General features: G+C 36.4%; 43 protein-coding genes and 2 pseudogenes (2 of these 45 only partly in view). 6 read left to right on the top strand and 39 right to left on the bottom strand.

Annotation, left to right across the window (positions count from 1 at the left end):
• From pckA to GHD00_RS21390, 4 genes are all read right to left on the bottom strand, one after another.
• Positions 1-1,320 carry the 5' portion of a phosphoenolpyruvate carboxykinase (ATP) gene (pckA, locus tag GHD00_RS01235; RefSeq protein ID WP_163536268.1) on the bottom strand. Its footprint begins 267 nt before the window's first position, so the window shows 1,320 of its 1,587 coding nt (coding positions 1-1,320); its start codon is at positions 1,318-1,320; its stop codon lies off the left edge, out of view.
• A 119-nt stretch (positions 1,321-1,439) separates the two neighbouring features.
• Positions 1,440-2,477 (bottom strand): type I glyceraldehyde-3-phosphate dehydrogenase, encoded by a 1,038-nt coding sequence (gene gap / locus GHD00_RS01245; RefSeq protein WP_163536269.1) that lies wholly within the window; start codon positions 2,475-2,477, stop codon positions 1,440-1,442.
• Between the two features lie 124 nt (positions 2,478-2,601).
• Positions 2,602-3,939 (bottom strand): 2-hydroxycarboxylate transporter family protein, encoded by a 1,338-nt coding sequence (locus GHD00_RS01250; protein ID WP_163536270.1) that lies wholly within the window; start codon positions 3,937-3,939, stop codon positions 2,602-2,604.
• 760 nt (positions 3,940-4,699) lie between these two features.
• The gene (locus tag GHD00_RS21390) at positions 4,700-4,780 is read right to left on the bottom strand and encodes a hypothetical protein (protein WP_481810370.1); all 81 of its coding nucleotides are present in this window, start codon (positions 4,778-4,780) and stop codon (positions 4,700-4,702) included.
• 18 nt (positions 4,781-4,798) lie between these two features.
• Here GHD00_RS21390 and GHD00_RS01260 point away from each other — a divergent pair, with 18 nt between their 5' ends.
• Positions 4,799-4,972 (top strand): YvdQ family spore coat protein, encoded by a 174-nt coding sequence (locus tag GHD00_RS01260; RefSeq protein WP_163536272.1) that lies wholly within the window; start codon positions 4,799-4,801, stop codon positions 4,970-4,972.
• Between the two features lie 96 nt (positions 4,973-5,068).
• On the opposite strand, the gene GHD00_RS01265 is transcribed toward GHD00_RS01260, so the two are convergent.
• The 3 genes and pseudogenes from GHD00_RS01265 to GHD00_RS01270 form a co-directional block, all read right to left on the bottom strand.
• Positions 5,069-5,323, bottom strand: a complete 255-nt coding sequence (locus GHD00_RS01265; protein ID WP_163536273.1) for an HPr family phosphocarrier protein — start codon at positions 5,321-5,323, stop codon at positions 5,069-5,071.
• A 300-nt stretch (positions 5,324-5,623) separates the two neighbouring features.
• Positions 5,624-5,755: pseudogene (locus GHD00_RS21335) on the bottom strand (hypothetical protein); the annotation flags it as partial.
• Positions 5,756-5,779: 24 nt separating this feature from the next.
• Complete coding sequence (locus GHD00_RS01270; protein WP_163536274.1) at positions 5,780-6,895, bottom strand: cysteine desulfurase family protein; 1,116 nt, start codon at positions 6,893-6,895, stop codon at positions 5,780-5,782.
• Positions 6,896-7,255: 360 nt separating this feature from the next.
• On the opposite strand from GHD00_RS01270, the gene GHD00_RS01275 reads away from it, so the two are divergent.
• Positions 7,256-7,849, top strand: a complete 594-nt coding sequence (locus GHD00_RS01275) for a hypothetical protein (RefSeq protein ID WP_163536275.1) — start codon at positions 7,256-7,258, stop codon at positions 7,847-7,849.
• A 123-nt stretch (positions 7,850-7,972) separates the two neighbouring features.
• Here GHD00_RS01275 and phnE read toward each other — a convergent pair whose 3' ends face one another.
• From phnE to GHD00_RS01295, 4 genes are all read right to left on the bottom strand, one after another.
• Complete coding sequence (gene phnE / locus GHD00_RS01280; RefSeq protein WP_240468556.1) at positions 7,973-8,770, bottom strand: phosphonate ABC transporter, permease protein PhnE; 798 nt, start codon at positions 8,768-8,770, stop codon at positions 7,973-7,975.
• Between the two features lie 14 nt (positions 8,771-8,784).
• Positions 8,785-9,546 (bottom strand): phosphonate ABC transporter ATP-binding protein, encoded by a 762-nt coding sequence (gene phnC / locus GHD00_RS01285; protein WP_163536276.1) that lies wholly within the window; start codon positions 9,544-9,546, stop codon positions 8,785-8,787.
• Between the two features lie 27 nt (positions 9,547-9,573).
• The gene (phnD, locus tag GHD00_RS01290; protein WP_163536277.1) at positions 9,574-10,455 is read right to left on the bottom strand and encodes a phosphate/phosphite/phosphonate ABC transporter substrate-binding protein; all 882 of its coding nucleotides are present in this window, start codon (positions 10,453-10,455) and stop codon (positions 9,574-9,576) included.
• Between the two features lie 125 nt (positions 10,456-10,580).
• On the bottom strand, positions 10,581-11,840 hold the full coding sequence (locus GHD00_RS01295; protein WP_163536278.1) for an alpha-D-ribose 1-methylphosphonate 5-triphosphate diphosphatase: 1,260 nt from the start codon (positions 11,838-11,840) through the stop codon (positions 10,581-10,583).
• 192 nt (positions 11,841-12,032) lie between these two features.
• On the opposite strand from GHD00_RS01295, the gene GHD00_RS01300 reads away from it, so the two are divergent.
• Positions 12,033-12,917, top strand: a complete 885-nt coding sequence (locus GHD00_RS01300) for a LysR family transcriptional regulator (protein WP_163536279.1) — start codon at positions 12,033-12,035, stop codon at positions 12,915-12,917.
• A 559-nt stretch (positions 12,918-13,476) separates the two neighbouring features.
• On the opposite strand, the gene GHD00_RS01305 is transcribed toward GHD00_RS01300, so the two are convergent.
• From GHD00_RS01305 to GHD00_RS01320, 4 genes are read right to left on the bottom strand one after another with little or no spacing between them, the layout of a single operon-like run.
• Positions 13,477-14,916: a family 43 glycosylhydrolase gene (locus GHD00_RS01305; protein ID WP_163536280.1), complete on the bottom strand. Its 1,440-nt coding sequence runs from the start codon at positions 14,914-14,916 to the stop codon at positions 13,477-13,479.
• Between the two features lie 55 nt (positions 14,917-14,971).
• The gene (locus tag GHD00_RS01310; protein ID WP_163536281.1) at positions 14,972-16,084 is read right to left on the bottom strand and encodes a cupin domain-containing protein; all 1,113 of its coding nucleotides are present in this window, start codon (positions 16,082-16,084) and stop codon (positions 14,972-14,974) included.
• A gap of 13 nt (positions 16,085-16,097) precedes the next feature.
• Positions 16,098-16,604 (bottom strand): DinB family protein, encoded by a 507-nt coding sequence (locus GHD00_RS01315; protein WP_163536282.1) that lies wholly within the window; start codon positions 16,602-16,604, stop codon positions 16,098-16,100.
• Complete coding sequence (locus GHD00_RS01320) at positions 16,605-17,555, bottom strand: fumarylacetoacetate hydrolase family protein (protein WP_163536283.1); 951 nt, start codon at positions 17,553-17,555, stop codon at positions 16,605-16,607. It abuts the gene before it with no gap.
• Positions 17,556-17,775: 220 nt separating this feature from the next.
• Between GHD00_RS01320 and GHD00_RS01325 the strand changes: the two genes are divergently transcribed.
• Positions 17,776-18,516, top strand: a complete 741-nt coding sequence (locus GHD00_RS01325; RefSeq protein ID WP_163536284.1) for an IclR family transcriptional regulator — start codon at positions 17,776-17,778, stop codon at positions 18,514-18,516.
• Positions 18,517-18,651: 135 nt separating this feature from the next.
• On the opposite strand, the gene GHD00_RS01330 is transcribed toward GHD00_RS01325, so the two are convergent.
• From GHD00_RS01330 to GHD00_RS01370, 9 genes are all read right to left on the bottom strand, one after another.
• Positions 18,652-20,175 (bottom strand): DUF1593 domain-containing protein, encoded by a 1,524-nt coding sequence (locus GHD00_RS01330; protein WP_163536285.1) that lies wholly within the window; start codon positions 20,173-20,175, stop codon positions 18,652-18,654.
• 114 nt (positions 20,176-20,289) lie between these two features.
• Positions 20,290-21,681: an MFS transporter gene (locus GHD00_RS01335; protein ID WP_163536286.1), complete on the bottom strand. Its 1,392-nt coding sequence runs from the start codon at positions 21,679-21,681 to the stop codon at positions 20,290-20,292.
• Positions 21,682-22,060: 379 nt separating this feature from the next.
• Entirely contained in the window at positions 22,061-23,569 is a 1,509-nt protein-coding gene (locus GHD00_RS01340; RefSeq protein ID WP_163536287.1) for a DUF1593 domain-containing protein, read from the bottom strand.
• A gap of 152 nt (positions 23,570-23,721) precedes the next feature.
• Positions 23,722-24,645 carry a nucleoside hydrolase gene (locus GHD00_RS01345; RefSeq protein ID WP_163536288.1) on the bottom strand — a complete coding sequence of 308 codons (924 nt, stop codon included), beginning with the start codon at positions 24,643-24,645 and terminating at the stop codon, positions 23,722-23,724.
• Positions 24,635-25,573, bottom strand: coding sequence for a nucleoside hydrolase (locus GHD00_RS01350; RefSeq protein ID WP_163536289.1), 939 nt, complete (start codon positions 25,571-25,573; stop codon positions 24,635-24,637). Before GHD00_RS01350 ends, GHD00_RS01345 begins: the two co-directional genes overlap by 11 nt.
• 118 nt (positions 25,574-25,691) lie before the next feature.
• Positions 25,692-27,197, bottom strand: a complete 1,506-nt coding sequence (glpK, locus tag GHD00_RS01355) for a glycerol kinase GlpK (protein WP_163536290.1) — start codon at positions 27,195-27,197, stop codon at positions 25,692-25,694.
• A 14-nt stretch (positions 27,198-27,211) separates the two neighbouring features.
• Positions 27,212-28,177 carry a transketolase family protein gene (locus tag GHD00_RS01360; protein ID WP_163536291.1) on the bottom strand — a complete coding sequence of 322 codons (966 nt, stop codon included), beginning with the start codon at positions 28,175-28,177 and terminating at the stop codon, positions 27,212-27,214.
• Positions 28,174-29,004, bottom strand: coding sequence for a transketolase (locus GHD00_RS01365; RefSeq protein WP_163536292.1), 831 nt, complete (start codon positions 29,002-29,004; stop codon positions 28,174-28,176). The genes GHD00_RS01360 and GHD00_RS01365 overlap by 4 nt, the downstream gene beginning before the upstream one ends.
• A gap of 24 nt (positions 29,005-29,028) precedes the next feature.
• Positions 29,029-30,465, bottom strand: coding sequence for an L-fucose/L-arabinose isomerase family protein (locus GHD00_RS01370; RefSeq protein ID WP_163536293.1), 1,437 nt, complete (start codon positions 30,463-30,465; stop codon positions 29,029-29,031).
• 451 nt (positions 30,466-30,916) lie between these two features.
• Here GHD00_RS01370 and GHD00_RS01375 point away from each other — a divergent pair, with 451 nt between their 5' ends.
• Positions 30,917-31,951 carry a LacI family DNA-binding transcriptional regulator gene (locus GHD00_RS01375; RefSeq protein ID WP_163536294.1) on the top strand — a complete coding sequence of 345 codons (1,035 nt, stop codon included), beginning with the start codon at positions 30,917-30,919 and terminating at the stop codon, positions 31,949-31,951.
• Positions 31,952-32,035: 84 nt separating this feature from the next.
• Here the strand turns inward: GHD00_RS01375 and GHD00_RS01380 are convergent, their stop codons facing one another.
• The 10 genes and pseudogenes from GHD00_RS01380 to GHD00_RS21345 form a co-directional block, all read right to left on the bottom strand.
• A complete protein-coding gene (locus GHD00_RS01380; protein ID WP_163536295.1) occupies positions 32,036-32,863 on the bottom strand; it encodes a carbohydrate ABC transporter permease in 828 nt (275 codons plus the stop codon).
• 9 nt (positions 32,864-32,872) lie between these two features.
• Entirely contained in the window at positions 32,873-33,808 is a 936-nt protein-coding gene (locus GHD00_RS01385; protein ID WP_163536296.1) for a carbohydrate ABC transporter permease, read from the bottom strand.
• Between the two features lie 95 nt (positions 33,809-33,903).
• Positions 33,904-35,274, bottom strand: coding sequence for an ABC transporter substrate-binding protein (locus GHD00_RS01390; RefSeq protein WP_163536297.1), 1,371 nt, complete (start codon positions 35,272-35,274; stop codon positions 33,904-33,906).
• A gap of 742 nt (positions 35,275-36,016) precedes the next feature.
• Positions 36,017-37,345 carry a restriction endonuclease subunit S gene (locus GHD00_RS01395; RefSeq protein ID WP_163536298.1) on the bottom strand — a complete coding sequence of 443 codons (1,329 nt, stop codon included), beginning with the start codon at positions 37,343-37,345 and terminating at the stop codon, positions 36,017-36,019.
• Between the two features lie 40 nt (positions 37,346-37,385).
• Complete coding sequence (locus tag GHD00_RS01400) at positions 37,386-38,810, bottom strand: class I SAM-dependent DNA methyltransferase (RefSeq protein ID WP_163536299.1); 1,425 nt, start codon at positions 38,808-38,810, stop codon at positions 37,386-37,388.
• Between the two features lie 3 nt (positions 38,811-38,813).
• Positions 38,814-42,050 (bottom strand): type I restriction-modification system endonuclease, encoded by a 3,237-nt coding sequence (gene hsdR, locus GHD00_RS01405; protein ID WP_163536300.1) that lies wholly within the window; start codon positions 42,048-42,050, stop codon positions 38,814-38,816.
• 437 nt (positions 42,051-42,487) lie between these two features.
• A complete protein-coding gene (locus GHD00_RS01410) occupies positions 42,488-43,372 on the bottom strand; it encodes a dihydrodipicolinate synthase family protein (protein WP_163536301.1) in 885 nt (294 codons plus the stop codon).
• Between the two features lie 975 nt (positions 43,373-44,347).
• A complete protein-coding gene (locus GHD00_RS01415; protein WP_163536302.1) occupies positions 44,348-44,602 on the bottom strand; it encodes an HPr family phosphocarrier protein in 255 nt (84 codons plus the stop codon).
• A gap of 434 nt (positions 44,603-45,036) precedes the next feature.
• The gene (locus tag GHD00_RS21340) at positions 45,037-46,470 is read right to left on the bottom strand and encodes a cohesin domain-containing protein (protein ID WP_346427592.1); all 1,434 of its coding nucleotides are present in this window, start codon (positions 46,468-46,470) and stop codon (positions 45,037-45,039) included.
• A pseudogene (locus GHD00_RS21345) lies at positions 46,447-48,306 on the bottom strand (rhamnogalacturonan lyase); the annotation flags it as partial. The pseudogene GHD00_RS21345 and the gene GHD00_RS21340, both read right to left, overlap by 24 nt.
• 582 nt (positions 48,307-48,888) lie before the next feature.
• Here GHD00_RS21345 and GHD00_RS01425 point away from each other — a divergent pair.
• Positions 48,889-49,149, top strand: a complete 261-nt coding sequence (locus GHD00_RS01425; protein ID WP_163536304.1) for a hypothetical protein — start codon at positions 48,889-48,891, stop codon at positions 49,147-49,149.
• 327 nt (positions 49,150-49,476) lie between these two features.
• Here GHD00_RS01425 and GHD00_RS01430 read toward each other — a convergent pair whose 3' ends face one another.
• The 5 genes from GHD00_RS01430 to GHD00_RS01450 form a co-directional block, all read right to left on the bottom strand.
• On the bottom strand, positions 49,477-52,821 hold the full coding sequence (locus GHD00_RS01430) for a DUF5107 domain-containing protein (protein WP_240468557.1): 3,345 nt from the start codon (positions 52,819-52,821) through the stop codon (positions 49,477-49,479).
• Between the two features lie 383 nt (positions 52,822-53,204).
• Positions 53,205-53,486, bottom strand: coding sequence for a YesL family protein (locus GHD00_RS01435; RefSeq protein WP_163536305.1), 282 nt, complete (start codon positions 53,484-53,486; stop codon positions 53,205-53,207).
• Between the two features lie 186 nt (positions 53,487-53,672).
• The gene (locus tag GHD00_RS01440) at positions 53,673-56,504 is read right to left on the bottom strand and encodes a glycoside hydrolase family 2 protein (protein ID WP_163536306.1); all 2,832 of its coding nucleotides are present in this window, start codon (positions 56,502-56,504) and stop codon (positions 53,673-53,675) included.
• 36 nt (positions 56,505-56,540) lie between these two features.
• Complete coding sequence (locus GHD00_RS01445; protein ID WP_163536307.1) at positions 56,541-57,377, bottom strand: carbohydrate ABC transporter permease; 837 nt, start codon at positions 57,375-57,377, stop codon at positions 56,541-56,543.
• 17 nt (positions 57,378-57,394) lie between these two features.
• On the bottom strand, positions 57,395-57,671 hold the 3' portion of the coding sequence (locus GHD00_RS01450; RefSeq protein WP_163536308.1) for a carbohydrate ABC transporter permease. 674 nt of this gene lie beyond the right edge of the window; 277 of the gene's 951 nt are visible here — the last part of the coding sequence; the start codon falls outside the window, past its right edge — the gene reads right to left on this strand; it ends in the stop codon at positions 57,395-57,397.

Genomic DNA, 57,671 nt, shown 5'->3' on the forward strand with positions numbered 1-57,671 from the left:
TAATTTTATTCTTTCACCGACTCCATATGCACCGCCGGACCATCCTGTATTGACAAGATAAACACGTACATCATGGTCATCAATTTTTTTACCAAGTAACTCCGCATATACATTAGGGTCAAGCGGTAGGAACGGCTCACCAAAACAAGTGGAAAAGGTAGCTTCCGGTTCGGTAATGCCCCTCTCCGTACCAGCAAGTTTCGATGTATACCCGCTCAAGAAATGATACATAGCCTGTTCTTTTGTTAGCTTTGATATCGGAGGAAGTACACCGAACGCATCTGCTGTAAGCAATATAATGACTTTTGGATGACCAGCTATACTAGGTGTAACTGCTCCCGAGATTTTTTCAATCGAATAAGCAACTCGAGTGTTTTCTGTATGCGTATTATCATTAAATTTTAATGATCGTGTGTCTTCATCAATCGCTACATTCTCTAATACGGAACCGTATTGAATGGCGTTCCATATTTGTGGTTCTTTTTCTTGGGATAATCCGATACATTTCGCATAACAGCCGCCTTCAAAGTTAAAGACACCATTATCTGACCAACCATGCTCATCATCACCAATCAGCTTCCGTTCGGGGTCTGCTGACAGTGTCGTTTTTCCTGTTCCAGATAAACCAAAAAACAAAGCCACATCATCAGGACTGTCACCCATATTAGCCGAACAATGCATTGGCAATATGCCTTCAAATGGCAGTAAATAATTAAGAACGCTGAATACAGATTTTTTCATTTCACCTGCATAAGCTGTCCCGCCAATTAACACCATTCTTCTTTCAAATGAAACAGCAATGAATGTCTCTGAGTTAAGGTCATCTGCAATTGGATCTGCTTTTAAGCCAGGCAAGCAAACCACCTCAAAATCGGGTTTATGATTCTCAGAATCTATCACATTTTGATCTATAAATAATTGTTTTACAAACAAATTATGCCAAGCAAATTCATTGATAACCCGGATGGAGAGTTGGTGGTTTGGATCAGCACCGGCTACTCCATCAAACGTAAATATCTCTCGTTCAGACATGTATTCTAACGCTCTTTGGTAAAGCGAATCAAACGTTTGCTGAGACATCGGCTGGTTGATTTTCCCCCACTTCACCTTTTCCTTTGTCGATGAATCTTTCACAATATATTTATCTTTTGGTGACCTGCCGGTAAATTCCCCTGTATAGGCATGCAGTGCTCCTTGTTCTGTAAGCATTGCTTCCTTACGTGTTACAGCCATTTCGATTAACTGGGATACGGGTAAGTTTTGGTGTACCTTTCTAGAGTAAAGCGTATCTACTTTATTAAGCACTTTCACTATTCTCATTCCTTTCATTCTCAAGTTTCATACAAGTCGGACTACAAAAAGCATAAAAGGTGGTTACTTTTATCGAAGGGACTATATCAATGACGCTTTCACAGTGTATACAAATAACAATACCCATATCAGGAAGACTTTTGTAATTTCTCATTTTCAATCATCCTCGCCTTCATATAATGAGATAACTCCGCTACTCGACACGTATAGGCCCATTCGTTATCGTACCAGGCTAATACTTTTATTTGATCTCCCATTACCTCAAGCGATAGACCATCAACTGTCGCTGATTGTGAACTACCAATATAATCGACAGAAACAAGTGGCTCATTTGTACTACCGACTATTTTGTTCATTTCTCCCTCGCTAGCTGATTCAAATGCTGCTCTCACTTCATCTGCGGTATACTCATCATCTACCTGTACAGTCAAATCAGCTAAAGATACATCTTGTGTTGGTACGCGAACAGCTGTACCTTCCATTTTCGACGCTAAATGTGGCAGCACATCTTTAAGTGCTTTTCCGACCCCTGTCGTTGTTGGAACAATGGATTGTGTAGAGGCTCGTGCTCTACGCAAATCTTTATGAGGATTGTCTAAAGGCTTTTGGTCAGATGTTATCGAGTGAATACTAGTTACCCAGCCTTTCTGTATATGAAATCTGTCATCTAAAACCTTTAATACAGGAGCAACGCAATTCGTTGTACAGGATGCAGCAGATATATATGTGTGCTTTTCTGGATTATATAATTGCTCGTTCACTCCCATCACTACGGTTAAATCGAGATCTTTTCCTGGTGCCGTAACAATTACAGAGGTTGCTCCTGCATGAATGTGCCCAGAAGCGCTTTGCTTATCTCTGAACTTCCCTGTTGCATCGATAGCCAAGTCTACACCAAGTTTTCCCCATGGAATATTAGCAGGCTCACGATGATAAACAACATGGATGACGTTTCCATTAATGCGAAGTTCATTAGCTGAAGCAGAAATATCGGCATCCCATTTTCCATGTACAGAATCATACTTGAGTAAATGTGCGATTGTTTCTGCTGAATAAACACTGTTAATTGCCTTTAGAGATGTACGCATCCCCTCTTCAGTCATCATCTTTCTTATTAACAATCTTCCAATTCTCCCCGTACCACTTACTCCAATTCCTATTTCCACTTCATCGCCTCCCGAAATATAATGCAACACATACAATTAATGTTGTATTATATGTTACGCTATTTATTGTAAAAAGTGTACATTATAAAACTAATTAAACTAAAATAAGTCATTCATTCCTTTTTTAAACAAACAATGGAATGAGCAGGCCAGCGATTAATAAAATTAGTGCTCCACCTAATCGTGAAGAAATCTGTGCAAATGGCATAAGCTCCATTCGTTTTGCTGCAGAAAGCACTGCAACATCACCTGTACCTCCCATGTTTGCCATGCAGAGGCCAGCAGTAATTGCTGCTTCAATTGGATAGAAACCAACAAGTTTACCTAATAACGCCGCACCCATGATAGCTCCTAGTACCACACCAAATACAATGAGAGCATACTGTAAGGTCAACGCTTCTAATACTGTTCCTAAATCGGTATAAGCAACACCAATCCCAAATAGCAAAGCTAATGTCCAATTTTTTGCTACAAACTGATACCATTGACTGGCACCATCGACAACCTGTGTTGGAATGATGTTTGCAATCTTAGTAATAGCTACAAGAATAATCATAATCGCGTATGGATGTAATGGAATCACAGCGCCTAATAACGTACCAACCGCAAAAAATGTTAGAGCTGCAAGTAAGCCGGCACCCATTTTCTGAATATCGTATTTTAGTTCTGGCTTTTCATATGTGAACCCTTTAACTAATTGACCGTTACCAGTCAGTGATGGATAGACCTTACCGATTTTATCTAAAAGACTAGCTAATACAATGGCGAATACATTTCCAAGTGCTAGTGCTGGCACGAGCATCGAAATGTAATAACTTGGATCATTTCCTAGTAATTCAGAATAAACCTGACTCATAGGAACAGCGCCGGCACCCATTCCTCCACCCATAATGGGCATTGCAATAACTAATACAGCCTCTTGAAGTGTGAAACCAACAATGGAGCCAATTATTCCAGTGAGTGCGATTGCACCAAGGACAGCTCCTCCAATTGGAAGAAAATAGCGTAAGCCAACCTTGACTAATATTTTGGAGTTCATTCCTAAAATACTGCCGGTAATTAATGCTGCAATATAAAAGTTTAGAAAACCACCTGTTTTCATAAAGTCTGTAATAGAAGTTGTGATAGTTTCCGGTAGTAGTCCGCTATATACCATGTAAGCGGAACCAAAAATAGCAAGTATAGCCCCTCCACCAAGATAGGTTTTTACGATCGGTAAACGATCCCCTAACCATCCAAACAACTCTCCTAATACAACCATGACCAGTAAGCTACCAATCATTCCCCCTGGCAGATTTCCGGTGTACATACTTGTTAAAGTAACCGCAGCAAAAATAGCAAACCAAATAACTGGTATATTAAAAATTGAAATTTTAGATTTAGAAAAAAGATATTGTACATTTGCAGGATTATCATTTTCAAAAATTGCTTCTTGTGAATAGCCTTTTGATAATTCTTTCATGAAATTTCCTCCTCTTATAAATTTTGTTTATCTATTATCTCACCCTCCTCTGAAATCGTTTACAACTTTATTCGAACTCATCTTATTACTTATTTCCACCCCTTTAAAGTTTATAAAATTAATGAATTTTTTTTGTAATTAATGAAATCAAGTGATTAATTGGCAGTAAAAAAATGACTCTAAAGCAAATCGCTTTTGAGTCATTTTAAATAGGCATTTACTATGTCACTATTTCCTTTGTATGAGCAATGATAAACCTTGCTGTATATTCCATAATTCATGCGCATTAATTTTGACCAATAAAACCCATCGCAAATACTCTGAACTCATATATAATGCTAGGCTTAAGTAACGATAAATGGATAGTTACAGGTAGCACAAGAATTGTGAGGACATCTGTTCCTTCATTTACATGACGATTTCGCTTTTTCCTTTATTCATTCCTCAACGACTTTTTCCACAAAGTCGGTATTCTGTTAAGTGCCAAATTAATTCGGACTAGTCTTGAGTTTGGCACTTATCAGCGCTATAAGTACAATTTTGTTCTTGTAGTTATTAATTTTGGTACTTAATTGTGCTTTAAATACTATTTTGACAAAGTACTTTTTTTATTTTGGTACTTATTCTTGTGATAAGTATCATTTTTGTTATAACCTGTATTGATTTAGGATTTAATTGTGCCTATCACAACTCGAAATATATCTAAATTAACAAAATACGGAAAATGGCAGACATCATCAGAGGAAAAAGTCGGCCCCGCCTATACTTTTAACTCTTGATAACATGCAGAAAAAAGAGTGACCTGATCGATAACCCTCCCAGCTTGGTGCAATTTCACCATTGCTCGAAAAAGCACTTGATGAACGGACCCACTCCAAGCCCGAGAAGAGATTTACCAGTACATTATGCAAGATTGAATCATGAAATTGGATTATATTCAGAAGATAGAGCAAATATTATGATTAAGCATGTTGGGATGGAGGAACCGCCACGAGCATTTGATAGAGGTGATCTTGCAAAAAAGAATAATTAAAACAGATAAAGAGAGACTTCCATCAGTGGAGGTTTCTTCCCCCCACTATACTTCTTTTATTATTCTAAGTCTTGAAGGCGGGGCCTTACTGTTAAATCATTTCTTTGTATCTTCTAAAAACTCACTAATGGCAATCAATGCATCTTTATCATCATCACCTTTGGTCGTAATCTTAACTTCCGAGCCTTTGTGAAGGTTAAGTGAAAGTAATCCCAAAATACTTTTCACATCAATATTATAATGTTTGGATTGCAGTTTGATGTCGCTTTCAAAATTTTTCGCTAAATTTGTAAGATCTCCAATAACTTTTGAACTCAACAATCTATTTACCGTTAGTTCTTTAACGTACATATCATCATCTCCTTATTTTCTATTTTATTTCAGATGATCACGCTTTCCAAATGTTATTGTTTTGGTGCTTTGCGCTCTGGACGACGTTGTTTACGTTCGCTTACATTTTCGCTTGCTTCAATTTCAATTTTTTATCATATTCCCCCATCTTCTGGCCCAGCTTTCTAACCTAGCGGCAAAAGATATCCTTTTATGTTTACTTAAAATAAAAAAGCGTGGTACCTTTACCAACTCATTGCTGGCGGGTACCGCGCTTATTATTTTCATTTACTGCTCTTTTTATTAATACTGGTTCGTTCGCTAGTCTGTATAAAGTGAGACTGTTCCGATTCCGATCTCGTAATTTGTCCAATCATGGTCTAGTAGTTCACGTGATAAATCGCCGTCCCACCAGATAGCAGAGTTCGCAGGTGGAATATTCGTACCAATCTGCTCACCATTCTGACCAGCCCCATGTTAGACTACTTTTCTGAGCCATTCGAGTACTTGGTCTATTTTTTCTTTGGTTGTATCTCTGCCCAAACTAAATCGAATCGCACCCATACCAATATATTCTGGTACTTCCATCTCTTTTAAAACGGAAGACAATTCAACATTGCCTGCATGACAAGCAGAGCCAGTTGAAGCTGCAAGGCTAGGAATAGCGTCTAAGATATCCTGGCCTATTTTATTGGTGAAACTAACATTGAGGGTATTCGGTAGACGATGTTCTGTATGCCCATTTAATACAACCTTTTGCGGAAATGTATCGTTCAATTGCTCCCAGAAATAGTTTGTCAAATCTTTCATTTGGTGATAATCCGATCTATTTTTGGCAATTTCACATGCCTTACCTAACCCGACAGCTAACAACGTATTTTCAGTACCTGCACGCAGGCCGAATTCATGCCCAGCACCATGCACTTGTGGTTCCAACTCGATTCCGTTCCTAATGTATAATGCTCCTATTCCTTTTGGTGCATAAATTTTATGACCTGCAAGGCTTAACATATCAACGTTTTCCTCATTTACATCGAGTGGAATCTTACCTGCAGATTGCGAAGCATCTGTATGAAAGGTAATACCATGCCTGTTTGCTATACTGGCAATCTCTTTAATTGGCTGGATCGTCCCTACTTCGTTATTTGAATGCATGATGGAGATTAAAATGGTATCATCCGTCAAAGCTTCCTCCACGTCGGCTGGATCCACCCTGCCATATTGATCAACTCCAACGTATGTGACCTTTGCACCTAATTGTTCAAGGAATTTACAAGGATTTAAAATAGCCGGATGTTCTACAGTAGATGTAACAATATGGTTACCCTTGACACGATTCTTAAAGTAATATCCTTTTAATGCTAGGTTATTAGATTCACTTCCGCCACTTGTAAAAATAATTTCGTTTGGAGAACAAGAAATCAACGCTGCGACTTGTTCTCTTGCTCTCTGCAGCAACGCTTTTACTGGTTTTCCAGCCCAATGTAACGCTGAAGGATTACCATAATAATCCTTTAACAATGGTTGCATTGCCTCCACCACTTCAGGAGCAATGGGCGTACTGGCATTGTAATCAAGATAAATTTGGTTCAACTCTTTCACTCCCAATGTGTTTCTTTATTGAATAAACATTACTAACAAAATTATATATCAAATACAACATTTTTCAAAAAAGTAAGCGTGGATATTTTTAGCTATGCTGTCGCTCCCCGAAATTTTAGTTTTTTGGCGAATATCAGATAATACTAGAGGATTAATCTGTAATTTACTGAAATAAGGTTGACTTTTTGTGGATTAAGCTATATATTTTTCTCTAAAGAAACTTTTTTTCTCTTATAAAAATATAGCCATAATAATTTTTTTACATAAAAAGTTTCCTTGAAGAAAAATTAGTTCGTCTACGAAAATTAAGAGAGAATATGAAGACTATGTAAAAAAGGAGTATAGTCAACGATGATAAAACATTTGAAAAGATCTTTACCCTGGAGCAGCAAAATAAGTTTACTAACTTTAGGATTAGCTATTGTGTTTTCGATTTTTTCTACCGTTTTTATTGATGGAGCGACTCTATTTTTTAGTTTAGTCATTGTTTTTAGCTTTATCCTGATTGGGATAATTGCTGACACGGTTGGAATGGCTGCGGCTACAGCAAACGAATCATATTTTCATGCTATGGCCTCAAAAAAAATATCAGGAGCAAAGGAAGCCGCATATATTTCCAAAAACGCTCCTGTCTTCTCGAGTTTCTTTAATGATGTAGTAGGAGACATTTCGGGGATTATAAGTGGTTCTGCTTCAACTGCAGTCGTTTTTCAAATGGTAAAACTATTACAATCAGAAGAAGGGTCATTTCTATTCTTCTTTATAACGGTGCTATTAACTAGTATAGTGGCTGCGTTAACGGTAGGTGGAAAAGCTGTGTGTAAATCAATAGCGATCTATCAGTCATCTAATATTATCTTGTATACTGGGAAATGCTTATACTTTATCATGCGAATTTATTATTTGTTTTCTACTAAAAAAATTAAAAGGAAAAAATTCTATTAAACTTCAATAGAAAAGCATGAATAAATTTTCACATAGGAGAGCAGCTTTAGATAGATTAATATTCTACAAACTTATTATCGAAAAAAGAGCAGAAAACATGTTAAAATCCTCTGCTCTTTTATTTCATATTATTTTACTTCGGAAGTAGGCGGAAACTCTCTCTACCCCTAAAACAATGGCAAATATAATAAGAATAATGGTTAATGCTTCCTTGAATCGAAATAGTTGCATAGATGTTTGCAACTCAACACCTATTCCACCTGCACCTACTAAACCTAAGATGATTGCAGACCGAACTGATTGTTCTAATGAAAATAAGCATGTAGCAATAAAAGACGGAAGTGTTGCCGGGAGAATAGCGCCAGTAACAATAGCAAGTTTAGATGCTCCGCTAACCTTTAATGAATCCATTGGCCCCGAATCAATTTCTTCAATCCTTTCTGCAAAAAAGCGACCACAAAAACCGATAACATCAACAGTTATTGCAAATATACCAGGTGCTGGACCAAGACCGATTGTTACCACAAAGATTAAACCCCAAACTAGATCTGGAATTGCTCTTAGAAAAGAGATAATCCCTCTAGCTATGAAATACACACTTTTATGTGGTGTCGTATTTCGTGCAGCTAAGACCCCTAACGGAACACTAAGTAATGCACCAAATATTGTTCCTATCAATGCAATTTCAAAGGTTTCAAATGAAGCTATAAGAATATTGGTGATTCTACTAAAATCCGGTGGAAAAGCTTGAGTAATAAAATCACCAAGCCGCCAAATTCCATCCGTAAGACGGGTAATGGTCAATTCACTTCTTTGTAAGCCATGAACAAGTAATGTAGCTACAAGTACTAAAATTATTGTTGTTGAAAAAGAAGTTTTTTTCCAACGGCCTGGCATCTTATTAACAAGTTCTCTATTCATGATATCAACACCAATCAGACAATGATTTCCTCTAGAGGATTACTATAAATCAAATCAAGATTTTCTTTAGAAACATTACTAGTAAGCTTATCCATTTCTATCTGCCCTTTTTTTAATCCTATAATTCTATCAAAATAATTTCTGGCAAAATCTAATTGATGTAAAATAGAGATTACTGTTAAGCTTTCTTCCCTGGAAATAGTACTTAGAAGTTCAATCACTTCAAGGCCTGATTTAGGGTCTAAACTAGCTACTGGTTCATCAGCGATAATCATTTTAGGCTTTTGCATAAGCATTTTAGCTATTGCTACCCTTTGCTGTTGCCCTCCTGATAAGTGATCAACGCGTTTCTTTGCATGATCTGCCAGTCCAACTCTATCTAGATGAAACATAACAAGCTCCCTATCTTCTTTACTTGCCGTCAATGGGAACCATGAAAGCGGGTTCGCTTTTCTACCCATCGTACCAAATAGAACATTATGGAATACTGATAAATTTTGTATCAAATTAAAATTTTGAAAAACAAAACCAATGTTCTTTCTAAGCTCTCTTAAATTCTTTTTGTTCATATTACTTATTTCAACTTGTCCAAATGAAATGCTGCCAGAGGTAATCTCTTCTAATCCAACCAGACACTTAATTAATGTTGATTTACCCGCACCGTTCGGACCGATAATAGCAATACTTTGTCCTTCCTTAGCCGTAAAGCTAATATCTCTTAAAGCGTAATGGCCATCCGAAAACCTCTTACATAGATTCTCTGTTTTAAAATTCATTGTTTTCCCCCATTGGATAGAAAATAATTAATCACCAACAAATTCAGTTAAATCAGTGACACCAATAGCTTCATACGCTCCACGAACATAGTCATATTGTTCATCTTTTGCTTCAACTAATTCTGTTCCTTCATATTTATCATTAGCTTTTACAGAAAGGATGCTATCAATAATAGTCTGTTCGTTTTCTAATACAGAATGACGAATGTCAGCAATTTCGTCTTCAGTTAATGTGTTTGTATTCGCAATAAAAATGTCATTTGGAAGGATCGGCCCTTCTTTAATAACTTTAAAATCTTCTTTTGATATGTTGTCATTAGATTCAATGAAATGCTCCAAATCGATTGGATTTCCACCCCATGCAGCAACATCTCCATTGTAAAATGCTTGGCGATCTGCATCTCCTAACATAACTGTCTCAATGTTTTTTCCATTTTGAAGTCCAGCATCAAAAAGTATCTTAGATGGTCCGATATGACCGCTTGTAGAGCCAATGTCAGACATTGCTATTTTCTTACCTTCCAATTCACTTAGGCTATTAATGCCACTATCTGCAAGAACTGCAATCTCAGAGCGATAACCCGGACGAGAGATTCCAATTAATGGAGTTGAATTTGTAATTTCTTTAATAATCACATATTCAGCAGGACCAGTTAAAACAAGGTCAACTTGATCTGATTTTAAAGCACTAACAGCTGCTGTACGGTCAGAAACTGGAAATAACTTAACTTCTCGGTCTAAAGCTTCGCTTAACGCTTCCTGAAAAGGCCCAAAATCTCTTTTTAATTCTTCTAAACCTTTTAAATCCGTCACTGTAAAACGAATAGCATCATTTTTTGCAGAAGATGTTTGACTACAACCAGCAACAATACATAATATAGCAAGCAACATTACAAATTTCCTAAACATAAGTTAACCTCTCCTTTAGTTAATTTAATGTAAATACATAAGTTTAATCGGAATTGAATTTTGAAACCTCTATGTTGTTAACTTCCCTGCTAATTACTGCTATTCTTAGTAGTACCAATTTTCTATTACTGCTTACTACTACCATAACTTTTTACTGTTAAATCACTGTGAATATAATGTAAATTCTCCTCCTTTTTCTCAAAATTATTAGAAATGGAATAATTCCATTTCCCATCAACCATAGCTCTAATAACTATTGGTGGATTAACTTGAACGTCACGATTAACTATTAATAAATCTGCTGCTTTCCCTCTCTCTAGTGATCCAAGGGTATGATCTATACCAACTGCTTTTGCAGGATTTAAACTTGCAAATGCAACTGCTTGAGGTAATGGAATTCCTTCATCAGCTAGAATGAAGATAGCCGAAAGTAAAGAAAATGGGTAATAATCAGAACAAATGATATTTGTCCAGCCATTTGTCAACGCTTCTCGAGCTGAAAGATTTTTTTCATGAGAGAAACCTTTTAGAACATTAGGCCCGCCTACAACACCGTCTATATCAACCTCTCTAAGTGAACTAGCAGCCTCTTCATTTAATGGAAATTCACAAATTTGGATTCCTTTTTCTACATTTGTCCTTACTTTATCTGATGTATCATCATCATGAGAAGCTACCGGAATTCGATATTGTTTTGCTGTTCTTATTAACTTTAATTCAGCTTCTGGATCAACAGCATCACGTTTCGCCCGCTGTTTTTCAATGTATTGATCTAAATCTTCACCAGAAATCTGATGAGTTTTTTCAACATAATACTTGTACTCATCCAACGTCCTATATTTTCCATACTGAGGAGTATGGTCCATGATGGAAAGTAAACTTACCCACCCTTTTTTTATTAATTCTGTAATTGTATCTAAACCAAGATGATTCACTAATTCATAGCGAAGATGGAGATGGTGTCTTAATAAGGTATTAGGGCTACTACTTAGTCTGTTAATCTCCTTTGCAATTTCATAACCATTTTCATTAGACCTTATACCGGCTTCTCCGGTAAAAGAAACACCATGATACATACTGGTAATACCTGATGACAATAGCTGTGGCTGTATAACACGAAGAGCAAAGTCAACTGGAAAAAGCACTTTCTTGCGCGGTTGAATGATCTTTTCTAGTGCATCTCCGTGTAAATCTACTAAACCAGGAATAATATAACTGCCTTTTGCATCATAGACTTCCATATCCTTTTCTATAGCAGGTTGAACTGTTACTAATTCTTCTTCTTTTAAAATCTCTGATATTTTACCGTCAATGACAATGAGACCTCCCACAAAGCTTTCTTTAGGTGTGACAATCATCCCATTTTTGATCCATATTTTGCTCAAGATAATTCCTCCTACTTTATTAACTTTGTATTTTTTTAAGTTGTTCCACAAAGAAAAGATGTTTTATTCGTCCTGCTACAAAAATTATAACCATAGAAAATTCCTATGGTACAATAAGAAAAAGCTATGATTGTTATTGGAAAAACTAATATTAAAAGTTGTTAAATCCCACGTAAAGTGAGTGTTAATAAAATGATAGAACCATTGAAGGTATTTGTAGTTGTGGTAGAATTAGAAAGTTTTTCTAAAGCCGCTGAACAATTGTATTTAACCCAACCTAGTGTCAGTCAACAGGTTAGAAATTTGGAGAAAGATATGGGTGTACAGTTATTAGACCGTACTCCGAAATATGTTAAGATTACAGAGGCTGGACAAATTGTCTATAAAAGGGCAAAAAACATGATTGCTTTATACGAAGAAGCGAAAGAAGAAATTCGGAAGCTAAATAACGAAATTGGAGGTATTCTACGGATTGGTGCAGGACTTTCTATTGGTGAATCGATATTGCCAAGGATGTTATCCTCTTACACTAAAGACTATCCTTTAGTTGATATTAAAACGACAATAGAAAATAATGATTCTATTATTAAAAAACTTCGTGCTGGTGATATAGATATTGGATTAATTAGTGAGGATGTAAGATCATCCGATTTAATAACTAATAAGCTAATGGATGACGAATTAGTTATTATTACTCCTACTAACCACCCTTTTTCAAAACACGAATTCATACAAAATAATCAGCTAGTAGATCAGACATGGATTCTGCGGGAAAGAGGCTCTGGTACACGTGCCTATGTTGACCAATTGTTTGCTGAATTAGGATTGACGTTAAAGCGATCATTCATTTTTAACAGCAGTCAAGCACTAAAAGAAGCTGTTTCGACCGACTTAGGAATTTCAATTGTGTCTAAGTTTATTATTAAAAAAGATATAGAATCGGGTTATCTAAATATGACAAGATTACAAAATCGCAAGCTATCTAGAAGCTTTTATATAGTTAGTCTAAAAAAGCAGAAAAAAACACAAGCACTTCAAGCATTTGAAAATGAACTACACACGTTAAGGATGTACTAAAGACCAATTTGAAGTTTAATAGCTAATAAATAGATATAGGTTAAACAAATTGTCAAAGTCATATCATTTCACCTGTTTCGACATCACGCATGGTGAGACCATAATCACTCATTCGTGAACTTGAAATACTTCCATACCAGTGTATTTAGATCTCCTGTTAAAAACTCTGGCCAAAAAAATATAGCGCAACCCCATTCTTCTAAGATTGCGCCCTGATTGAGGAAGATCAATTAGTCTAACTCTATTATAGACGACTTCCTCATTATGATTTTTCAATAATTGATATTTGTTTTCTGAAATGGTTATCTTGCATCAGTTCTAAAACAGTATGAGGTATACTATCCAGACAAATAATAACAATATCATTCGCATGCATACCAGCTTTCAATCTTTTATTTGGAAAACTATTTATCAAGTATTCATTTCCATTCGTATCTACAAATGAAGTTATCAAAATGTAATGTTAGAAGAATGGCCTAAACGTGGTAATACAGAATTCGGTGAAGGAACATGGTGTAGGATAGCATGAAAACGTGCCGATTACTTTTCATTTATACTTTCATTTTATTATAAAGGAATAAAAATCTATCGCACCATCACCCTGATATGTGAAACATAATGCATTAACACCACTTTTAATATGAATAGGTGCTGTAGCAATATGCCATTCTTCTCCTGCATTAATAGAAATTCTTGCAATCTTTTCACCACCAAGAATTGTGCTTACCTGAAGTTCTCCATTTCCTTGTCCTCTAACTTTCACTGATATTTGAGTAACATCCACACACTCAAAATACTTAAACCCAGCAATTGCACCGTCTGTCATGTTTGTAATATATTGATTAGGGTTATCTTCTCTATCCTCACCTTCTTGAGTGAAGTAAGGATGTATATCATCAATTTCAACACCAACGTTATAATGAACTGCACCAAACCTACTTATGAGATTACAGGCTATATATGCAAAATATTCACCTTTCCCAATTAAAGGTTTTCCATTTAGTCCACAACTCGTCATTTCAACTTGCTTAATGCTTCCATCAGATTCAATGTGAATTTCTTCCGCGCACCCCTGTCGTGAGAATGGATGCCTATTCGTTTGCCTATGATAAAATACATACCATTGACCATTTATTTCAACAATACTACCATGATTCGTACCTGTATAATTCAGTCGTTCCTTGGCAGTTCTTCCATTGAAGTAGATATCACCATTAGATATAATGGTGCCTCTATATTGAAAGCCTTCTGCTGGACTTTTGGATGTTGCATAACATAATTCATGCTTATTAATAGAAGAATAAATAAAATAGTAGGTATCTCCAATCTTTCGCATGGAAGGTGCTTCAAAAAACTCATGTCCCTCAAAACTTGTACCCGCTCCATGTAGCTTATCAGGAAAAATATACTTAGGGCCTTCCTTTACAGTAAGCATATCCTCTTCCAACTCGATTACCATCCCCCCTTTAATAGTTTGTTCTTTAACACCAAATTTTTCCCATGGAAAACTCACTGGACAAAACCCTGAGTATAAATATACTTTATTATTATCATCTACAAATACAGCTGGATCGTACTGAAATCCATCTTCCTTTCGCGCACCAAGTAATGTTCCATCGTGATATTGTACATGCCCATAAAATTCATACTTACCTGCTGGCGAATCAGAAACAGCAACTGAAATAACTCCAAGAAAATCAAATGCATAGTACAAATAATATCTGTCGTCCATTCCTTTTTGTACATCTGGTGCAAAAAGTTTATATCCTTTTTGCCACATGGGATCCTGTGTTTTTTTATAAATGACACCTTCATTTCTCCATTTACTTAAATTGTTCACTGAAGCTGACCAGCATACGTAATCATTCTCACAAAACATCGTTCCATTAAATTTATCATGACTACCAAAGACGTACACTCTATCTCCAAATACATAAGGCTCACCATCAGGTACATATTCATAATTTGGTAAATAGGGGTTAAATGCTTGATTTTCCATAGTAACCTCCATTAGGAATAACTTTTTTAAAAGTAGCGTTATCTGAAAAATAATCTTATCTTAAATCGGGTTTGAATTCACCTGTTACTGTCTGATGTCCTTTGTTTTTGTCATACTGTTCTTCTCTTTCTAGTTCAAATCGGTTCATAATCGGAAGGTCATTTACCGAAAATAGATAGGCATCTTCCGCAGATATGTGCTCATACCATGCCCAGCTTGGAACGACAAAGTAGTCACCCGCTTTCCAATCGAAGCGTATGCCATTAATAATGGTATACCCATGCCCTTTATACGCATGATAAATGGTTGAATGTGTATGACGAAGTGCTTTTGTGTTGAATCCTTTAGGTAGAAATTGCATACGTGAACCCATTGTTGGATTTGCTGATTGACCAGTAGTTGGGTTCATATAATCCACCGCAAAACCATGGTTTGGGTCTGGTTCGAATTCCTTTAACCCTTCAATTCCAGCGACCGTTCGATCCCATTTATAGTTTGCTAGTGGTGCAACATCGAATTTTTCATCTCCCACAGGACGTACCATTCCTCCTCTGTATCGCTTTTCAGAGAAATTATCCGGAACATTTGGCTGTTGAAGTCCCGCCTCATACGGCTCAAAAAACGTACCACCAATGTTATAAATGGTTGGAATATCAAGTGCATCCATCCAAATCATTCTATTTTCCCCAAGATGGCCATGCCCATGCCATAAGTTTTTAGGAGTTGTTAGAAAATCTCCTTCCTCCATAAAAATTCGCTCACCCTGCACAATGGTATAAGCACCTTCTCCCTCCGTCACAAAACGAATGGCACTCTGTGTATGACGATGGGAAGGAGCTTGTTCACCAGGTAAGAGAAGTTGAACGGCAGCATATAATGTTTGCGTTGTTGAAACATGGCCCCATGGCTGACGATAGATAAGACCAGGGTTTTGAAAATAGATCGCTCGACGTTCACCTCCACGTTCAGGCGTAAATATTTCCGCTGCTTCCATTAGTTTCTTTTCTAATAATTCTTTAGACCATAAATAGGCTTGTGCGTGTGTTTTTGGCGTTTTATTCATTACTTCTGGAATAGCTTCCCATAATGGGCCTAGGTTGTACTGTTGAATATCGTTCGTAAAGTCTTTCACATCTTGATCTTGAAGATAACTTGCCTTCTCCGCCATGGAAACATCTCCTTTATTTTGATGTTGTATCCTTGAATTTGGATAGGTTTCGCTGAATCTGATGATAGTGTCCTTCCATATGATCCACTAAAAAATGTTCTATCAAAAATGAAATAGGCTTATCCCCGAATTTTTTATAGTTTCGGTGTGGGTTCTCTTCTAGTAATCGTTCGTCACTAACTTGGGATAAACGGTTTATTATTTCTTGTTTCAATCCTTTTATTTTTGGTATCACTTCTGCCACCTTTAATTCATCAGGTGAATTTACTGCAGCTAAACGTTCATCATGCTGCAACCCCCGCCCCCATTCGAATCCAGGCCTTTCTAAAATCGCATCCAATTCTGATAGCCAAAAGAAGGTAGATTCATTAATATGGCTTAAGATTTGCAAAATAGACCATTCTTCAGTAGATGGATTCCAACGGATCTCTTCTTCTGATATAGTTTCAATGGTTTCTACTATTTTTTCAAGTGAACTAGTAATGGATTTAATATACATTTCTACTTTTGAGTCTGCCATTTATGATTCCACTCCTTTCTGTAACACAACTTTATTTTCTAGAGTGCCAACTCCATTTACTGTGATATTGACGACATCGCCGTCTTTTAAAAAAACTTGTGGATCACGTGCAGCTCCGACTCCACCTGGCGTACCTGTGAGAACAACATCGCCTGGTTCAAGTTTCATTAACTTAGATAAAAACGCCACCAGCTTTTGTACTGTAAAAACTAGATTCTTTGTATTAGAGTGTTGGCGTTCTTCTCCATTTACTGTAAGGACAACTTCTAGTCCAGAAGGATCTGTCAATTCATCAGAAGTTACGATCCACGGTCCCATTGGTGCACTTCCTTCCACTGCTTTTCCTTGTAACCATTGCAAGGTTCGACGTTGAATATCACGGTAGGTCACATCATTAACAATCGTGTATCCAGCGACGTACTCTAATGCCTCTTGCTCCGAAACATTCCATGCTTGTTTCCCTACAATAAAAGCAAATTCAGCTTCATAATCTAACTGTTCGGATATTGGATAATATGGTATATCATCTTCTGGACCAATAATGGTGTTTGGAAATTTAGCAAATAGAACTGGATTAGTTGGTAATTCCCTCCCCATTTCCAAGATGTGTTCGCGATAATTATGACCGACACAAACCATTTTTTCTGGAGAATTTAATGGTGCTTCTATTTTAATTGCATCTTTGTTATATACAAGTTTATGCGGAAATGAATTTGCATGTTTCAAGGCATATTCTACTGCATGCTTTGCTAAATCCATACTTTCTTTCCCACCCTGTAAGAACGTTTTCATTTCCGATGGTATAAAAGCTTCTGCAATTTCTTTATAGCGATATTTCCCTTCACTTTGTAGTTGTGCTTGATACGCAAAGTTTAAATCAATAACTTTATTGCCATCTGTTATTGCTCCAAGTCTTGAGTAACCATCTACGGTATACGTAATCAGTTTCATTTTATCTCCTCTTTTCCTATATTTTTTTCTCTTTCATCTTTTTTAAAAAGAACTCCTTCTAATTCCACTATTATGATAATATATTATATTATATTATATATAAAATTATACGCTGGAACATTCCTGATTGTCAATGTTATAATTGATAAAATATCGTATGACGTTCATTCATTTACAATTTTAAATTCATTATTCTTTATTCACCGTAAGGAGAATTGCAATGGCAAACAAAAAAAGTAAAGATACAATTCAATCACTAAAAATAGGATTCTCGATTATTGATGCATTAATGGAAGAGAAGAGACCGTTGAAAATTACCGAAATTCAAGAGAAGACAAACGTAACTAAGAGTAATTTATATAAATATATCAATACCCTATTACTAGATGATTTAATTTTTCGAGATGAACATAGTGGACTCTATTATTTAGGATCAAAATTAATTCAATATGGAATGACAGCAATTGGTAATCAAGATATTTTCGCCATGATTACACCTTACTTACATTCGATTAGTGAATACACAAATAATTCGACAATTTTTGCAGTGCCTACATTCAACGGACCTGTAATTGCAAATATGACAAGATCCAATCAAATACTAAATATAGGTGCTGAGATAGGAACATTATTACCTCCGAACTCTTCTGCTGGTAAAATTTTTTATGTGTTTGGGGATAGTCAAAAAACAAAGCATTGGAGAGAAAGTGATGATCCTTCTATCATAAGCGATGAAAATGAAATACAACTTATACATAAGGAAAAAATTGCATTTGCAAAAGAACCTTTGATCCCATCAGTGTCATCCGTTTCTATTCCTGTATTAAACTATGCAAACGAGTTAATTGGAATTTTAACGGTGGTCGGGTTTTCATCTTTCGTTCCAGAAACGGTGGAAGATTCTCTCAGTAAATATCTACAAAAAATACAAAATGAAATTTCTATGAGCGACTATAACTAAGCAGATGACTTAACTTATATAGCACTATACTTGAATGGGAGGAAAATATTTTAACTAAAGAAAAATCCGAACAATAATTTGAAATTTTAATCAGAATTCAAACATGTTCGGATTTTTCCTTTTTTAGTTATGTTTTTATCTTGCAACAGTCAATACGACCCTCTTGTATGAGGTTAAAGGATTATCACCATTATCCCAAGCTTCGAGAATAAAGTGTAATGTTTGTCCATCGGCAGCATCCGTTGGTACAGTAAATTGACTCGTTATCTCGATTTCGTCTCTTGTCATCTCAGCAATTTGGAGTGAACTTGGAGAAGGAACGTTAAAGGGATAAGTGTATTTCGGCTTAGTGTTTTGGCTCTCCCCTATGGAAATTAGTTCTACCTCTCCTGGATAAGTACCTGCTTCCTTGTATTGCCACCAACGACCTGTGAGATGATCACCATCTGGATCCTTAACAACTCCTTTTAAAGTTATCGTTTGCCCGGGGCGGACGATGTTGCTCTCTAAATCAACTACATTTACTATAGGTTGGTGATTAGCATCTTCATATTTAGATGTAACCGTCCACTTAAGTCTTGCTGCAAAGTCTCGTTGAGCAGCTCCGAACCAACATGAAGAAGAATAATCTTTAGAAGCAACACCATCAGGGTCCACATCTTTACCATTTCGGCCTCCCCAGCCACCATAGCTCGCATCTACATGACCATCAAGCCCGTTGTCCAAAAGGTTCATGAACATCGATGTATCTCCCTCAGATATCCAAGAACCAGGCTCTTCAACATTTCCATACCATGGTGAATAACCGAGTTCCTTAAGTTGTTCTACAGTCACTCCACTAAAACCGAAGAAATCAGTAATATCATTATTATGCATTTGTTTTCCATCACCCCAGACCACATAAAACTCTCCAAATGGACCGACCTTGGAAACATTCTCTCTCGTCCATGCAGCTGAAAGGTAATGGCGATCTTCCTTAAGAACAACTTGACGTGCGAAATACCCCCAAATGGTTGTTGCCATTTGACGAAATTCTATACCTGGCCAATTGGGAAAAATATAGTTTTCATAAACACCATCTTGATCACCGAAAGACTGGATAATAACCTTCTTAGAAACTTTATGATAAATTCGCTTCCATTGTTCTGTATGCTTGAATTCTTCTTCTATACATTTAAGTGCTCTTCCAATTGTTGATTGACCTGTACCCGTTAACAAATATAGCGGACCCGGCTTATCATCTAGAATCAATTTCTTGATGAGATTCGACCCTGGACTATCTTTGGAAATATTTCCTGGGAAATCTATGTTTCCCTCATAAATACGAGATCGTAACGCATCGGGGGCGGGGTAACCTTCTGCGTGAACCGAAAGATTTGGATAAACTTCAGCATAAATATCAACCGCTTCCTCTATAAAACGTGAACCTTCATCCCATCGCCAACTGCTAATGGGGCCTAAATCAAAATTAGAATGTTCAGATTCCCCATGAAATAATGTCCCCTTCCCATCACCTTTCCAATGAAACATACTACTAGAGTAGATTAGTCCCTCTGTTTCAAACTGATTACTGTATAGTAAATATCGAACTATAGTATTTTGATCATCAAGCTCTGGGTCATGCATAACTACGGTACGAAGCTTTTTATCTCTGACCATATTAATACCTCCATCCACAAGTTGACTTTTTTGACTTATTACGATGTTTCACCTTACTCGAACGAATTTAAAAGTGAAAATTACCTTTATAAAACAAAACATGGCTATCGTTGTTTAGCTATTTCTTTCTTGTAAATCTTTAACAATTAGTGGATAAAGTTTATCTAATTTATAGAAAGATAATATTACTATCATAATCGCACTTACGATAATTGGTATCCATACAAACATGAATATGATTGCAGTGATAGCTGAGTCTGGTTGAATAGCATCACCATTACTAATAAATCCACCTGCTGCTAGGATCCAACCGAGCATTGCTGAACCAAGACCACCACCAACTTTAGTACCAAAACTACCACCGCTATAGACTAAGCCTTCTGTACGAACTCCTGTTTTCCACTCTCCATATTCAATTGTATCCGCTAACATCGCAAAAATTGTACCTGCTAATGGAGCCATACCAATACCTCGAATAACTGTAGCAGCATAGACAATCATTGTACTTTCTGGGTTAACTAATACTAATAAACTTCCTAAGATAATGAGAGATGCACCAGCTATGAAGGTATTTCTTTTCCCAAACCTTTTTAAAATTGGTGACATGAAAACCATCCCTAAAATTGCTGGAACTAGTAAAATAGTAGTTAATAAACCAACTAGCCCTGCACTGTCTAATAGGTATTCCGCATAATAAATCGTTACACCAGTGATGAAACTTTGAAATACATACATGAGCACCATAAGGAAAAGCATCATTACCCAATATTTATTTTTAAGTAGTGCTTTAAAACCAACTTTAAATGGAATATTCTCACTTGCACTTTCGGCATTTGCAGGACGCACTCTTTCTTTAGTTGTAAAAAATGTTACTAAAAATAATCCCGCACCAACAACAGAGAATATAGAAAATGCAATGATCCAACCACTTTGATTACCACCAAATACATTTACAATAGGTAATGTAACATTTACAATTATCAACATTGTGATAAGAGCACTACTCATTCTAAATATATTTAATACTGAACGTTGATGCTGATCTTGTGTAATTAATGAATTCAACGTACCATAAGGAACGTTAATAGCGGTATAAACGATGAACAATAAGTTATACGTAACGGCTATATAGATAAGTTGACCTGTATTGCCCCAACCTGATGGAACAGTAAATAAGAGAATTGTGACAATAGCCATTGGGATTGCCATCCATAACATCCATGGTCGAGCCTTACCATATTTAGATTTTGTCTTGTCGATTAGAACACCCATTCCTAAGTCAGTTGCTCCATCCAAAAGTTTAGATAACAGGAAAATTGTACCGATCGCTGCAGCTGACACTCCCACAACGGTTGTATAGAAAAATGTTAGAAAAGAACTTGCTGCTGTTACGATGACATTACTTGCTGCGTCACCGAAACCGTAACCCAATTTTTCCGTAAAACCTATATTGTTATTACTTCCTCGATCGCTATTAAAATCTATTTTTTCTGCTGGTTTTGCCATTTGTTAATACTCCTTTTTATTTCTGTTTATAAATGCTTTCATTACCTTTAAGTTAACGCTTTCCTTTTTTTGAAATTAAACCAGATAATACTCCTGTTTTGGTAGTACTTTTTTAAATTCGCTTACTTATCGCTATGATATTAGTTTACTTCATAATAGCCATTCGTTTTTGGTATTTTTAATAATACTAGTAATCTTGTAATCAATCTTTTGTTTTATTAAATTATGACAAATTTTGCATCATAAAGCTAGAGAGTGATCTCCATTATGCGTTAGCGAAAATCTAACATTTCGCTAACGCATTGAATTAACAAGCATGAAGTAGCTTAAAGATGTTAGAGTTGTTTTGAAACATAAAATGCAAGAAGTTTTTCCCTCACTATTTAACTGTCAAAATCACACGTTGGTAATGCTTTAGTTGATGTACTCCATCATCTTGTACTTCTGCTATGATATGAATCGTATCTCCAGATTTGGCATCCTTAGGAATTGTGAAGCTTACAGTATCTGTATCACTACCTGCGAGAGTAATACTATTAGTTACTTCCCCCTTATTTAATTCTCGATGAAGACCAAATTGCATACCACCTCTAGCATCTTGTTCTACTTTTAATGGTGATACTACTGAGTCCTCATATGTATCCGCCTCAAAATACCTCCACCAACTGTACGTTAAGTTATCCTCATCTGGGTCTGTACCTATAGCATGGAGAGTAACTTCTTCTCCCTTCTCAACCTCTAAGTCCAATCCTTCTTTAATTTCAAGAGTAGGATTGTGGTTTGCTTCCTCATAATTGGAAGCTATGACCCAATCTGCCCGTGCAGCGAAGTCATTCTGAATGTCATCAAACCATCTCATCAAAGTATACTCCGATTCATAACGATTTGTATAAACATCGTAATCTAATACAATATTTCTATAAAGCTTGTCATTAACAGCTCCAAATCGGCCACCCCATCCACCGTAAGATGGATCTTCCATACTTCGTAATCCGTTATTAATTAAATAGAAGAATGAAGGTGAATCTCCCTCTGAAATAAAATCATAACGGTTGTACTGAGGGTTATTTTTTAAGTATTCTTCACTTCCACGCTGCTCTTCTGGAAGTTCTCCCTCGATAAAATTCCCATCACCCATGAGAGCATATAATTCTAGTAACTTTCCATGCCCTTTTTTGATATGTTCATAATTCCAGTCACCTTGCAGCTTACTGTTTACTTCGTCTGCATGATACTTCCATGCATAAGCAAAATGCCAAAAGTTTGATTGGTCATTGATAATTCTTATATCAGGCCAATTTTTCGCGATATAAGCGTTATAACTTTCATCTTGGTCTAAGATAATATAGATAACTAATTTATCACTTACCGCTTTCTTTATTTCCTCCCAATTATCCTTATCCTCATACTTTTCTTGAATTGACTTTAGTGCTCTAGCAGTAGTATTCGTCCCACCCCACGTTTGTACATATAAATCTCTTTCGTCATCATTCAAAAATAATTCTTTTAAAAATTCCGACCCTTCTGTTATTTCTTCCATTTCACCTGCATCAGAAATATTCCCAATCTTCGTAACTTTACGTAAGTAGTCAGGTTCTGGATAACCTTCCGCATGCTTCATTAAATTTGAGTACGCTTCCTCATAGGCATCAATCATCTCATATAACCAATCTGTTCCTGTCCATCTAAACGGTTCAACGCCCCGTTTTTCATCACCAGCATAGTGATACATTGAGCTAGTAAGCACTATCCCTTCCACATTTACTTCATTCGAATACAGAAAGAAACGGATGAGGGAGTTCATATCATCTACTTCTCCATCAGTTGTTACTACAGTACGAGGTCTTGACTCAAGTTTTGAATCTCTCTTTTCATCCTTTAATACCATTTCAAAAATCACCCTAACCTTTTATAATCTATTTAATTAGTATTCATTTTAACTGCTAAACACTTTTTGACTTAGTCTAATAAATTAGTTCATACAAGAAATATAACCTAAACCAATACAAACCTGTATTGGTTTAGGTAACCACTTAAGATTTATTGAACTTTTTCTAAGGGGAAATTCACGGAAATCTTGGAAAACATATCATCCAAGGTAAAACGTGGATCTACATAGTCATAAACCCTAATCTTTCTTTCCTTTTGGTAGTGTACATACTTCATATCACTAGTAATCCGAGGTGCTGATAATTCTCGATATGCACTTTTGTGATCATCAATCATCAAAGAAACTGCAGGCGAATCCCCTAAGCACCAGCTCTCACCAAATGGAAGAGGCCAGGACGGATCATTATTTAATTCTGCTAATTGTTCAAATAAATAATTCCCAATTTCCCCATGTGGTTTAACTTTATGTTCCAACTCTGCAAGACTAGTTCTGATTAGGCGATAAGCATTTACTGGAATTTGCCACAGTTCAATATTTGATTTTAAAACTACATTTGCCGCATTGATATCATTGCTCAGGTTAAATTCAAAACCACCATCTGGATACTGTCCACCGCCAATCCAGATTGCAGTAACCTTATCTTGAATCTCCGGTTCCATTAAGTAGGCAGATGCTAAATCTGTTATTGGTCCTAGAAAGATTACAAAAAGAGGATTCTGTTCATCTTTTTTTAGTGCCTCTTCAACTATTAATCTAGCTCCATCTGATATTTGTGGAGTAGCTTCATCTTTCAATCCTTGTTCTGCACCTTTATTTACTGGAACTTTTTCCTTTAAATCCATTAAATCTAATACTTTGTTAATTTCATTGAAGCTATCTTCCATAGAATTCTCCACAGGAACTGTCCCAAAGCGAAGTTTTCCAAAATGAGCTGCAATAATTCCTCTTATATCAAATTTAGGAGTTAACAGAGCATGCACGATGGCATATTGATCATCCGCTTCATTCTTAGCATCTGTATTTATGATAACTCTAAGTTTTTTATGTTCAGGTACCCCGTAGTTAATTCTCATTTTTAACCACCTCATTACCTTTTAATGTTGCACTTTTTTCAGGATAGTTTAAAGCAAGCTTTGCATACATATCTTCTAATGTAAATCGTGAGTCAATGTAGTTATACACTCTTATTTTTCTATTACTTGCACCACTTACATAATACATATCATCTGTTACTAAAGGGGCATCTTTTTCTTCGTAATGGAAATCATGTGAATCAATAAGAAGAGATACAGCAGGCGAGTCTCCTAAACACCAACTATCCGCCCACGGGTTTGTCCAGTATGGACTAAGGTTATATTCGGCTAGTTGTTCAAATAAATACTTCCCTACTTCCCCATGTGGTCTAACTTTATGTTCCAATTCAGAAATACCTACTTTTACCATTTGATAAACATTTTTCGGTACTTGCCATAACGGAATATTAGATTTAAATATAACATTTGCAGCTGATATATCATTAGATAAGTTGAACTCTTTACCACCTTCAGGATATACACCGCCACCGATCCATATGGCAGTTAATCGATTAGCAATTTCAGGTTGTTGTAAGTAAGCAGAAGCTAAATCAGTTATCGGACCTAAGAAAATAACAAAAAGAGGAAGAGAATCATCTTTCATTGCTTCATCTATGATTAATTGTGCTCCATCTGACAGTATGGAGGTTTTCTCGTCAGGTATTGACTTTGGAGCTCCTTTCACTACATTAACCGTTGACGGAAGATCCATTAAATCTAGTAATTTTTCTATTTCTTCATAGCTATCTTCCATAGACTGATTACTTTTTCTTTCACCAAAGTGAGCAGCAATTATCCCTTTAATATCAAATTTAGGTGTAAGCAACGCGTGAGCAATGGCAAATTGATCATCTGCCTCATTTTTTGCATCCGTATTAATAATCAGTCTCAATTTCTTACGTTTTGGAACTTGATAGTTATAATTCATTTTTATTAGCTCCTTTCAATAAGCTTGATAATAAGATTTTAGATCTAGCGATACTTGCATCCAACATTCCTCATAAAATATAAGCGATTACATTCCTAGTCTGAAAACCAAAAAGAAATTAATGACTCATAACTGTATTATCTTCCACTAATACACTATTTACTGCTTCTTTCCATTGTTGATAAAACTTCAATCTTACTTCTTCTGACATCTCTGCTAGATAACTTTTGTTACTTTGGCTTAATTCAGAGATATCATCAATAGAATCCCAAATTCCCACACCTAAACCACCAAGATAAACGGAACCCATGGATGATAATTCAGCAGTATTGGAGGCAGTAACATTAATACCTAAGATGTCTGCTATAAACTGGACTAAAAATTGATTACTAGTAGCTCCCCCATCTACTTGCAGTGTTTTTATTTTCAACCCTCCTTTCTCTTCCATTAATTGAATAATATCTTTCACTTGATAAGCAATACTTTCTAACCCAGCTCGAATAATATGTGCTTTACCTGTTGCCCTGCTCATACCTATAATAGCTGCCTTGGTATTCGGACTCCAATATGGTGCACCTAACCCTACAAATGCAGGAACTAAATACACCCCTTGATTGTTAGGTAAGGTCTTTGCAAGTTCTTCTGCTTCATCAAAATCTTTGAATAACTCAAGGTCTTTATATAGCCAATTAATGACATCACCAGTAGCACGTATAATCCCCTCTAAAGCATAATTCACCTTACCTTGGCATCCCCAGGCAACCGAAGTAACTAAACCATTATTTGCCTCTACCAAATGATCTGTATGAACTAAAAGGGATGTCCCTGTACCAAAAGTTGCTTTCGCCATTCCTTTCTCAAAACAACGTTGGCCAAACAGTGCTCCTTGCGAATCTCCAATGACACCAGAAATAGGTACATTTAATGATAGGTTATGATCCTTCGTTTCACCATAAATGTCATCACAATTTTTCACTTTTGGTAACATTGCGTATGGAATGTCAAAAACCTCAAGCAATTCTTCGTCCCATTTCAAATTGTGGATATTATATAAAAGTGTTCTACTAGCGTTTGTTACATCTGTTGCATGAACTTCCCCGTTAGTTAGCTGCCAAATAATCCAACTATCTATAGTACCTAACAATAACTTTCCTTGAATGGCTTTTTCTTTTGCCCCTTCAACATTATCCAAAATCCACTTAGCTTTTGATGCAGAAAAATAAGGGTCTATCGTTAATCCAGTTTTTGATTTCACTAGATCCTCATAACCTTCATTTTTAAATTGTTCACACATTTTAGTTGTTCGCCTGCATTGCCACACTATCGCGTTATATACAGGCTCTCCAGTATCTTTATCCCATATCACCACTGTTTCTCTTTGGTTGGTAATAGATAAAGCCTTTATTTCTCCAATTTTGACAGGTGCTGTATCTATTGCCTCATTAATTAACTGCTTAATATTTTCATAGATTTCAATTGGGTCATGCTCCACCCAGTCATTAGAAGGATAATATTGTTTATGTTCCTTAGAATTTTTATAAATAATTTGTCCTTCTGAGTTAACTATCAATGCCTTTGATCCAGAGGTACTTTGATCTATTCCAAGAATATAACCTTTATTCATATCAACACCTCGGCTTAATAACCAATCATTTGTTTTGCGATTTTGGAAACATTATCAGCACTTATTCCATAATGATTAAACACTTCTGGTGTTTTACCAGTAATAGCTGGTTCATCAGGAATACCTATTATTTCCATTGGCACAGGGTGATTTTGTGATACTACTTCTGATACAGCTGCTCCTAAACCACCATAAACACTGTGCTCTTCCAGTGTTATTATTCTACCTGTTTCTTGAGCCACCTTAATAATCGCTGCTTCATCTAATGGTTTAATCGTATGCATATTGAGCACTCGAGTATGAATTCCATCGTTTTGTAACGCTTCTGCTGTATCTAATGCAACTCTTACTGTTTCTCCTGCTGCAATGATTGTCACATCATTTCCTTCATTCATCGTAACGGCTTTCCCAATCTCAAAATCATAGTCATGATTTAAATAGCAATCCTCTACTGGGTTACGGCCAATTCGAAGATAAACTGGTGTGTCATAGTCTACTAATGCCTCTATCATTTTTTTCGTTTCATGACGATCAGCTGGCATCATGACATGTAATCCAGGAATGGCACGTGTTACAGCTAAATCTTGCACAGAGTGGTGGGACATACCTAGTGCACCATAGCTCACACCACCACTAATACCAATTAACCTTACATTTGTTCTTGAGTAGGCTACATCCACTTTAATTTGTTCAATACTCCTCATACTTAAGAAACAAGCAGGTGAGGCAACAAATGGTTTCTTTCCCGAGGCAGCTAACCCTGCAGAAATTCCAACTAAGTTTTGTTCTGCAATTCCTACTTCTATTAATTGGTCAGGTAGAGCTTCTGCAAATGGAACCATCGAAGCAGAGCCTCTGGAATCACTAGTTAAAACAAAAATATCTTTATTTACTTTTGCTAATTCTAACAACGTATCGCTAATTACTTTCCTATTTGCTATTTTATTTCCGGTACTTGCTTTAAGCGCTACATTATTCATTGCAATACCTCCAATTGCTTAGTTAGTTCATCCATCGCCTGCTCATACTCTTCTTTTTTGGGCACTCGATGATGCCAACCAGCTTCATTCTCTGCTAGGGAAATCCCTTTTCCCTTCACTGTATTAGCTAATACCATCGTCGGCTTACCTGACACATAAGGCGCTTTCTTAAAAGTGTTTACTAATTCAACCACATCGTTACCATCCACTTCTACTACTTCCCAACCAAAGCTTCGCCACTTTTCATCTAACGGCTCATTACTCATAACATCCGCGGTACTTCCAGTAATCTGTAGTCGATTATGGTCAATAATTCCAACTAAATTATCTAATTTATATTGGGATGCAGCCATTGCAGCTTCCCATACAGACCCTTCCGCTTGTTCTCCGTCCCCCATTAAGGTATATACTTTATAAGATTTATTATCCTTTTTACCAGCTAGTGCCATGCCAACCGAAATGGAAAGACCATGTCCTAATGCTCCTGTATTCATTTCAACACCTGGCACTTTATTATTTGGATGACCAATTAATCTTGATCCAAATTGAGAGAAAGTGCTTAGTTCATCTTTGGGGAAGAACCCTTTATCTGCCAACACTGCCCAATAAGATTCCACCGCATGCCCTTTACTCTGTACATATCGATCTCGATCTTCCCAATCCGGATTTTCAGGATCAATCCTCATCACTCCATAATATAATGCTGTTAAAATATCCGTATTGGATAAAGATGAGCCTGTGTGTCCTGTACCTGCTTCATAAATCATTTTAAGTAAGTCTTTCCTAATTTCCGTAGCTTTTCGCTTTAAAAACAAGGCATCTACCATTGCCCTCACCCTCCTTAAATTCTATTATTTATTAATGTCACTTCCGCGTAACCACGTTCTAATTTCCTGTTCTGTTGGATCCACTGGATCAGGCTTTAATCCCGGAATATATTGACAGGCTTCATAAATAACTGGAATAACGTTAGCGTGAATTCCTGTAGAATGGTGAATATAAGGACCTTTTACTAATGTTTCTTCCCAAAGCGGCCAATCGTTCACTTCTACCCAAACGTACGACCCTCTTGAATATGGTCCTTCGATTCCTTTTGCTTTTCCTAATAGAATCGAATATTCCCCGTGGTCACCGTCAAAGCGAGCAATGGTCATATCTCCACCTTTAATTTTTCCTTCGTGCGTCCCTGGTGAGTGATCTTCAAATAGAAAATGTCTTTTAAGCTTCGGTTTATCTTCTTCAGTTAGTGAAACTGGGAAGTTACCACAATGGAACAGTAATTCTCCATTTGGATTTTCTGGATGTCGAACTGTAATATCTGCAAAGAATGTCGGAGATGTATTTAATGTAGCTGCTTGGACCATAATAGATGTAATAGCACCATGAATATCTGTTTCACAAGTTACAGGTATTTGTTCATCTGTTAAGATGGCGTTTGCCAGACAAGGCATAATCCCAATAATATCTTGTAGTGTAGACCAACACTGAATGGCAATCGCTGAGCTACCAGTTTGATCAGCCAGTTGTTTCATCGCAACTTTTAATGAGGCAATACGACGAACGTGGTCATCCCCCACTTCACTCCAATCAAGGGTATCTTTAATATATTTAATAGCCTCATCCAATTCAGGACTATCTGTTTTTTCCACCTGTAAAGTTTTCTGCTTAATTTCATCTAAGGTTACAGGGTGAATCTGAATACCGAACTTTTCTAGTAATTCTCCTTCATTACAAATAACAGACCAGAAATCAGACGGACGAGTTGAGATCTGTAATATTCTTAGTTCCTTAAAACGTTTGACAACATTTGCTGCACCGATAAAGTTTTTGAATCCCCTTTCAAAAACTTCTGAATCAACAGCACTATTCGTAATATAGGTAAACGGAACATTGAAACGACGCAGTACTTTCCCTGTTGCAAACATGCCACATTGTGAATCTCGAAGTCGCATTCCATTTTCTAGTGGCGCTTCATCTCTTGGCCCCCATAATAAAACTGGTTTATTAATTGCTTGTGCTACTCGAGCGACAATATCTTCTGTTCCAAAATTACAATGAGGGAAAAACAAAGCGTCTACACCAGCATCCCTAAACCGTTTAATAACTTGAGGCTCTTCTGCTCTGTTGTAAAGTAAACCTTCATCGTTGATTCCTTCCAAATCGATTATTTCAATATCCAATCCAAAGCTTTCCATTTGATCTCGTATTAAACCTTTATATTTGTAAGCATCCTCTTTACTAAAAACAAATCTTCTTGTTGGCGCAAATCCTAATTTAATTTTATCCATGATTTAATTCCCCCCATTTATGCAATATATTATAAGCGCTTACTTACTACGCTTTTGTCATTCTCAAATTTCGATCATACGATCCATTTACTTCAACCTCTCTATTCGCATGATAAATTGTTATCATCCGAATGATTACGGTTTTAAATTGTTCTCACTGTTCCATAGAAACTAGATACTAAACAATCACCTGCTTCTTTTTAGTTTTTACACTTAAATTATTTAGTTTGTTTATCTAAATATTATCATGTTTATAAAAAAAGTCAACAATATAACTGAAATATTTTAGTTATAAACTATATACAGTTATCCGTTTTTATATCAAAAAACCTTTATAAATAGACAAATTAATCATTTTTATTTGAACTAAAAATATTTACTTTAATGTTTTTTTTGATATAATAGTGATAAACTATTTACAATAAAAATTTATGGAAAGGTGTCATTATAAATGAAAATTGATGATATTGCTAAATTAGCTAATGTTTCTAGATCTGCTGTTTCATTAGCTTTAAATGGTAAAAGCGGCGTAAGTAACGCTACTCGTGAGAAAATCATAAATATAGCAAAAGAGCACGGTTACTTTCCGCGATCTATCATAAATCCTAATCAATATTTCCAAAGCAATTCTAAAATTCTGCGTTTTGTTGCATGTACGAATGAAGGAATCGTAACAGAACATTATGACACCCTTCCTTTTTTCGTAGAATTAATGAACAATCTTAAAGAACAGACAGGAGTAAATGATTATTCTTTAATGGTATCTTCATTAAATATCGAGGAATTAGAAGAAGGGTTACTAAAATTGGAAAATGAGCAACAATCAGCAGGTATCTTGTTACTGGGAACTAATTTATCAGCCAAACAAATTGAGTTAGTATCGAAAATACAACCTAATCTAGTTGTATTAGATACTTATGTTGAAATGATGGATATTAATTTTGTTGTAATGAACAATTTCTATGGTGCTTATCAAGCTGCTAAACACTTGATCGATTTAGGTCATAAAGATATTGGCTATGTCGAATCAAACGCAAGAATGTATAATTTTGATACAAGAAAAAAAGGAGTGTTACAAGCTTTTGATGATCATGGAATCGAATTGTTAAACAAAAATATTTTCTCTGTTTCTCCGACTATTATTTCATCTCAAGATACTTTTAAAGAAAAAATAAAGAACCGTTTAAAAAGTCTTCCTACAGCATTTGTTTGTGAGTGCGATTACAATGCTATCAGTATCATTAAGTCTTTAACTGAATTAGGCGTGAAAGTACCTGAAGATGTTTCTGTTATCGGATTTGATAACATTTTTGAGTCACAAGTTATTACACCAGAACTAACAACTATTAACGTTAAGAAACAAGAAATAGCAGCAATTGCTGTTAATAAATTGATTTCGCAAATAGAGGAAAATAATGATACCAAATATAGCACGATCGTTAATACAAACTTTATTAAACGAAATTCAACTAAAAAGCTAAAATAAATTGAGTGCGCTTAAGGACAGTTATTATCACTGTTATGAATTATAAAAATCCCTCTTATCCTACTTCGGATAAGAGGGATTTTTTTATTTTACTGCTCCAGATGCTACACCTTGAGTAATTTGTTTAGAGAAAATCAAATAAATAATGAGCATTGGAATCGTTACTATACTTAGACCTGCAAATAAAATACCGAGATCTAAACCTTGCTCACCACTTTGAAGAATTGCAATAGCTACTGGAAGTGTTCTGACTGTGGAATCAACTAATAATACAGACGCAAACAGATATTCACTCCAAATATTAATAATATTGATAATTGCGATGGTGGCAATCGGAACTTTAGCCATCGGAATGGCCACATGCCAAAAAACTTGCCAAATATTACAGCCGTCAATCTCAGCCGCTTCCTCTATCGCTCTTGGCATTTGTTCAAAGAATGTGCGCATAATAATTAAGCTGAATGGCAAGTTAATTGCTGTATACAACAATATTACGCCTATTAAGCTATTCCGTAATCCCAATGTTTCCATAAAATAATAGATAGGAACTAATAATGAATGGACAGGAATAGCAATCAAAGCGATCAATCCGATAAAAACAATTTTATTCCCCGGAAATGGATACCGTGAAAGAGCATAACCTCCCATTAATACCACCATAATTAAAAATAGTAATGTCCCGACTGAAACAATAATACTATTAAGAAAATTCAAGCCTAAATTCGTATCTGTCCATGCTATAAAATAGTTTTCAAATTGCAGTTCCGAAGGTAAAGTGAACGGACTTAAAATGATATTTTGATGCGTCTTTAACGATGTCATAAACATATAAATAAGTGGAAATGCTACTGCTGCTGATGCAAGTATCAGTAGAAAAACAACTATTGATTTAGAAATTTTGCCATTTGTCATAAATTTCACCTACTTTTCTTGTTCAGAAACTTGAGTAAATTTTAGGTAACTGATAGTGATAATAGCAATGATGATTGTCATAACAACAGAAATGGACGAAGCATAACCAAACCTTTGATTTTCAAACGCTTCCCGGTAAAGGATGGTCCCTAAAACTTCCGAGGCATAAAACGGTCCTCCACCTGTCATTACATAAATAAGATCAAATGTTTTTACAGATGCAATTATTTGGAGCATGACTAAAATAAACCCCATTCTTTTAACCATTGGCATAATAATTAAAATGATTCTTTGAAAAGGCGAAACACCATCTATAGTTGCTGCATCATGCACCTCATTCGGAATTCCTTCTATTGCCGCCAAAAACAATAGCATACACCAGCCGCTTACTTGCCATATCGCCACACAAATAATCGAGTACAATGTGATGTCCGGATTACCTAGCCATAATTGTTGAAGTGACTCTAAACCGATCAGATCTAAAAAAGAATTTAGAAGTCCATAAGATGGTTCATATATTTTACCCCATAACACGGCAATAACTGCAGTTACGAGCATAACCGGAATAAAGAAAACAAACTTATAAATTCTCCACCCAGGTACTTTTCTGGATATTGCAACCGCAAACAAAAAACCGAGTACAACCGTTCCAGTTGTGAAAAGAACCATAAAAATAGCATTATTCTTTAATGCCAACAAAAAATTATCATGATTTAACAGCCTGATATAATTATCTATCCCTAAAAAATTAGGTGTCGAAAATCCATCCCATCTATAAAAGCTCATAATTATTGAATATATCAATGGAAATACCATAAATACAGTCAATAATATGATGGATGGCAGTATAAATAAATAAGCTGCTCTGTTTTTCTTCATTCTTTTTAACAAATTTGATTCTTTTCTATCTAAATTCATTGTTTGCGTTTCTGTACTTTGACTCATGGAATAGTAGTACCTCCCTCAAGGTTCTTTTTTATAGACAACCCGTTAAACTTGAAAAATAAGTTTAACGGGTTATCGAATTAGCTCCTTCTAGATCATTCTTCTCTAAAAGACTGAACTTCTTCTAACATTTTCGTGAATTCTTCACCCATTTCTTCTGGGGTTAAACCACCTGTAACTAATCCTTGTATTAATTGTGTAGCATTTGAACGATACTCACCATACCAGGTTGCATTATACAACGAGTGAGTTCCTGCTTCTTGCACCAATTCATAGATTTCTAATACTGCCGGTGAATACAGTTCAGCCATTTCTTCCACGTTAATATCTGAACGAATTGGGAATGCTGATGTGGATTCACCTAAACGAGATTGAACATCATAACTTAATAAAAATGCAATAAATTCTTTTGCCAATTCTTCATTACCTGATCCTTCAACAGCCATAATTCCTGTCCGATCATAATAACCAGCCGTTTCTTGAACATCTTCTCTGTACTCAGGATATAAGAATACACCTAATTCAAAGTCATCTGGAATCTCTCCACCTAGAGCATTAGGACCAGCTTGCCAAGAACCATCACTATACATAGCAGCTCTTCCTTGAGCAAAGATTTGCCTTGCTTCATTAGCACCTACACCAGCAGCACCAGGTTCCATTAAATTTTCAGACATTTGGACAATGGTTTCAAACATCGCAACTGTATCTGATTGTGTAAAATCAATTGTTTCATGATTCATGTATTTATCGTAATTTTCTTCACTCACATGACGTCTTAAATTAATATCAAAAAGTTGTGTGGCTTGACTAGCCTCTGCTAATCCAGAAGTCCAAGGAATATATCCGGCATCTCTTAATGCAGGTCCCATAGCCAGCATTTCTTCATATGTCGTTGGAACTTCAACACCTGCTTCTTCAAATGCTTTTTTATTGTAATAAATAATTGGACTGCTGATTGCTTCTATTGGTACTGCATACTGATTACCATCAGGGGAAGTTACTCCATCAATGGATGATTGATGAAGTGCTTCATTCCAACCTTCAGATTCATATAGATCATTAAGCGGAATTAATGCACCCGACTCTACAATATCTGGATAAAAACCGGTAGTCCAATACCAGGCTACATCTGGTCGATCATCTTCGGAGTTTAACAGTCTTACGATATTTTGTGTGTAAAATTCTGTATCGTATTCTTCAATATCTACTGTTACATCTGGGTTCGCCTTCTCAAATTCATCAGCTACCCAAGGTAATAATGTGTTACCGCCAGGCATAGATAGTTTTAGGGTTTTGTCTCCTCCATTTTCATTATTAGCTTCATTATTGGATTCACCTTCAGAATTTTCCTGATTTCCATTTTCCGAATCAACATTTGTTTCGTCGTTTGATTCATTAGAACATGCTACTAACGAAAACACTAAACAAATGAGCACAACAAAATAAACCGCTTTCAATTTTTTCATCAAATTGATCAACTCCCCTTAATATTTAAAGATTTAAGTATAAAACAAGCCTTATTATTAAAAGCCCCTCCTTTTCTTCGTAATTTTTAAGAAAACATTATAGATTAGAGAAATAACTCTCTCTAAAAGCTAAACCTGTAACTAAAAAAGTTTATTAAAACCAACTTTATGTTTAATATTCTAAAGCTATAATTAACAGTTGTCAATAATTTATTTTAGTTTTTTATATAAAAAAATTTATTATTAAACTTAAATCAACAATCAGTAAAACCCTGTATGAGCAATGTTTTGAATAGCAATAAACCGTTATTTTTCCTGTTACAAAAATCGCTAAAAACCGCTAAGTTTTTCATTGATAGTACTTTATGTTTTGACTATTTTAACAACACACCCACTAAAAAAGTTTATCTATTTTATTTATAGAAGATCTGTTTGACATTCTCAAAAGAGAAAAAAGGATAAATCCCCATATTTAGAGATGCTGAAAAAGCAATTTTCTAATAATATATTTCAATTCAATAATGGGTTTTGATGCATAGATAGGAAGTAATTGAAGGATTGCTGAAATGATGAGTTCTACTTTAAAAGCTTGCGTTACAGGTGTGAATTCCTCGCTACAAATCTTAGTGCCTAGCGGATTTTGTCGGATAAAAAAAGCCGTTTCCCTTTTTCGAGGAAACGGCTTTCTCGAATGTAATTCACTATCAAGGCCAATGAGCAAATCAGCCTTGCTTTCTTAAAATTACTGTTTTTGAAGTGTCTTTATTAATAATTCTATTGAGCTTTCATCTTTCTTGTCATTAGTACCAAGTTCACCTTTAAAGGCTTTTGATAAGATGGAATTTTTAAGTGTTTCTAATGCTTGCAAAACAATCTCTGAATATTCATATTCAGATTCTAATTTTCTCAACATACTTTTTACTTTTTGGGTTATTCTTTTTTGTTCTTCAAGAGGTGGTAGAGGAAATGGAAAATCTTTTATTATAGTTTGAGAAATGTTTGGTTGTGCTCCTCCCTTACCTCTTTCAATCAGTCTTTGCTTTTGCGACTGAAAATAATAAAACATATACTCCGGGTCAACAGATTCTTCAGGTATACCAACTGCACATGCTTGGTTGGTAGATGCATCAATACCAAAAATCCCAGTTCTTCCTATAGTAGCCCCATACATAGCTACAGCAACAGACCCCTTTGGAAATAACTTTGCACTAGAATTTTTTATTGCATCCTCTGTAATTTTTTCTTTTGAATCTACAATGAAATTATCTCTTAATTCTCCTGTCTTCAACCAAGGAATTTCGCCATTATAATATTCTGATTTCTTTCTACTAGGTGTACCTCCTGATCCCCATTTTGCAATAGACTTTGTTTTAACCCACAACCAATTGTCTGGAATATCGTAAGGGGTATTATCATTTAAACTAATATCACTGTTCTTACTTAGAGTGTCACTTACCATTTCGTGTCCTTTATTCGTCCCAAGTTTTCCACAAAAAGCCTTGTCCAAAATAGCAGCCCGACGAAGTTCAAACGTCTCTTTTGCTTCTTTAATCAATTGTTCGGCTCTATCAATTTTATTAATCAGTTTTTCAATCCTATTATTAATTTTGTCTTGTTCTTCTAGTGGCGGTAATGGTATAGGTAATCTATTCATCTTTTTAGGTGAGATTCTTGGCAAATTAATACCACTACTGTTTTCATTTGCATATTTCACCACTAACGGAAGACCTAAATATTTATCTAATAGTTTATTTGATTCAATAAATCTAGACCGATAAATTAAAATGTCTGTGGAAGCAATACCTTCAAAATTGGCAATAGCATGCTTATTTAAATATGGACGAAGTTTCCCATATAATACATCACCAGCTTTAAAAACTACTTTTTTACTTTTTAACCCTTCTGGTGTTCCGACATCTATAATACCGCCATTTTTACCCAGGTGTTCTAAACCTAAATATTTTTCATCACCTTCAGGCATTACTTGATTATTAACATGTTCAAAATAGGAGCCTAACCTAATCCATACCCAGTTCTCCGGCACCTCATAAGGCTGCTCCTCTTCTGGCACCATGGCCTCTTCCATCAATTTCTCAACATTCTTTTTCCTCTTACTCATCCTTACCACTCTCCACTGCTCGCAGTTCTTCGATGACTTCATTCAATAATCCAACTGCTTCCTCTAACTTACCAACTGCTTCCTCAGCAGATTCAATAGGCTCTGGCAAGTTTTCATACATCGATAAGGACTCGTCCGCAATTAAACCGATATCCAAACTGTCATCTTTTTTCTTAATCTCTTCACGAGTGAATAGATTAAACCTCTCGTCATTAACCTTTGTACGATCTCCTGCTCGATATGCCTTAATAAAATCATCAAAGTGCTTTACAGTTAAAGGAGTGCGTTTTCCGAAGCTTGGCATATTTGTCCGCATATCATATACCCAAACATCTTTCGTATTGTCCTTATCTTTTGTTCCTCGAGTAAAGAACAACACATTCGTTTTTACGCCTTGGGCATAAAAGATTCCAGTTGGCAGACGCAAAATAGTATGCAGATTACATTTGTCCATTAAGTCTGCACGAATTTTAGCACCAGCTCCCCCTTCAAACAGAACATTATCTGGAAGAACAACCGCTGATCTTGCTTGTCCATCAGCTTTTAATGAACGATAAATATGTTGCAGGAAATTCAACTGTTTATTTGTTGTAGTAAAAGTTAAATCATCACGAGTTGGGCGCTCTCCGCCTTTTTTTGTACCAAATGGCGGATTGGTTAATACCACGTCATAATTCTTCATATCCGAACCCATTTCAGAAAGCGTATCCCCTAACTTAATTTCTCCGTGCATATCATGAAGTAAGGCGTTCATTAAAGCAAGGCGATGCGTATCTTTTACAAGTTCTGCTCCTGTGAATGCTTCGTTCCGCTGAAATTCTGCTTCTTTTTCACCAAGGTCAAAATAATCATCGGTATTAGAACGGACATGGGTATCTGCTGCAATCATGAATCCAAATGTACCTGCTGCAGGGTCATTACAACGTTCACCAGGTTGTGGATCTACTAATTTTACGATCACATCAATTAACGGCCTAGGTGTAAAATACTGCCCGGCACCAGATTTGGTTTCACTAGCGTTTTTTTCAAGAAGACCTTCATATAAATCCCCAAGACCTTCTTCTTTGGCACTGTACCAGTCCAGCTCATCGATGGAGCGAATAATTTTTTCCAGGTTCTTTGGTTCTTCAATATTCGTTGTAGCATTATTATAAATCTGTTGAATAATTTCACTTTCTACTTTACCAAGGTCCAGTAATAGCTGACGATAATGGTCATGAAGTTCAATACCGTGTTTTTCCGTCAAAGAATCCCAACGATATTCTTCAGGGATATGTTTTTCATTATCTTTTTCTTTCATCATTTTTAAGAAAAGAATATACGTTAACTCGGTAACGTACTGATGATACGTAATTCCATCATCTCGTAATACATTACATAAACTCCATAATTTCTGTACGATTTCCTGATTTCCCATTTTCTATGCTTGCTCCCTTTCGTCATACAATGCTGTATTAATTGTATCAACAATATCTTCTAATTGGCCATCAAATATCTTATCCAATCGCTTATAACCACCACGACTTTTGAATGGTTCCACATTAAATGCTTTTTCTGGATTAGGATCTAAAATACTTTCCTTTAACAACTGTTTCTCTATTCTAGCTAGCCAATCTTTTTGTGCTTTTGGCCACACTTTCATACTATATACTTTTTTCATGGCGTTTTTAATTCGTTCTTCATGACTAATTAATGGGTCTCCAAGTGCTTGCTGACGGATAAAACTAATTATATCTGCAGCAATGTCCTCATTTTTGGCATCGCGCCAGGCAGCTTGTAAGTTTGTTTCGTTATACCCCTTTTGATCCAATGCGATTCTAAGCTGTCGCAAGTCCTCTCTAGTTAGATCCTTAGGGCGAGTTACAACTAAGTTTAACGCAGGTATTTGATTTATATTTTCATTAATAAACTGCTCAAAACCTTCTAAATAGTCTTCTGGTTTATCCGCTTCACCATAACCTCTAGTCACAGAAACTAACTTATCCTCATGTTCTGAAATTAATTGCCTTGCCGGCTTAGAGCGATTTTCATCTATATATGGAATGATGGACGGATTCTTATTAATCTCATGGACAACTTGCTCATGGTTAGAGTTTTTAAGCGTATCAATAAATTCATTGATTGACTTTCCACCTGTTAATGATTTGAAATCTTCATGTTCCTTATCATCCCACTTTTGCTTTTGGCGTTGCATTTTCGCAATCAATTCTTCCTTGTGCTGCTTTTGGTGCTTCTCATTATCTAGCTGTTCATATTCTTCAAACAATTGGTTTAATGTTACTTTAGGGTTTTTTACTACAGGTTTCATAGTTGTGTAAGGTTCTAAAGATTCATAAAGACCCACTGCATCATATATATCAAAGTGATCCTTTCCTATTTCATCACATCTTCTTGTTGCCCTTCCCAACATTTGTTCATACAAAATTCTTGAACGTACCCTGCGTAAGAAAACTAAATTTGAAATGCTTGGTACATCAATACCAGTTGTCAGTAAATCAACCGTTACAGCAATTTTAGGAAGTCTTTCATTTTTATAATATTTTATTGCTCCTAATGGATCTTTGATAGAACCAGTTATTTTCCTAACAAGATTATCTTCAATCTCACCATACTTTTCTTCCAATTCTTTTTTAAATAAACGGACAACCATGTCAGCATGTTCATCAGTAGCTGCAAAGATTAAAGTCTTCCCATCTTCTTCAGGATGAATATGATTGGCTAGTTCTTTTAAGATAACCTTGTTAAAATTTTCGGTGATGACCAACTTATTAAACTGGGTGACTTCAATATTCACTTCATCTTCTAGTACTTCTTTTTCCACACTACTAGTGCTACTATCATAAACTGTTACTTCTTCTCCTACTTGCCATTTTATCCCCTCTTTTTTCAACTCAGTTTCAAACTGATATGGAGGTTCATGGTCAATTAAATAACCATCAATTACGGCTTCACGATAAGAGTAATTGAATACAGGATTACCAAAAATCTCAACCGTATGAAGTGCAGGAGTAGCAGTTAATCCAATGCGAACAGCATCAAAATAATCTAATACCTTTCTATACTTACTTACATAATCACTATGATCACGGAACATTATTTCTACTTCTGTCATTTCTTTATCTAAAGTATAACCACGGTGAGCTTCATCGACTACGATACAGTCATACTTATCCACAGTCGGAACTTCCTCATCTGTTTCATTATAGAAAAGCCGCTTAACCATTCCTTGTACCGTCGCTATTTGAACTTTTGTTTCAGGATTGGGGTTTCGATCATCCAGCGATTGTAATTCAAATATCTCTGTAAAGGAGTGATAATTCTCCAACTTAGAATCCTTAAAAGCAGCCTCTGCTTGTTTACCAAGTGCACTCCTATCCACGAGGAATAAGATTCTTTTAAAACGGTTTGTTTTAATCAAACGATAAATTAAACCAATAGCCATTCTTGTTTTTCCAGTACCAGTTGCCATCGCAAGGAGAATTTCACGTTGGCCAACTTTAAGTGCATTTTCAACGGCAGTGATAGCATCCTGCTGATAATCACGCAACCCTAGGTAATCCATCGTTTCATCTTCTAAAGCTTTATTGGATTCATCTTCATCTCTTTTTAAAAGCTCCTTCAGCCCTTCAGGGGAATACCATGCTTTTAATGGCCGCGGGTGATTCGTAGATTTTCGTGCATCTAAAAACCATATCCCTGACTTTTGTTCCAATTGTTGTAGATACTCCCTGCCATTTGTAGCAAATAAAAATGGAACTTGATAATCTCCCCATGGACCTAGAATTTTTTCATCCTCTTGTTTAACTACTTGCTTTGCATAAAGTTTAGCTTGTTGAATATCAGCGGGGATATCCTTACTGGCTCTTTTCGCCTCGATTATGCCAACAAATTCTAAGCCAATAAATAAAGCATAGTCAGCATAGCCCTTTTTTAAAGGCCATTCAGCAATTGCTATATTCTTACCTTTCTCTGGTCTTGTCCCATTACTAAAGCGCAGGTTCTTCGTATCTACTTCCCAACCTGCTTTCATTAATTTTTCATCTATAATTAATCTAGTTTCTGCTTCCGTTAACTCAGCATTGAAACTGAAACGCTTGGCTTTTTCTTTACGCTCATTCTTCTCTTGATCTGTTTTATAAAGTTGTTGCTTCCGAAGTTCATCTAATTCTTCTTGCAATTTTTCCGCTCTTTCTTCAGATGCTTTTGCAAGTTCTTTTAATTCTTGCTGATTTTCCTGTACTTTCGCAGGCTCTATATATTGTGGCTCTGTAAACGTATAATCTCCGTATACTTCCATAAACCAAACACCTAAACGAAAGGACATGTGTAAAAGGGTTTTTGCTTCTTCTGTTGTACCATATCCTGCTTCATGAACGGCCTTATTCCCTTTACGACGAATAACATCCAACATATCATACAGTTCACTATTTATTAAATCTAAACTTCTTAATGTGCTTAACCTTACCTTTTGATTGATATCATACGATTCATTCATTTCCTCAACCGCAACAATATATTTAGATAATGCTTCACCAAACATTCGTATTTTGATTAGTGAGGTATTTGGATCTATGTAAACATTCTTTTCTGCTGTCTCGCCGAGGTTGGCTAAGATAGGCCAATGACTATTCAAAAAAGCGAAATTACTTTGTTGCACTATTATCACCTCAGTACGGTACTTTACCTACAATTATAAGGTTTTCCCCTTTTTATTACCAATTGAAAAATCAGCCAGAATCAACAATGTACAAAAAATAAAACACCTTTCTTTTTTAGACATTTCTAAGAGTTTGTAAAAACTTCCAAAACTGAAATGTACATGTTATAATAAACGTGAGTAATGCATATAATAAATAACCCACAGCGGTCACTGTGGGTTATGGATAAGCGGTTCCCCAGGATTAGGCTATCCGTTTGTCGGATAGACCTCACCTACTCACTTTGTCGGTTAATAGGGAGGTCTATTTTCGTTTGATCAACGGCATGATCTAAGCGAGTAATGCAATCAAGAAGGTGCCGAACGTACGAAAGGGAAAGCAGGCTGAATTCACCACCTCCTGTGGCGATGCCTGCATGACCTTTATCCTGAAGGCCTTAAAACTTAATTTGTTTAAGTTCCTCCTTTAATGCAGCTGACTCTTCATTTGTTATATCTAATTGCGGCCGCCTCATATACCCCACATCTACTCCACGTAATCTTAACGCTTCTTTAAAATGGGGGATACTTCCATTTTTAAGTATTTCGCAATAATGCGTTATGATTTTTTGAAAATGACGAGCTTTTTCCAAATCATTTTCTTGACAGGCATTATATAGTGCAACAAATGGTTCAGGAAATACACCTGATACACCGGAAACTGTGCCATCACACCCTAAAGCAAATGCCGGAAGAAGCAATTGCTCCGCCCCAAAAACAACTTTAAAATTCTCGTTATTAATATTTAAATACTTACTAGTCTTAAGAATATCTGGATAACTATATTTAATTCCTACTACATTTTTACATCTATCAGCGATTCTTTGTGCAACTTGTGATGATAAGTCATTTGAAGCGCATTGTGGTATATTATATAAATAAACTGGAAAGTCATCTGGAAGACTGCTAGCAATTTCAACATAAAAATTTTCCATTTCCTGATCATTCACACTAAAGTAAATCGGAGTTACTATACCAATTCCATCAGCACCAATTTTTAGTGCATGGTGAGCTAATTCGATGACATTTTTTTGAACAGTATCACCAACGTGTATATTAACAGTTACTCTTCCATTCGCTGTTTTGACAACCGTTTCTGCAACAGCTTTTCGTTCTTCAACGGTTAATTTCAACATTTCTCCTGTCGTACCAAGCGGATACAAACAATGAACCCCTTTGGATATAAGAAATTCTGTCAGGTCAACTAATTTCTTTAGATTCACACTACCATCTTTATCAAAAGGTGTAACCATTGCTGGTGTAACCCCTTGTAAATATTTCATCCTTTTTCAACTCCTATATTTTGGAATATCCATTTTCCGGATCATTTACTCTGTCTGAAATCATACTTGGGAAATCCTTTTTAAAGAGTCGGCTGTCAAATCTCCTAAATCACTTCTCAAAAAAACAACCCAAGACGCTCGTGAGAATTCCTAATGCAAATGAAGGTCATAAAAATTGGTTTCTATACTATAATTACCAGATAATATATAATCATACAGAAGGTCTAAACATTGAAGGAAGAAACACTATTTGCGCGTGCCTGTTATCGAATTTTTGCAATACTTTTGTAAATACGGTGTAATTACTTTTCCACAGTTTTGATACAAGTCTTTGTTATGCTTTAGGAGAAGTCAAAATTAAAAGGAGATCGAGCATCAACACAAGATATTAGACAAACCTCGGATTCGGCTTATTCTTTTAAAGTTAGGAGTTGAGCCATAATGTACTTAATTGTAAGGGTTGTAAAAGGGAAAACAGAAATCCTAAAAAACTCAAACAGCACTTCTAACAAAATATTCCATACTTATTACAGTGCTGATATTTTCGCAAAAAAACTAAACTTTCATACCCATTCAGATAAAAAATGGCGGGTAAAGGAAATGAAGAAATAATTATTTTCCCGTGCCTGTCACTTCCCGAGGTTTCAGTTTTTTGTCTAATATTATATTAGATAGTATTTTTGTAATGAATGAAACCAAGTAATTAATTGGCAATTAAAAAATGACCCTAAAGCAAAAATCGCTGTTTTTCCCTCAGAGGGATTGGCTATCGGTTTGCGATAGACCTCACCTACTTACTTTTGCGGGTTAATAGGGAGGTCTATTTTCGTTTCACCAAGGAAATGATCAACGCAAATAATGTAATCAAGAAAGTACCGAATGTACGAAAGAGAACGCAGGCTAAATTCGCCACGTCCTGTGGCAACAAATTTAAGCAAAAAAATAGCAAGCCATCAACCTATTGCTGAAAATAGATCATTTCTTTGTATCTTCTAAAAACTCACTAATGGCAATCAATGCCTCTTTATCATCATCACCTTTGGTCGTAATCTTAACTTCCGAGCCTTTTTGAAGGTTAAGTGAAAGTAATCCCAAAATACTTTTCACATCAATATTATAATGTTTGGATTGCAATTTGATATCGCTCTCAAAATTTTTCGCTAAATTTGTAAGATCTCCAATAACTTTTGAACTCAACAATCTATTTACCGTTAGTTCTTTAACGTACATATCATCATCTCCTTATTTTCTATTTTATTACAAATAATCACGCTTTCCAAATGTTATTACGCTCTGAACGACGCTTCCATTTTCACTTGCTTCTATTTTTTATCATATTCTCCCACCTTTTGGCCTAGCTTCTCTACCCAGCGACAGAAGATGCACTTTTTGGTTAACTTAACATTAAAGTAAAAAAATAAGCGTGGTACCTTTACCAGCTCATTACTGGTGGGTACCGCGCTTATTATTTTGATTTACTGGATTTTGTCACAGCCTCTTTTTATAAATACTGGTTCATTCACTATTCTGTATAAAGTGAGACTTCCATCATTAGGGCTTCATCCCCCAATGATGGTTAGCGAAACTTATCAGGGTGCTAGAATCCGTTATCCCCACACTTATCCTTTTTCATTATTCTAAGTATTGAAGTGGGGGCTTACGGATTATTGTTCACCGTGATAAAATTCTAGTTCAGCTATATTTCCATAACCACCATCTGGACTGATATATCGAAGATAACGATATGATTCCTCAGTTGTTATTTCGGCTACATTCCATCCAGATTCTGGTTCTGAAGATATCGTGTATAAATCGACAAACCCTTCTGTTTCAGAAACATTTGACCCTTGTATCTTACCTCCAGTCATTCTACCTGTAAAACCTTCTCGTGGATAGAACCTAACTTCACTAAGCACCTCTTGATTATCTTCACCTACATCAATTCCTGTATATCCACCATTTGCCTCACTATAATCATAAAATGTAGTAATATCTCCATCCAATGCTTTATCAAATTCTGCACCTGGTGCCCATGGCGGACCTGCTCCAAAAGGAGTTCCTGTTATTAATTGTAACTGGTTTGAAATGTCAACTACGATTTCTCCTACAACACCAGATTCATCCATCGCCTCTGCAATAACTTTCACTTCTCCATTGAGGCCTTCATCATTTGCTGATAACAACCCATCCGAAGTGATAGAAGCTAGCTCTGTATCTGATCCGTCTACATCGGTAACAGACCATTCCACTGATTGATTAGCATTAGCAGGTGATACCTGTGCTAGCAACTGCAATGATCCACGGTTCGTATCAATAGACTCATCTCCATCTTCTCCACTGACAATAATCTCGGAAACATCATCATATAAATCGATAGACTGAATGACATCATCCACTGGAATGACTTCCTTACCGGTAGTTGTATATGCAATATCAGTAAGAGCAACATCCGTTGTGAACGCTTCTGTATCCTTCGCTTTCATATTGACTTTCAACAAGTCAGGATTATTAAAGAAGCGATTTGGAGTACCTTTTACAGTAAGATGGACCTCACCTGCTTGTTTGGAATCATGGGAGATTTTTAATTTTTCAACTAAAGAATCCACGGAAACAAATTCCAAAAGTTCTGAATCATACGTAAGATTCATTTCCATAGAGCGTACATTATCTCCCTCACCGCTTGCTGTATAAGTAAGGCTAAATGAATCACCTACTTTTACATCATCTGCCTCTTGTACAGATAAAGCAGGTTCCAAAGTTTGAACATTCACCGTATCCGTTCCAACAAAGATCTCACCAGTTTCTGAAGTGATACTTACGCTTACTTCAACGTCACCAGTTTGTCTATCAAGTGCGCGAACAAACTCTCTACGATCCATTTTCACTTGATAACCTTTATTAACGGTTGATACGTTGCCGCTAACCGTTTGTCCGTTTATTTTAAATTCAGTCGAAGCCTCTGTTAACACAGCAGCATTAGCTGGAACCTGAACATTAATGGTAAGATCACCTTTCAATTTCCCATCCAACGTATCAGGATTCACATCGACAGTTGACGGGACAATATAGTCAGCGTTCGGTTTAGGTGCTTCCTCCATATCATTCCCTAAAAAGTAACTTGTGTGCGGAGGTTGATTATACGCGACATTTTGCCAAGCAACACTTAAGCGATAAACCGGATCATGCATAAGCGTGTGGAATCGATGTTCTGTGATATCTGTTGTGGTGTATAGACGAAGTTCCGTACTATCGATATCTCTCACCATTACTTCTTCGCGCCAGTCGCCAATGATATCCGCTTGTAGACTAGGATTTCCTTTCGTTCCATTGTTAGAACTTGTTCCTTCTATGGTGAGAAGATTGTTAAGCTCCTCATTTTCATAATCCCATTTATCGATTCTAGGTGTGCCGATTCCGATTTCATAATTCGTCCAATCATGGTCTAATAATTCACGTGATAAATCGCCGTCCCACCAGATCGCAAAGTTCATCGATTGTGGTGATATTTCAGAAATAACTTCACCTTCTACCGAATGAAGTGGACTTCGCCCTGAACTTCCATCCCAACTATCAGAAGCCCAAAACTCTGCTCCATCATACCTTGGATCAATATCTGCAGCCATACCTCTTCCTACATCTGATCCTGTTTCAATTCCAAACAGTAATTCACCCGTTTCTGCATCTCGAATACCATAGCCAACCGGAGAATTACTACTTTCATGAACTTGGAATATTTCCATACCATCTCTATTAGGATTTAAATCCGATACATGGTTCGCATCCCCATGGCCCCATCCAGTCGTGTAAAGGCCTTTTCCATCATGATCAACAACCATGGCTCCAAATACAATCTCATCTTTTCCATCATCATCAACATCCGCAATAGCTAAGCTGTGATTACCTTGGCCAGTATATGCTTGATTACCTTCATCATCACTGTCAAACGTCCATTGCTTTGTTAACTCACCATCTCGGAAATTATACGCAGTAAGCATTGTCTTTTCATAATAACCACGTGTCATAACAAGGCTAGGCTTTTGACCATCAAGGTAGGCAATACCTGCAAGGAAGCGGTCCCCTCGATTACCATACGAGTCGCCCCAGTCTGCCATGTTGCCTCTAGCTGGAGAAAAATCAGTTGTAACAAGTTCTTCGCCTGTTTCGCCGTTAAAGACTGTTAAATATTCAGGACCTTCTAGTATACGGCCAGACTCGTTACGGTAGTCAGCCTCTGGATCACCAATCACTTTGCCAGTGGCATCCGTTGTACCGTCTGCTGTTTTAAGGGCAACTTCTGCTTTCCCGTCACTGTCTAAGTCATAGACCATAAATTGAGTATAGTGCGCACCTGCACGGATGTTCTTACCTAGACCAATTCTCCAAAGTTTCGTACCATCTAATTCATACGCATCCATGAAAACTTCACCGGTATAGCCGCTATGTGAATTATCTTTTGAATTGGATGGATCCCACTTTAAAATGATTTCGTATTCTCCATCACCATCAAGGTCGCCAACACTTGCGTCATTGGCATGATAAGTATAAGATACGCCATCCGGTGTTGTTCCACCTTCTGGTCTATCCAGCGGAATAGAGTGATATTGATCTCCCCATACAGCCACTTCTTTTGATTCATCTACCTCTTCACCGTTTAAGACAGCGTTCACACTATAAACCGAATCCATTGTTCCTTCTTCATCTAAATAATTTGTGCTTGATGTTATCGGTGCATCATTTATTTTTGTACCATCACGGTAAAGGTTAAATCCAGTGTCTTTCGATTCTGTTCCTAATAAACGCCAGCTTACAAAGATACCGTCATCTGTGTTAACAGCAACAACTCCACGCTCCAAATATTCCATTTGATAAGGGGTTGTTGATGCTTCTTCTGCAGCAGTAACTGTTGGCATTGAGCTAGCAAATGATGTAGCCATGATGGCTGCGCTAACAACAACAGCACTTTTCTGCAATCGTTTCTTGAAACGTTTTAACATAGATAAATCCTCCTAAATAGATTAATAATCAAGTGCTAGTTTCATTAGATGAGAAAAAATGTATAAAGACTGTGTGAAGGTAAGGTAGGGTAGGGTAATTTATATGACAGGAATTCTTTTGTTGTACTCATTTTTTTAATAGAAAAAAGCATTTCACCTCCATTACAAATAATAAAATCCCTTTCGTATCCCACATTATAACAAGGAATGAAAAACAAGGAACCCAAAAATCAGTGGTAAACATTTAAAAATCAGTGTTTTTAAGTCCTTCTGATACTTTCTTACCAGGACCATTTCGATCTTTTTTAAAACCACATAGCACTGTGGTTATTAATAGAATGTCTATTATGAGATTTCAAATTAAAGAAATTTAACTACGCATATCCATCTTGAATGTTCTTGGGCCATCCTATTAAAAAATTTTAAAATTCCTATCATAATAATTAAAAATTTGAGTATTTTAATAATAACAAACCTACTAACAATGGCTGTAAAGAAGTTCTATTAAAAGGAGAGATAGACATGGCAAAAAAATTAATAATGATATTGATAATGTTATTTAAGGAAATAAAAAATTTATTCTTCCCAACGATGGTTATGGCATGTGAGATTATGAATGGAGATGACATGATAAAAGCACATTCCGAGCTAAAGAAAGCCGGTATTTCAAGATATAAAGTGGAAATGGCGTTTTCCAAGACTCCTATTAAAGGCCTTACCCCACCTGTGATGCAAGTTTTAGTTCCTTCCAAACACCTTGATACGGTAAAAAGTATATTTTAGAAACTTGCTCGCAAACACCTATGTCTCATTAACAACAATTACTTTTAGAAAAAAACTTCGTTATAAGATATTTAAACCTTTGTTAAATGTGGTGTTACAATTTAAGTATTGCTTGTTTGAAAAATTTTTCTCGTTTCATTCATCTTAGTAGAAGTAATATATATCAAAGAAATTGAAACATCTTTATGTCATATAAGTTATATAATTCATTAGCATAATTAAAATTCCATTAACAGCATTAATCTCGGACAATATAACAAGCAGATAACACCACGTTCATTTTGAGAACATGGTGTTTTGTCAGTATCATTTTAGAACTTCAGATTGTCAACCTAAAACTAGCTTTTCCCGCTTCAAGAATTCCTTATGGACCCTTGCCTGTTGGTGAGCTGGTTCCATATCTAGTACAAGGTTGAAATCTTTTCTTGATTGGTCTTCCTTTCCTAATCCTAGGTAACCAAGCCCCATCATAAAGTGACAATGAACCTTGTTTTTTCGCTCCATATCTTCATCAAACACTAAGAAATCTGGTAAAGAAACGGCAAAGTAGTCAATCGTCAGCTCCTCAAATAAATGGGACTCGCCATAATCAATTAACTTATTAAAACGACTTCGCGCCTCTTTTTCTCTACCCAACTTTTTTAATGCCATTCCTTGATAGAAAATCATCTCAGGCGGTTGGTCATTATAATACATGGCACTCGCAGGTTCACTTAATCCAGTTGATGCACGTAACCAGTAATTATTTGCCGCTTTATCATCCCCTAATTTATGATAAGCCACTCCTAAGAAATAATGAATATTATTCTCTTGTGCTCCGTATAATTTTCCTTCACCTAAATTTTCAGGATATTCTTTCGCTTCTTTTAGATGGTAAATGGCATCATCAAATTGACCAGTCTCGATTAGACCTAAAGCAATTCCAACTTTGCTTTGTACGTATTGAGAGGTAATTTTCCCTTCTCCACCTTCCCAAGGATGGAAATTTCGCTTGTTAATTAGCTGAAGGGCCTCCTTATGACGCTTGAACGTATTTAACAGCGTCACATACTCAACGTATAGATCATCTCGTTGTTCAACCAGATCAAAATGACTATCCAATTTATTAAATCTATCTTCCGGAGAAACTCCTACCTTCTTGTATAGCTGATCCAGCTCATAAAATACTCGTGCATCCTTCTTATTTAATTCAAAAGCGATTTCCAATGATTTTCCAGCTCTTCTCGAGTCAGCCATTTTGTTAAAGTAAGAAAAAGCTAAATTTCTGTGAGCTGTTGGAAAGGATTCATCAATAGCAATTGATTCTTCCCAATGCTTCGTTGCATCACTATACCGCTTCTTATCATATAGTAGATTTCCTACATAATAATGGGCACGCGCATCAGTCGGATTCCTTTTAAGCGAATCATCAAGAACGATATAATCCAAAAGCTGATTTGGAAAACAGTAATCAGATGGCATGACACTAGCTTTACCCAACATAAATTCAGCTTTGTCATTTCGATCTAATTGCTGGTATAAATAGGCTAAATAATAATACGCCATCGGATATGACTTTTTGTTTTTACTTGTATATCTTTTCAACACCTTAATTGCTTCCTCAAATTGTCCTGAAGCTAGGTAATCTTGGCATAAAGAAATATAATTATGAGGGCAATCACGCATAATCCGCTCTAATTCTTCCATTACTTCTTTGGCCTCAGTCTCAAGCCCTTTCTCTAGGTACGTGAGATACAATTCATTTCTTGCTCCAAAATCAAGGACATCCAATTCAATGGACTCAAGCGCAACCTTTACAGCCTTGTCAAGCAGACCTAATTTTCTTAAAACCGCAGCTTTAAGGTTCCATGCCAAGATATTTTTCCGATTACTATCTAATGAAGCATCTACTAGCTCGAGCGCTTCCTTATACTCTTTTTTATAGCAAGAAATTTGTGCTAAAGCGAAATACGCTTTGTCCTGCCAATTCCCAGCCCAAATTGCCTTATAGAAATAAGCAAATGCCTCTTCTAGTCTTCCTTGCAATTTTAGACAGACACCTAAATGATAATATGGCTCTGTATCATAAGGATTAGGATTGTGTCTCGTGATTGTTTCAATCGCTTTTCTAAAATAACCTTCACTTTCTTTGAAAAGCCCGCGACGTAACAATAACAACCCGTAAGCATTATTGATCCGCGAATCTTCTGGGTCACGTTTTAACCCTTCTAAATAATAGCCGTCCGGTTCAAAGGTAGCATGACGATATTGTTCAAGATGCTGTCCTGCCAGAAATAGTGCTTCATTATTCTTCAATTCCTCTGGTTCATCAATAGCCTTTGCTGCTTCAGGAATTTTTTCAATAGATTCCGGTTCTGGTTGGTAAGAAATCAGTTCCTCCCCATTTTTAGAAAGCACTGACACACTATACTTATAATCTTCCATCTCCGCATCGACATTTACTATAGTGGTAAAAGGCTTCTCTGGTGAAAGACTAACAGTAAACTCCTGATCAACAGTTCCTTCTCGTCTTAGCACAACCTTAGCCTGTTCAAAAACTGCCGTTGTATAAACGGTAATTTCAGCTTTGCTATCTTTAAACTCTAAGTTGACCGCTGCATCAATAGAAGCATTTTTAATTTCTCCAACTTTTTTATAAGGCATGAAATATTGTCTAAATCTTTTCTCTTCATATGGTTGGAGCCACGTAAAATCAGGCTGATTATCCGTATATACACCAGTCATTAATTCCACATATGGTCCATCTTCATCTGTTAGGTTTCGATCCCATGCCTTGCCAAAGTCACCACTTCCCCAAGTCCACTGTTTTTTTCCTGGAGATATATGACGATTGGCAACGTGTAAAATCCCAGCTCCTACGGAATAATCATACCCGCCAACAAAATTGTAATCTGATTTATATACCATATACGAAGTAGGTACTGGAATATTTTTATAACGAGAAATGTCTACTCCAGATGAATAATCCATCTTATAGTACGTACCTGTTGCAATCGGAAACTTAGAAACATCTCTCTTCCCATGGTCAAAAACCGCATTGACATCCGGTGGAAAGATGGATTGTGTATGATTATTTACCGGAATCGCGGGATTAGCCCACCATAAAAAGGTTTGTGGATGAGGTGTCCGATTATACAGTTGACCGGTAATCTCTAAATAAGCCTTACCACTATATAAAGTAAATCCAGCCATCCCTTTTGTTCCATACATCCGGTCAATTTCACTCATCCATACCGTCTTACTACCATCATCGTTTTCTTCTATTGTATATTCTACAGGTCCAAACGTATTCGGCCGATGATGCTGTGGCCAATTGAACTCGATACCACCTGAGATCCATGGACCTGCCAATCCCACAAGTGCAGGTTTAATGACTTTATTGTAATAAACAAAGTCATATTTATTTGTTTTATCTAATGCACGATAAACTCTTCCACCAATCTCAGGCATTAATTCAATATATAAATACTCATTTTCTAATATAATCATTCGATAAGTTTTATCAGTCTTTTCATCCGCTATGCTTTCTATAATAGGGTGAGGATATACTCTCCCCGAGCTTCCCTGATAGACTCTTTTTTCAAGAAACATCGGGTTTTTCTCTGCTTCTCCCACTTCATAGGTAGGAAGTTTAACATCCCTTTCAAAAACACGCACTAGGTCTTTTGTCAAAATAAACACCCCTCATTCAAACAAATCTATCTGTTACTTTGCGTATGGAGCAAACCACTCATCTAGTCACTAATTGATCCACTTTTTCAAAAGATAAATAGGACATATATGTTGTAAAATACGCTAAGATGCTTCCACCAAAGAACAAAGCCAGGATAGGAATTGTCATCAACATGTAGTATATAAAAACAACTCCGACAATAGAGATAAGTGTGTTTCTTGGGTTTAATATCATGATGAAAAAAGCACGTTTTATTACATGGAACACGGTAAGATCATAGTGAACAAAGACTGGAAATAGGTAACATGACAATAAAATAGCTACTAGATTCAAAGTGAAAATTGGGTAATAAAAATAGTTGCTCAAATCATGGTTTATCCATTCAATTGCGACATATTCGATGTAAAAAAGATAAGCCAAAATACCCAAGCTTGTTCCCTTTGATAAATTCCCTACGGTAAGTACTCCAGAATAACCGGAAAACTTTTATACTTTCGTCTCCCATAACTCTTTTACGGAAAACAGCATACATCGCAGTGGTTGCTGGAAAAAATCCAAAAACAATCAATCCAGCTAGTGTAAAGAGTATCCATAAAGCATTGATGTAAGCTAAAAATATGAAGCTATCCATCATACTATTTAATCTATCAAAAGATCTGTTCACTATGATTACCTCCTATCCATCTACCTCTACTGTCCTAAAAATCCGTTATTTATTAATATCGCATTTTAAAGAAAACTCGGCGATTGCCGAGCCTTTAGGCGACAGCAGAGCCGTAGTTGCACTTATACTTCGCACTTAAAAATTTTTACTACGTCGAGTAACTTCGTGCTAAAATTTTATGCTTTCCTAACGTGTAAACAAAGACTTTACTTTAAATGTTCCAAGCAAATCCCCTAATGTAATCGAAGCTTCCGGTTGGAATTGGTTGCTGTTCAAATAATGAATGAACTCCAAAAATAAATGATTTACTTCAGGAAGCTTCAGCGAGGCTTTGTCCGAGAAGTTCAGCGTAGTGACAAATAACTTCCCTCTTCCTACTCTAGCTTCAAAAGCATATGCAAGACGTTTTGCACGATTAAAGTTGTCAACTACTTCAATAATTGGCTCCACTTCTGGAATATGGTCTAGATTAATGGCTGGCGTTCGGTCTACTAAATGGTACCAATGCCAGTCAGAGAAACCATCGGTCGGATAATTGTGTAAGGCAGGATGTTCATGAATTCTCATCCCCATTGTCGTACCCTTTTGCTCTGGGAACCACATATAATTCCAAAACGTTGGCAAGTATCTAGTAAACACTTCATCGTATTGATTGTTCTCTTTGGCCATCATCCATACCGAACCACCATCTACGATATGTTGGATAATATCCCGTGACAGTTGATCAGTAATAACTAAATCCACTTGATTGTCCGGGTGGAAGCTGTGTTGTTTCATTCCTATCGTATCTTCAAATCTTGCCCCATAAAGAACAGCTCTCAGTTCACGCATATTGGTCCAAATTCTACTTTTATTTTCAGGCAATGCATTATGAGGAAAAGCCCAAAAATCCCATTCATTTGTGATAACCTTTCCATCTGCCTCCAGTTCAGCTCGCAGTACCAACTTGCGGGCAGCACCTTTTGGAATTGGTACAGCTATTTTCTTAAGGGCTGTTAATCCTTCACCTGAAATGTGATCGACATCCACTTGTTCTTCTTGAATAACGGCGTCATGATCACTTAACGTCCATTTAAGTGTTCCTTTTTTCAGTGCTTCTCCAAAGTGAGAAGCTTCTAAATCTGCGGATAGCATTTCACCATTGTAGACAGTTCGGCTTCTAGAACGCATTAAAAGGACAGTTTGCTCATTAAATTGACAAAAAGCGTTAGGCTCCACAATGTTTTTGGAATCCCAGAACACATCTAATATTCCTACAGTTGCATGACCTTGACCCGGGAAATCTCGAATGTCCAAAAGTTGGATTCCAGAAAGTGCTGGGGTTCTTCTAGCCTTTTCCATCGTTTCTTTTAAAGAGCGAACAAGATGGATACCAGTTGCTTCTTGAAATTCACCAAGGCGCTGATCTAAACCCTTTTTAGCGAGCGTATCGTTAGTAGTTTCCAACCAATTTGGCTGTAGCACACCTTCATATTTGGAAGCTTCCTCCGGACGAACATACATCGTAAACTGACCGTGTTCATGAGCAATTAACGGCTTATCATCCAATCTAGTAACCTCTCGATAGTCGAAGGTAGTATCAGGGCCAGCCGCATGATCTATATTATATGGTGGATGCCAATTTAGTGTTGGGATATAAAAATCACCTTCACGGTCATTAGCTGGTAGTTCCCCAAAACCAGTGTTATCCGTATATAGGCGTGTAAAATCTAGCTCTCTCGCATAACGTACCAATTCATTTAGTTGATTATGCCCTTCTTCACTTGTTAATTCATTACCCAAGGACAACATGACAAACGATGGATGCGTATGAAGGATATTTAATAGATTCTCCAATTCCCTCTTAAAAAATTGTTGTACTTCCTCTGGTGCATCTTTTTCTCTCGCTCGATAAAACTGACTCCAGTGGGGTAGTTCTGTTTGTACGAGCATTCCCGTCTCATCCGCAGCTTCCCAAAACGGCTCAGGCGGATTCCAGCCGTGCAAACGAACATGATTGAAACCATAACTTTTCACGGTTTTAAATTGCTTCAAATAATGTTCTTTATCCCAAATAGGATATCCGGTTTGCGGGAATATACAGCAGTCAACATACCCTGTTAAAAAGATTGGTTGTTCGTTTAATAGAAACTGATTTTTAGATGTTTCAAAAGAGCGGAATCCGAATGAATATTCTTTTTGGTCATATTCTGTCTCTTCGTGTTTCAATTTCAGTTCAAGCTTATATAAATAAGGATTAGTTGGTGACCAAAGTTCTGGGTTTTCTTTAAAATCTAAACTTAATAATTCTTCAAGGAATGCTACACTATTATCTTGATTAAGTTTTTTTGCTGCTTTCGCTACAACGTTCCCATTCTTATCTAACACGTTAGCATCTAAACTCCAGTCATTCTGATTCTGACAATTCTTTCTATTAATACTAACTTTAAGGTCTACACGCTTCTTATTGATATGTGATTCAATGTTTACCTTTTCAATAGAATAGGGTAATTGTGCCTCTAACTCAATACCGCCAGTAATCCCACCCCAGTAAGTGGACGTATGGTACGAGTGTATATGACTTTCTTGTAAGTCCATTCGCATACGGTTATCTACTTTAATAACAAATCGATGTTTTTTCCCAACTTGAACATACGGAGTAACGCTATATCGATGCGGACTAATGATACTATCCTGTTTACCCGCGTACTGGTCGTCTATCCAAACTTCTGTTAGCCAACGTACTCCTTTTAAGACAAGGAATAAGTCTCGCCCGGCACAGGAATCAGGAATTTCTATTTCCTTTACGTACCAAGCCACACCTTCATATTCATGTTTCTTTTTCCAAGTTCCAATTGGGTGGTGACCTGAAGGATTGCCAAACCCTTGCTCCTCCCAAGATCCTGGTATTTGGATCGTTTGTTCTGGTAATAAGCCGTTAGCTCCCGACCAACTTTGATTATTTTCTGAATCAAGATTAAAGTTCCATTCTCCATTTAGATTAATAGAAATTTTTTGTTGAACATTTGTTACCGACACATTAACTCCTCCTATCATTTCATAATCTTATGAGCACTATGATTTGACTGAACCACTTGTTAAACCTTCAATAAAGTGATTACTTGCCAAGACAAAGGCAATAAATATTGGAAGTACACTAATAGAAGTTCCCAACATAATGCCTGCTACATCGGTCCCGAACATAGTTGTAAGGTTGGCCAATGCTAAAGGAATTGTGAATTTCTCCGTACTATTCAGAACGATTAAAGGAAGTTGAAAATTCTGCCATGAGTTTAGAAATGCTAGAATAGCCAAGGCCCCTAAACCAGGACGAATGAGCGGAATAACCACCTGCAAATAAATTCTCATTTCTGATGCCCCATCCAAAATGGATGCCTCATATAACTCTTCCGGCACTGCCTGCTTAATATATTGGTGCATCCAAAACACACCAAAAGGATAAGCTGCTGTCGGGATAATAAGTGGCCAATGCGTGTCTATCCATCCTAACCATTTCATTTCCATAAACCACGGAATGATTCCAGCGAGAGGAGGAACCATGATCGAGCCGACCACAACATAGAAAAGCCATTTATTCCCTGGAGCGTTTACAAATCTCGCAAATCCAAAAGCAGCAAATGAGCTGACAAACAAAATTAATACGGTATTTAGAACTCCCACATAAACACTGTTCCATAAATTCATCCAAAATGGGATGGTGTCAAATAATCGTTGAAAATTAGAAACCAACTCTGTTCCAGGTAGTAAGGGTGGAGGAAAAGTATAAATATCTGCTTTAGAATTAGTTGCTAAAATAAACATCCATGCAAGCGGAAATACAAATAAAAGCATTACAACGATAACAAATAGATAAGAAAAGTACCTATTCGCTCCTTTTTTAATATTTTTCATACGATAGAACCTCCAAGTTATGTTCGTCTCCGCAATACCTTCGCATTAATTAACGTAACTACTAAGATAATTGCAAATAGAACATAGGATTGAGCAGCCGCTAAACCAAATTGGAAATATTGAAAGGCAGTTTGATACAGATACATCCCCATGCTTACCGCCGAGTTATTTACCCCTCCAGTTCCTTGCGTTAGGACATATGGTTCATCAAATATCTGAATGCCACCTACAGTAGCTGTAATGGCACTTACTAATATAATCGGCACCATTAAAGGTAAGGTTACATTTTTAATG

The organism is Gracilibacillus sp. YIM 98692 (genome assembly GCF_010993965.1).
In the GTDB taxonomy this organism is placed as follows: domain Bacteria; phylum Bacillota; class Bacilli; order Bacillales; family Amphibacillaceae; genus Gracilibacillus.

Bases quoted from the DNA above. Each gene is read 5' to 3' on its own strand.
- GHD00_RS01250 (WP_163536270.1), bottom strand. From the start codon at position 3,939: ATGAAAGAATTATCAAAAGGCTATTCACAAGAAGCAATTTTTGAAAAT.
- GHD00_RS21390 (WP_481810370.1), bottom strand. From the start codon at position 4,780: ATGGTGAAATTGCACCAAGCTGGGAGGGTTATCGATCAGGTCACTCTT.
- GHD00_RS01260 (WP_163536272.1), top strand. From the start codon at position 4,799: ATGAACGGACCCACTCCAAGCCCGAGAAGAGATTTACCAGTACATTAT.
- GHD00_RS01265 (WP_163536273.1), bottom strand. From the start codon at position 5,323: ATGTACGTTAAAGAACTAACGGTAAATAGATTGTTGAGTTCAAAAGTT.
- GHD00_RS01275 (WP_163536275.1), top strand. From the start codon at position 7,256: ATGATAAAACATTTGAAAAGATCTTTACCCTGGAGCAGCAAAATAAGT.
- phnE (WP_240468556.1), bottom strand. From the start codon at position 8,770: ATGAATAGAGAACTTGTTAATAAGATGCCAGGCCGTTGGAAAAAAACT.
- phnC (WP_163536276.1), bottom strand. From the start codon at position 9,546: ATGAATTTTAAAACAGAGAATCTATGTAAGAGGTTTTCGGATGGCCAT.
- phnD (WP_163536277.1), bottom strand. From the start codon at position 10,455: ATGTTTAGGAAATTTGTAATGTTGCTTGCTATATTATGTATTGTTGCT.
- GHD00_RS01300 (WP_163536279.1), top strand. From the start codon at position 12,033: ATGATAGAACCATTGAAGGTATTTGTAGTTGTGGTAGAATTAGAAAGT.
- GHD00_RS01305 (WP_163536280.1), bottom strand. From the start codon at position 14,916: ATGGAAAATCAAGCATTTAACCCCTATTTACCAAATTATGAATATGTA.
- GHD00_RS01310 (WP_163536281.1), bottom strand. From the start codon at position 16,084: ATGGCGGAGAAGGCAAGTTATCTTCAAGATCAAGATGTGAAAGACTTT.
- GHD00_RS01315 (WP_163536282.1), bottom strand. From the start codon at position 16,604: ATGGCAGACTCAAAAGTAGAAATGTATATTAAATCCATTACTAGTTCA.
- GHD00_RS01320 (WP_163536283.1), bottom strand. From the start codon at position 17,555: ATGAAACTGATTACGTATACCGTAGATGGTTACTCAAGACTTGGAGCA.
- GHD00_RS01325 (WP_163536284.1), top strand. From the start codon at position 17,776: ATGGCAAACAAAAAAAGTAAAGATACAATTCAATCACTAAAAATAGGA.
- GHD00_RS01330 (WP_163536285.1), bottom strand. From the start codon at position 20,175: ATGGTCAGAGATAAAAAGCTTCGTACCGTAGTTATGCATGACCCAGAG.
- GHD00_RS01335 (WP_163536286.1), bottom strand. From the start codon at position 21,681: ATGGCAAAACCAGCAGAAAAAATAGATTTTAATAGCGATCGAGGAAGT.
- GHD00_RS01340 (WP_163536287.1), bottom strand. From the start codon at position 23,569: ATGGTATTAAAGGATGAAAAGAGAGATTCAAAACTTGAGTCAAGACCT.
- GHD00_RS01345 (WP_163536288.1), bottom strand. From the start codon at position 24,645: ATGAGAATTAACTACGGGGTACCTGAACATAAAAAACTTAGAGTTATC.
- GHD00_RS01350 (WP_163536289.1), bottom strand. From the start codon at position 25,573: ATGAATTATAACTATCAAGTTCCAAAACGTAAGAAATTGAGACTGATT.
- glpK (WP_163536290.1), bottom strand. From the start codon at position 27,197: ATGAATAAAGGTTATATTCTTGGAATAGATCAAAGTACCTCTGGATCA.
- GHD00_RS01360 (WP_163536291.1), bottom strand. From the start codon at position 28,177: ATGAATAATGTAGCGCTTAAAGCAAGTACCGGAAATAAAATAGCAAAT.
- GHD00_RS01365 (WP_163536292.1), bottom strand. From the start codon at position 29,004: ATGGTAGATGCCTTGTTTTTAAAGCGAAAAGCTACGGAAATTAGGAAA.
- GHD00_RS01370 (WP_163536293.1), bottom strand. From the start codon at position 30,465: ATGGATAAAATTAAATTAGGATTTGCGCCAACAAGAAGATTTGTTTTT.
- GHD00_RS01375 (WP_163536294.1), top strand. From the start codon at position 30,917: ATGAAAATTGATGATATTGCTAAATTAGCTAATGTTTCTAGATCTGCT.
- GHD00_RS01380 (WP_163536295.1), bottom strand. From the start codon at position 32,863: ATGACAAATGGCAAAATTTCTAAATCAATAGTTGTTTTTCTACTGATA.
- GHD00_RS01385 (WP_163536296.1), bottom strand. From the start codon at position 33,808: ATGAGTCAAAGTACAGAAACGCAAACAATGAATTTAGATAGAAAAGAA.
- GHD00_RS01390 (WP_163536297.1), bottom strand. From the start codon at position 35,274: ATGAAAAAATTGAAAGCGGTTTATTTTGTTGTGCTCATTTGTTTAGTG.
- GHD00_RS01400 (WP_163536299.1), bottom strand. From the start codon at position 38,810: ATGGGAAATCAGGAAATCGTACAGAAATTATGGAGTTTATGTAATGTA.
- GHD00_RS01410 (WP_163536301.1), bottom strand. From the start codon at position 43,372: ATGAAATATTTACAAGGGGTTACACCAGCAATGGTTACACCTTTTGAT.
- GHD00_RS01415 (WP_163536302.1), bottom strand. From the start codon at position 44,602: ATGTACGTTAAAGAACTAACGGTAAATAGATTGTTGAGTTCAAAAGTT.
- GHD00_RS21340 (WP_346427592.1), bottom strand. From the start codon at position 46,470: ATGGAGGAAGCACCTAAACCGAACGCTGACTATATTGTCCCGTCAACT.
- GHD00_RS01425 (WP_163536304.1), top strand. From the start codon at position 48,889: ATGGCAAAAAAATTAATAATGATATTGATAATGTTATTTAAGGAAATA.
- GHD00_RS01445 (WP_163536307.1), bottom strand. From the start codon at position 57,377: ATGAAAAATATTAAAAAAGGAGCGAATAGGTACTTTTCTTATCTATTT.